Below are 57,671 nucleotides of genomic sequence, written 5' to 3' on the forward strand. Positions count from 1 at the left end.
TAACGCTGTAGAATTCGCCTCCCGCTAACGAGAGATCGGAAGCGCAAGTGGTTGAAGTTGTTGAAGAATTCTTCGAAAACTTCTGAAAATAATCACTTGACAGCAAATGAGGCTGCTGTAGAATGCGCGCCTCGGTTGAGACGAAAGATCTTAACCAACCGCTCTTTAACAACTGAATCAAGCAATTCGTGTGGGTGCTTGTGGAGTCAGACTGATAGTCAACAAGATTATCAGCATCACAAGTTACTCCGCGAGAAATCAAAGATGTAACCAACGATTGCTGAGCCAAGTTTAGGGTTTCTTAAAAACCCAAAGATGTTTGAACTGAAGAGTTTGATCATGGCTCAGATTGAACGCTGGCGGCAGGCCTAACACATGCAAGTCGAGCGGTAGAGAGAAGCTTGCTTCTCTTGAGAGCGGCGGACGGGTGAGTAATGCCTAGGAATCTGCCTGGTAGTGGGGGATAACGTTCGGAAACGGACGCTAATACCGCATACGTCCTACGGGAGAAAGCAGGGGACCTTCGGGCCTTGCGCTATCAGATGAGCCTAGGTCGGATTAGCTAGTTGGTGAGGTAATGGCTCACCAAGGCGACGATCCGTAACTGGTCTGAGAGGATGATCAGTCACACTGGAACTGAGACACGGTCCAGACTCCTACGGGAGGCAGCAGTGGGGAATATTGGACAATGGGCGAAAGCCTGATCCAGCCATGCCGCGTGTGTGAAGAAGGTCTTCGGATTGTAAAGCACTTTAAGTTGGGAGGAAGGGCAGTTACCTAATACGTGATTGTTTTGACGTTACCGACAGAATAAGCACCGGCTAACTCTGTGCCAGCAGCCGCGGTAATACAGAGGGTGCAAGCGTTAATCGGAATTACTGGGCGTAAAGCGCGCGTAGGTGGTTTGTTAAGTTGGATGTGAAATCCCCGGGCTCAACCTGGGAACTGCATTCAAAACTGACTGACTAGAGTATGGTAGAGGGTGGTGGAATTTCCTGTGTAGCGGTGAAATGCGTAGATATAGGAAGGAACACCAGTGGCGAAGGCGACCACCTGGACTAATACTGACACTGAGGTGCGAAAGCGTGGGGAGCAAACAGGATTAGATACCCTGGTAGTCCACGCCGTAAACGATGTCAACTAGCCGTTGGAAGCCTTGAGCTTTTAGTGGCGCAGCTAACGCATTAAGTTGACCGCCTGGGGAGTACGGCCGCAAGGTTAAAACTCAAATGAATTGACGGGGGCCCGCACAAGCGGTGGAGCATGTGGTTTAATTCGAAGCAACGCGAAGAACCTTACCAGGCCTTGACATCCAATGAACTTTCTAGAGATAGATTGGTGCCTTCGGGAACATTGAGACAGGTGCTGCATGGCTGTCGTCAGCTCGTGTCGTGAGATGTTGGGTTAAGTCCCGTAACGAGCGCAACCCTTGTCCTTAGTTACCAGCACATAATGGTGGGCACTCTAAGGAGACTGCCGGTGACAAACCGGAGGAAGGTGGGGATGACGTCAAGTCATCATGGCCCTTACGGCCTGGGCTACACACGTGCTACAATGGTCGGTACAGAGGGTTGCCAAGCCGCGAGGTGGAGCTAATCCCAGAAAACCGATCGTAGTCCGGATCGCAGTCTGCAACTCGACTGCGTGAAGTCGGAATCGCTAGTAATCGCGAATCAGAATGTCGCGGTGAATACGTTCCCGGGCCTTGTACACACCGCCCGTCACACCATGGGAGTGGGTTGCACCAGAAGTAGCTAGTCTAACCTTCGGGAGGACGGTTACCACGGTGTGATTCATGACTGGGGTGAAGTCGTAACAAGGTAGCCGTAGGGGAACCTGCGGCTGGATCACCTCCTTAATCGACGACATCAGCTGCTCCATAAGTTCCCACACGAATTGCTTGATTCATTGAAGAAGACGATAAGAAGCAGCCCGAAATTGGGTCTGTAGCTCAGTTGGTTAGAGCGCACCCCTGATAAGGGTGAGGTCGGCAGTTCGAATCTGCCCAGACCCACCAATTTTGTGTGGGAAACGCCTGTAGAAATACGGGGCCATAGCTCAGCTGGGAGAGCGCCTGCCTTGCACGCAGGAGGTCAACGGTTCGATCCCGTTTGGCTCCACCACTACTGCTTCTACGTTATGAAAGCTTAGAAATGAGCATTCCATCGTTATGATGGTGAATGTTGATTTCTAGTCTTTGATTAGATCGTTCTTTAAAAATTTGGGTATGTGATAGAAAGATAGACTGAACGTTACTTTCACTGGTAACGGATCAGGCTAAGGTAAAATTTGTGAGTTACTCAGTTTTGAGTATTATCGAATTTTCGGCGAATGTTGTCTTCACAGTATAACCAGATTGCTTGGGGTTATATGGTCAAGTGAAGAAGCGCATACGGTGGATGCCTTGGCAGTCAGAGGCGATGAAAGACGTGGTAGCCTGCGAAAAGCTTCGGGGAGTCGGCAAACAGACTTTGATCCGGAGATGTCTGAATGGGGGAACCCAGCCATCATAAGATGGTTACCTTACACTGAATACATAGGTGTATGGAGCGAACCAGGGGAACTGAAACATCTAAGTACCCTGAGGAAAAGAAATCAACCGAGATTCCCTTAGTAGTGGCGAGCGAACGGGGACTAGCCCTTAAGTGGCTTTGAGATTAGCGGAACGCTCTGGAAAGTGCGGCCATAGTGGGTGATAGCCCTGTACGCGAAAATCTCTTAGTCATGAAATCGAGTAGGACGGAGCACGAGAAACTTTGTCTGAATATGGGGGGACCATCCTCCAAGGCTAAATACTACTGACTGACCGATAGTGAACTAGTACCGTGAGGGAAAGGCGAAAAGAACCCCGGAGAGGGGAGTGAAATAGATCCTGAAACCGTATGCGTACAAGCAGTGGGAGCCCACTTTGTTGGGTGACTGCGTACCTTTTGTATAATGGGTCAGCGACTTATTTTCAGTGGCGAGCTTAACCGAATAGGGGAGGCGTAGCGAAAGCGAGTCTTAATAGGGCGTCTAGTCGCTGGGAATAGACCCGAAACCGGGCGATCTATCCATGGGCAGGTTGAAGGTTGGGTAACACTAACTGGAGGACCGAACCGACTACCGTTGAAAAGTTAGCGGATGACCTGTGGATCGGAGTGAAAGGCTAATCAAGCTCGGAGATAGCTGGTTCTCCTCGAAAGCTATTTAGGTAGCGCCTCATGTATCACTGTAGGGGGTAGAGCACTGTTTCGGCTAGGGGGTCATCCCGACTTACCAAACCGATGCAAACTCCGAATACCTACAAGTGCCGAGCATGGGAGACACACGGCGGGTGCTAACGTCCGTCGTGAAAAGGGAAACAACCCAGACCGTCAGCTAAGGTCCCAAAGTTATGGTTAAGTGGGAAACGATGTGGGAAGGCTTAGACAGCTAGGAGGTTGGCTTAGAAGCAGCCACCCTTTAAAGAAAGCGTAATAGCTCACTAGTCGAGTCGGCCTGCGCGGAAGATGTAACGGGGCTCAAACCATACACCGAAGCTACGGGTATCACGTAAGTGATGCGGTAGAGGAGCGTTCTGTAAGCCTGTGAAGGTGAGTTGAGAAGCTTGCTGGAGGTATCAGAAGTGCGAATGCTGACATGAGTAACGACAATGGGTGTGAAAAACACCCACGCCGAAAGACCAAGGTTTCCTGCGCAACGTTAATCGACGCAGGGTTAGTCGGTCCCTAAGGCGAGGCTGAAAAGCGTAGTCGATGGAAAACAGGTTAATATTCCTGTACTTCTGGTTATTGCGATGGAGGGACGGAGAAGGCTAGGCCAGCTTGGCGTTGGTTGTCCAAGTTTAAGGTGGTAGGCTGAGATCTTAGGTAAATCCGGGATCTTAAGGCCGAGAGCTGATGACGAGCTAACTTTTAGTTAGCGAAGTGGTTGATGCCATGCTTCCAAGAAAAGCTTCTAAGCTTCAGGTAACCAGGAACCGTACCCCAAACCGACACAGGTGGTTGGGTAGAGAATACCAAGGCGCTTGAGAGAACTCGGGTGAAGGAACTAGGCAAAATGGCACCGTAACTTCGGGAGAAGGTGCGCCGGTGAGGGTGAAGGACTTGCTCCGTAAGCTCATGCCGGTCGAAGATACCAGGCCGCTGCGACTGTTTATTAAAAACACAGCACTCTGCAAACACGAAAGTGGACGTATAGGGTGTGACGCCTGCCCGGTGCCGGAAGGTTAATTGATGGGGTTAGCTAACGCGAAGCTCTTGATCGAAGCCCCGGTAAACGGCGGCCGTAACTATAACGGTCCTAAGGTAGCGAAATTCCTTGTCGGGTAAGTTCCGACCTGCACGAATGGCGTAACGATGGCGGCGCTGTCTCCACCCGAGACTCAGTGAAATTGAAATCGCTGTGAAGATGCAGTGTATCCGCGGCTAGACGGAAAGACCCCGTGAACCTTTACTATAGCTTTGCACTGGACTTTGAATTTGCTTGTGTAGGATAGGTGGGAGGCTTTGAAGCGTGGACGCCAGTCTGCGTGGAGCCAACCTTGAAATACCACCCTGGCAACTTTGAGGTTCTAACTCAGGTCCGTTATCCGGATCGAGGACAGTGTATGGTGGGTAGTTTGACTGGGGCGGTCTCCTCCTAAAGAGTAACGGAGGAGTACGAAGGTGCGCTCAGACCGGTCGGAAATCGGTCGTAGAGTATAAAGGCAAAAGCGCGCTTGACTGCGAGACAGACACGTCGAGCAGGTACGAAAGTAGGTCTTAGTGATCCGGTGGTTCTGTATGGAAGGGCCATCGCTCAACGGATAAAAGGTACTCCGGGGATAACAGGCTGATACCGCCCAAGAGTTCATATCGACGGCGGTGTTTGGCACCTCGATGTCGGCTCATCACATCCTGGGGCTGAAGCCGGTCCCAAGGGTATGGCTGTTCGCCATTTAAAGTGGTACGCGAGCTGGGTTTAGAACGTCGTGAGACAGTTCGGTCCCTATCTGCCGTGGACGTTTGAGATTTGAGAGGGGCTGCTCCTAGTACGAGAGGACCGGAGTGGACGAACCTCTGGTGTTCCGGTTGTCACGCCAGTGGCATTGCCGGGTAGCTATGTTCGGAATAGATAACCGCTGAAAGCATCTAAGCGGGAAACTAGCCTCAAGATGAGATCTCACTGGGACCTTGAGTCCCCTGAAGGGCCGTCGAAGACTACGACGTTGATAGGTTGGGTGTGTAAGCGCTGTGAGGCGTTGAGCTAACCAATACTAATTGCCCGTGAGGCTTGACCATATAACACCCAAGCAATTTGACTACTCTAACGAGCATCAGATTGCGGTGTGTGAAGACGATAGAACCGAAAGTTCGATCTCACGAAAACACCGAAAGCTGTCACATACCCAATTTGCTGAAGCGAGGCCATCTGGCCACGACTCAGTACCCGAATTTCTTGACGACCATAGAGCATTGGAACCACCTGATCCCATCCCGAACTCAGTAGTGAAACGATGCATCGCCGATGGTAGTGTGGGGTTTCCCCATGTGAGAGTAGGTCATCGTCAAGATTAAATTCCGAAACCCCTGTTTGCTAACGCGAACAGGGGTTTTGTTTTGGGCGGTCGAAAAGACATCTAACATCCCAATTCCGCCAATAACTGTCCACAGTGCTAAAGTCGCACCCTCGATTTTGCTTTTCCCAAGGAAGCCGTTATGCCGGATGCGACGTCCCTCAGCGCTGGATTCATGGTGGTTCACGGCAATCGCCTGGATGAACTGCGCAGCCTGGTGGTCAGCTGGATGCGACGCTACCCCCTGGCGCCCCTGGAAAACGAAATCGCCCTGGTGCAAAGCAACGGCATCGCTCAATGGCTCAAGTTGGCCCTGGCTGAAGATCCGGAAGAGGATGACATGGGCGGCTGCGGTATTGCTGCCGCAATTGACGTGCAACTGCCCGGCAGCTTCATGTGGCAGCTCTACCGAATGGTGCTTGGCCGTGACGAAATCCCGCCCAAGTCCCTGCTGGACAAGGCCCCCCTGACCTGGCGCCTGATGCGCCTGCTCCCAGAGCTTATCGATCAGCCGCACTTCGAACCGTTGCAGCGCTTCCTCACCCACGACACCGACCTGCGTAAACGCTACCAACTCGCCGAGCGCCTGGCTGACTTGTTCGACCAATACCAGGTCTACCGCGCCGACTGGCTGGAAGACTGGGCTGCCGGCCGCCACCAACTGCGTAACGGCCGGGGCGACGCCAAACCGCTCAATCCTGCTAACTGCTGGCAAGCCGAACTGTGGCGCGCACTGCTGTTGGATGTCGGTGAAGAAGGCATGGCCGAAAGCCGTGCAGGCGTCCACCAACGCTTCATCGAACGCATCAATACGCTCGAGAGCGCCCCACCAGGGCTGCCATCCCGAGTCATTGTTTTCGGAATCTCCTCGTTGCCAGCACAGGCGCTGGAAGCCCTTGCCGGGCTCGCACGATTCAGCCAAGTCCTGCTTTGCGTACACAACCCGTGTCGCCATCACTGGTCCGACATCGTCGCCGACAAAGACCTGCTGCGTAACGAATACAAACGCCAAGCGCGTAAATCCGGCATGCCGGTCACTATCGATCCACAAACCCTGCACCAGCACGCCCACCCGCTACTGGCTGCCTGGGGCAAACAAGGCCGTGACTACATCAGCTTGCTGGACAGCTACGATGACCCCAACAGCTACCGTGCAGCGTTCCGCGATGGTCGTATCGACCTATTCAGTGACAGCGATCCCACCACGCTGCTCAATCAGCTCCAGGACGATATCCTCGAACTGCGCCCACTCAATGAAACCCGCGAACTATGGCCTGCCGTCGATCTGGAGCGAGATACCTCAATCCGCTTCCACATCGCCCACAGCGCTCAACGCGAAGTAGAAATCCTCCACGACCAACTGCTCCAACGTTTTAGCGCCGACCCCACGCTGCGTCCCAGGGACATCATCGTCATGGTCCCCGACGTCGACAGTTACGCGCCGCATATCCGCGCCGTGTTCGGCCAGCTTGAGCGCAACGACCCGCGCTTCATCCCGTTCACCCTGACTGACCAAGGCCAGCGCGGCCGCGACCCTCTGCTGATCGCCGTCGAACATCTGCTGAAAATCCCCGACAGCCGCTTCCCTGTCAGCGAAATCCTCGATCTGCTTGACGTTCCTGCCCTGCGCGAACGCTTCGCCATCAAGGAACGCGACCTGCCCACACTGCACCGCTGGATTGAAGGCGCCGGCATCCGCTGGGGCCTCAACGCCGAACAGCGCGCAGGCCTGGGCCTGCCCACGGAACTGGAACAAAACAGTTGGCGTTTCGGCCTGCGCCGCATGTTGCTCGGTTACGCCGTAGGCACCGGCGCCGCGTGGGACGGCATCGAGCCCTACGACGAAATCGGTGGTCTCGACGCCGCCCTGATCGGCCCGCTGGTCGCCTTGCTCGACGCACTCAGTGACGCCCATCAAGCCCTGTCGCACCCCGCGCCTCCGCAGACGTGGGGCGAACGCCTGCAACGCCTGATGCAGCTGTTCTTCCTACCGAGCAGCGAACACGACGACTACCTGTTGGGCCAACTCGAACAACTCCGAGAGACCTGGCTGGAAACCTGCGAGTCCGTGGGCCTACAAGACGAGTTACCTCTCACCGTAGTCCGTGAAGCCTGGCTGGCTGGCCTGGACCAAGGGCGCCTGTCCCAGCGCTTTCTCGCCGGGGCTGTTAATTTCTGCACCCTGATGCCCATGCGTGCGATCCCGTTCAAGCTCGTTTGCCTGCTCGGCATGAACGACGGCGATTACCCCCGCGCCCAACCACCGCTGGACTTCGACCTGATGGGCAGTGATTACCGCCCCGGCGACCGTTCACGCCGTGAAGACGATCGGTACCTGCTGCTCGAAGCCCTGCTTTCAGCGCGTGACCAGCTTTACATCAGTTGGGTGGGCCGCAGCATCCGCGACAACAGCGACCGCCCTGCCTCGGTACTGATCGGCCAACTACGCGACCATCTCGCCAGCGGCTGGCGTCACGCAAACAGCGATGAAGCGCTTATCGAAGCCATGACCCAAGAGCATCCACTGCAACCGTTCAGCGCCCGCTACTTCCATGAGGGCGACGCGCTATTCAGCTACGCCCGCGAATGGCAATTGCTCCACGAAGCCTGCGACGCCACCCCAACAGAACACGACCTGGCACCGCACAAACAGGACGAGCCCCTGAGCCTCGGCCAGTTACAAGACTTCCTACGCAACCCAGTCAAACACTTCTTCAGCCAACGTCTGAAAGTATTCTTCGAAGCCGCCGAAGTGCCGTTGGCCGACGAAGAACCCTTCGTCCTCGACGCACTGCAACGCTACAGTCTAAGCGACAGCCTGCTGAACGCCGCACTCACTGAACCCGATCATCTCGAGCAGGCCCTACACGCCCAGGCCTTGCGACTGCAAGGCAGTGGCCTGTTGCCTATGGTCGGTTTCGGCGAATGCCTGCGCAACGAATTGATCGAGCCGTTGCCCGACCTGCTGCAACGCTATCAACAATTGTTGGCCCTTTGGCCCACCCGGCATACTGGCGCAGAACCTGTCAGTTTTGAGTATCGAGGTGTTCAATTGGAAGGCTGGATCAGCGGTCTGCATCGACGCAGTGATGGCGGCCTGCTAAGCGTCACCACCATCCCCAACAGCATTGGCTCGATCAAGACACGCAAGTGGCATCGCCTCATTCGCCCTTGGGTCAATCACGTGGTTGCCTGCGCTTGCGGCCTGCCTTTAAGCACCGGCTTGGTGGCCAGTGACGACACCTTGCTCCTGCCGCCTCTGGATAAGTCCATCGCACAGGAAATCCTCGGCAACCTGCTGCTCGCCTGGCACACAGGCATGAGCAAACCGCTGCCCGTGGCCGTCAAAACCGCCTTCGCCTGGCTCGGTCAAACCGACCCCGTCAAGGCCCAGGCGGCCGCCAGTAAAGCCTACGAAGGCGACGCCCTGACCTCCGACGGCGAACGTCGCGAAACCCCAGCGCTCACCCGGCAATTCCCCGACTACGCCGCGCTCATCGCCAGCGAAGAATTCGAAGGTTGGTGCGAAACCCTGTATCGCCCCCTGATCAACGCTCCATGGCGCTCACTCACAGGTGAGGAGGCCGGCGCATGACCCGCAAACCTTTGGCCCTTGCCTTCCCGCTCAAGGGCAGCCAGCTGATTGAAGCCAGCGCCGGTACCGGCAAGACGTTCACTATCTCCGCCCTTTACCTGCGTCTGGTCCTCGGCCACGGTGGCGACGACTCCGGTTTTGGTCGCGAGCTGTTGCCGCCGCAAATCCTGGTAGTGACGTTCACTGACGCCGCCACCAAAGAGCTGCGCGAACGCATCCGCATTCGTCTTGCCGAGGCCGCGCGGTTCTTCCGCGAAGAAATTGAACAGCCCGACGCCCTGATCGCTGATCTGCGCGACGAGTACCCACCCGAACAGTGGCCCGCCTGCGCCAACCGCCTGGACATCGCCGCGCAATGGATGGACGAAGCTGCTGTCTCGACTATCCACAGCTGGTGCCAGCGCATGCTGCGCGAGCACGCGTTCGACAGCGGTAGCCTGTTCACCCAGACCCTGGAAACCGACCACAGCGACCTGCTCGGCGAAGTGCTGCGCGACTACTGGCGGCTGTTCTGCTACCCGATGCACGACGACGCCCTCAACTGGGTGCGCAATAACTGGGGTGGCCCTGCCGCGTTGATGCCACGGGTGCGCGCGCTGTTCGGCAGTGAACGGCCCAGCGATGAAGCCCGCGAACCCGCCGAACTGATAACGGCTTGCCTGCAAGAGCGTCGCGAAGCGCTGACAACCATCAAGGCGCCCTGGCAACAATGGGCCGCCGAGCTACGCGATATCTGCCTGCAAGCCGTGGCCGCCAAAGCCGTCGACGGCCGCAAGATGCAAGCGCGTTATTTCGAGCCGTGGTTCGAAAAGATCGGCGCCTGGGCTGCTGACGACACTCTCGAACAACTCGATATCGGTACTGGCTTCACCCGCCTCACGCCCGACGGTATGGCCGAAGCCTGGAAGGGCGAGCCGCCCCAGCATCCTGGCATCGACGCCATGGCCGGTCTCAAGTCGGCCCTCGATGCGTTGCCAACCCCCGAGGCCGCTGTGTTGCAGCACGCCGCCGGCTGGGTGGGGCAACGCTTCGAAGAAGAAAAACGCCGCCGCGCCGAAATGGGCTTCGACGACATGCTCATCCGCCTCAACGCCGCGCTGAAAGCTGACGGCGGCGAACGCCTTGCCAGTGTCATCCGCGAGCAATTCCCGGTGGCCCTGATCGACGAGTTCCAGGACACCGACCCAGTGCAGTACAGCATCTTCGACAGCATCTACCGCATCGAAGAAAACCACCTCGACAGTGGCCTGTTTCTGATCGGCGACCCCAAGCAAGCGATCTACGCCTTCCGTGGCGCTGACATTTACACTTACTTGCGCGCCCGCCAGTCCACCACCGGCCGCCACCACACGCTGGGCACCAACTTCCGCTCCAGCCATGCGATGGTCGAGGCAGTGAACCACGTGTTCCAGCGCGCAGAAAAAGGCCGTGGCGCGTTCCTGTTCCGCGAACCGGATGGTCAGAATCCGGTGCCGTTCCACTCGGTGCTGTCCCAAGGCCGCAAGGAACGATTGCACGTTAATGGCCAAACGCTGCCGGCGATGAACCTCTGGCATTTGCCCACAGAACAGCCGGTTTCCAACGTGGTTTACCGTCAGCAATTGGCTGCCGCCTGTGCCACGCAGATTGTTGAATTGCTCAACGGCGGACAGCAAGGCACAGCCGGTTTCCTACAACCGGACGCGAGCTTCAACGGCGTGCTTCCGTCAGATATCGCCATCCTCGTTCGCGACGGCAAGGAAGCTCAAGTCGTGCGGGCTGAACTGGCTGCGCGTGGCGTGCGCAGTGTGTACCTGTCCGACAAAGACTCGGTCTTCGCTGCCCAGGAAGCCCACGACCTGCTGGCCTGGCTCAAGGCCTGCGCCGAGCCGGATGTTGAGCGCCCGCTGCGCGCTGCCCTGGCTTGCGTCACCCTGAACCTGTCACTTCCGGAACTGGAGCGCCTGAACCAGGACGAACTCGCATGGGAAAGCCGCGTCATGCAGTTCCGTGGCTATCGCGTGATCTGGCGCACCCAAGGTGTGCTGCCAATGCTGCGTCGCCTGCTCCACGATTTTAAACTGCCGCAAACCCTGATCGCGCGCAGTGACGGCGAACGTGTGCTGACCAACCTGCTGCACCTCAGCGAACTGCTGCAACAGGCCGCATCGGAACTGGACGGCGAACAGGCGCTGATCCGCCACTTGGCCGAACACCTGGCGCTGTCGGGCCAGGCGGGTGAGGAACAAATCCTGCGCCTGGAAAGTGATGAACAATTGGTCAAGGTGGTGACTATCCACAAATCCAAGGGCCTGGAATACGACTTGGTCTTCCTGCCTTTCATCTGCTCAGCCAAACCAGTCGATGGCAGCCGTTTGCCCCTTCACTACCATGATGAACACGGCAAGTCGCAGGTCAGTCTGCGTCCGACCGCCGAGTTGATCGACCAGGCCGACAACGAGCGCCTGGCCGAAGATCTGCGCCTGCTCTATGTAGCCCTGACCCGTGCCAAACATGCGTGCTGGCTCGGCATCGCCGACCTCAAGCGTGGCAACAGCAATAGCTCCGTGTTGCACTTGTCGGCGTTGGGCTATTTGCTTGGCGCGGGTGCATCGCTGGGAGAGTCCACGGGTCTGGCGCGCTGGTTGTTGGATCTGCAAGAAGGTTGCACCGCAATCCACTATGCCCACGTGCCCGACGCGCAAGACATCATCTTCCACCCGCCGCGCAACGAAGCCCTGCTTAGAGCGCCCTTGCTGCCCAAACGCAAGGCGGCCGAAAACTGGTGGATCGCCTCCTACAGCGCCTTGCGCATTGGCGACAGCATGAGTGCCGCCAGTCTCGAAGCGCCGGAAAGCCCACAAGCCCAAAAGCTGTTCGATGACGAACGCCTCGACCCCGACGCTCCCCGCGAGTTAGCGGCGTCCGGCGGCGACATTCACCGGTTCCCACGCGGTCCGAACCCTGGGACCTTTCTCCACGGTCTGCTGGAGTGGGCGGGGGAGGAGGGCTTCAACGTCACCCCCGAGGCTATCGAAAAAGCCGTAGGGGCTCGTTGCAATCGCCGCAACTGGGAAGGTTGGATCGTCACCCTCAGCAGTTGGCTGGGCCACTTACTGCAAGCGGCGCTGCCTGTGGACAACGATCACGTCAGCCTGAAAAGCCTGCAGCATTACCAGATCGAAATGGAGTTCTGGTTCGCCAGCCATAAAGTCGACGTACTCGCCCTCGACAAACTGGTGTGCCAGTACACCCACAACGGCGTTTCCCGCGTCGCCGCCGAACCCGTGTTGCTCAACGGTATGTTCAAGGGCTTTATCGATTTGACGTTCGAACATGACGGCCGCTATTACGTGGCCGACTACAAATCCAACTGGCTCGGCCCCGACGATTCGGCCTATACACAGGACGCCATGGAACAGTCGATCCTCGAGCATCGGTACGACCTGCAATACGTACTTTACCTGCTGGCCCTGCACCGCCAACTCAAGGCGCGCCTGCCGGACTACGACTACGACCGCCATGTCGGCGGTGCGCTTTACCTATTCCTGCGCGGCACCCAGTCCGTGAGCCAGGGCGCGTATTTCACCCGGCCACCACGGGAACTGATCGAAGGCCTGGACCTGCTGTTCCAGGGCAAGCCCCTCCCGCCCAAGGTTGAGCCCGCCTGGGAACAAGGAGTGCTGCTATGAGCCTGTCGCCGTTACCGCTCGAGGACCTGATGCCTCTCAGCCGTGCCACTGACCTGGTGCAGCTGCTGGAGCGTTGGGTGGATCGCGGTTGGTTGCGCGCCCTGGACAAAGCCTTCGTCGGCTTCCTGCACGAACTTGATCCGCACGCTGACCCGCTGGTGCTGCTGGCCGCTGCGCTGACCAGCCATCAACTGGGCCATGGCCACGTCTGCCTCGACCTGTTCGAAACGCTCAAAGCCCCGGACTTCGCCCTGTCGTTGCCGCCTGAAGGCGACCTGCAAACCGGCGCCATGCTGCTGCCGTCGCAGTTGCTCGACGGCCTCGACGGCGCCCACTGGTGCCACACGCTGGCCGCCAGCCATCTGGTCGCGTTGGCAGTTGATGGCAGCGAAGCCGCCCAGAGTCGCCCATTGGTCCTGTCCGGCAAACGCCTGTACCTGCGCCGCTACTGGACCTACGAGCGACGTATCGACACCGCCTTGCGCCTGCGGCTCGCCACCCAGGAAAGCGTCGCCGCCGATTTGCCGCAGCGCCTTGACAGCCTGTTCGACCAGCCGCCGCCTGACGGCGTGATCGATTGGCAAAAGCTCGCCTGCGCCCTGGCCACTCGCGGAGCATTCAGCATCGTCACCGGCGGCCCCGGCACCGGTAAGACCACCACCGTGGTGCGCCTGCTCGCGCTGTTGCAGGCGCCGGCGGTGGAAACCGGCAGCCCACTGCGCATTCGCCTGGCTGCGCCCACCGGCAAGGCCGCTGCACGCCTCACCGAGTCCATCAGCCAGCAAGTGCTGTCGCTGAAAGTGCCGGACAACGTGAAGGAAAAGATCCCGACTCAGGTCACCACTGTCCACCGCTTGCTCGGCAGTCGCCCGGGCACGCGGCATTTCCGTCATCACATCGGCAACCCATTGCCCTTGGATGTGCTGGTGGTGGACGAAGCCTCGATGATTGACCTGGAAATGATGGCCAACCTGCTCGACGCCTTGCCGCCCCATGCACGGCTTGTGCTACTGGGCGACAAGGACCAACTCGCTTCGGTAGAAGCGGGTGCCGTGCTCGGTGATTTGTGCCGCGACGCGGAAGCCGGCTTCTACAGCGCCGAGACCCGCCAATGGCTGCAAGCCGTCAGTGGCGAAGACCTCAGCACCAGTGGCCTGCAGGCAGACCTCGACGGCAGCCATCCCCTGGCCCAGCAAGTGGTGATGCTGCGTTACTCACGCCGTTTCGGCGAAGGCAGTGGCATCGGCCAACTGGCGCGTTGGGTCAACCAGCAAAATGCTGAAGAAGCCCGTAAGCTGCTGACGGCACGCAGCCACAGTGACCTGTTCTGCGTCAGCCTGAAGGGCGAGCGCGACCACGCCCTCGAGCGCCTGGTCCTGGACGGGCAGTGCAGCGACGGCGCCCAAGGTTATCGCTACTACCTCAACCTGCTGCAAAGCGCGCGTCCATCTCCCGACACCCCACGCGAAGCCCCCGCCTGGACCCGTTGGGCGCAACAACTGCTGCAAGCCTTCGATGCCTTCCAACTGCTCTGCGCGGTACGCAAAGGCCCTTGGGGTGTGGAAGGCCTGAATCTGCGCATCACCGCAGCCTTGCGCAAGGTGCGGCTGGTCGAGGGCGACGAGCAATGGTACGAAGGCCGCCCGGTGCTCATGACCCGCAACGATTACGGCCTGGGCTTGATGAACGGCGACATCGGCATCGCCCTCAAATTGCCCGAAAGCGATGGCGGCCCGCAGGTACTGCGTGTCGCCTTCCCACGTAACGATGGCCAGGGCGGCGTGCGTTTTGTGCTGCCCAGCCGCCTGAATGATGTGGAAACCGTGTACGCGATGACCGTGCATAAATCCCAGGGATCGGAGTTCATCCACACGGCATTGATCCTGCCGGATGCGCTCAACCCGGTGCTCACCAAAGAACTGATCTACACCGGCATCACCCGGGCCAAGCGCTGGTTCAGCCTGATCGAACCGCGTGGCGGCGTGTTTGAAGAAGCGGTAAGGCGCAAGGTCAAGCGCTTGAGTGGGCTGGTGCTTGAGCTGGGGCACGAATCAGAAAAAACTGAGTGACAGGTCATGTAATATTTCTTATTCAGGCGTCTGATTTTTCTGAAAAAATAGCGGGCCACGTGAAGACCCATTCCGCTGAGGGGTTCCACCACTGTGCTATCGTTGCGGCATCATCTGAAAAAAAACTGAGAGTATCGCTGCATGAACGTGGCTGTCTCGCCCACAGAGCGCAGTTTGAGCTGGAGACGCATGTTGCTGGTGGCGGCCCTGTGCGTGCTCGCACCACGCGTCTTCGCCCAGGCGCCCGAGCCCATTGACCTTGCCGCCCACCGTGCCCAAGCGGTCACCCAAGTGGTGCTCGGTATCCTCAGTTATGCGCGCTGGCCGGTAGAGCCTGCGCAATTGCGCCTGTGTATCGTCGGCCCGACCCAATACACCGACGACCTGGTCAAAGGCACGACCCAGGCCACCGGCCGTCCGGTCGTTGTGCAACGCCTGCTGGCCAGCCATCCCGATATCGTCGACGCCTGCGATGCGGTGTACATCGGCAAACTCAGTGCCGATGAGCGCAGCCAGCTGTTTACCTCATTGATCGGCCACCCGGTGCTCAGCATCAGCGAAGGCGGCGACCAGTGCACCGTGGGCAGCCTGTTCTGCCTGCGGGTGAGTGATGAGCAAGTGTCATTCGAAGTCAATCTCGACTCCGTCGCCCGCAGTGGCGTACGTATTCACCCCAGCGTGTTGCAGTTGTCACGTCGCCGAGCGCCCGCACCATGAAGGCCGATAAAGTGCGACCGACGCTACGCTCGGTCATCGGCCGGGGGCACCTGATCCTGGCGCTGGTGGCGGTGATTCTGGCCAGTGTTTCCCTGACGCTGCTCGGCGTGCTGGCGCTGAGGGTCTATGCCGAACACAACTTGCACCTGATCGCGCGCTCTATCAGCTATACCGTTGAGGCAGCGGTGGTGTTCAACGACAGTGCGGCGGCCACCGAGGCCCTCAGCGTGATTGCCTCCACCGAAGAGGTGGCCCAGGCTGAAGTCCTTGATGCCAATGGCAAGTTGCTGGCTCAGTGGGTGCGCCCGGAAACCAGCATGCTGTCGCGGGTTGAGCTGGAGTTGGCGCATACCCTGCTCGAGCAACCCATCAGCCAGCCGATCCTCCACCAAGGGCGAGCCGTCGGCAGCATTCTTCTCACTGGCCACGGCGGTAGCTTGCTGCGCTTCCTGCTCAGTGGTCTGGCTGGCATCCTGATCTGCACCGCCCTCAGCGCGTGGGTTGCCCTGCATTTGGCGCGACGCCTGTTGCGGGGCATCACCGGCCCGCTGCAAAGCCTTGCCGCCGTGGCCCACGCCGCTCGTAGCGAGCGTGACTTCGATCGCCGCGTACCGCCGGCGCAAATCGCCGAGCTCGACAGTCTGGGCAGTGACTTCAATGCCTTGCTCGGCGAGATGGAAGCCTGGCAAAGCCACCTGCAGAGCGAAAACGAATTCCTCGCCCACCAGGCCAACCACGACAGCCTCACCGGTTTGCCCAACCGGGCGTTCTTCGAAGGCCGCCTGATTCGCGCCCTGCGCAGCGCCGCCAAAGTCAAAGAACAGGTGGCGGTGCTCTATCTCGACAGCGACCGCTTCAAAGAGATCAATGACAGTTTTGGCCATGCCGCCGGCGATGCCGTCCTTGTGGCCGTCGCCCAGCGTGTGCGTGCGCAATTGCGTGAAGATGACCTGGTGGCGCGCCTGGGGGGAGACGAGTTCGCCATCCTGCTGGCGCCGTTGCACAAGGTGGCAGACGCCGAGCGTATCGCCGACAAAATCATTGCCAGCATGGACCTGCCGATCCCCGTGCCCGGCAATACCGAGGTATTGACCTCCCTGAGTATCGGCATCGCCATCTACCCCGATCATGGTGCCACCCCCGGCACCCTGCTCAATGCGGCCGACGCGGCGATGTACCAGGCCAAGCGCCTGTCCTCGGGCGGCCAGCACACGGCGGAGTCGGAGCACGCCGCCGTCAATCTTCAACACAGGAGTTGACCCCTTGTTCACCACCGCACGTTTCATGTTGATCACCCTGCTGATGGCACTGCTCGCCCTCGGCGGCTGTCAGACGCCCCCACCCAAAGGCCTGACCCCAGCGCAGGTCGCGGTCCTCAAGCAGCAAGGCTTTGAAATGACCGACGAAGGCTGGTCATTCGGCCTGTCCGGCAAAGTGCTGTTTGGCAGCGATGTCGAGACCCTCAACCAACCCAGCACCGACATCGTCCAGCGTATCGGCAAGGCCCTGCTTGGCGTAGGTATCGAACGCGTTCGCGTCGATGGCCACACCGATGCGTCTGGCAAGGAAACCTACAATCAGCAGCTGTCCCTGCGCCGTGCCAAAAGCGTGGCCACGGTGCTGACCGGCGTGGGTATGAAAGAAGAAAACATCCAGCTGCGCGGCTTGGGCAGTAGCAAACCGGTGGTCTCCAATGACACCGCTGAAGGGCGCACCGAGAATCGGCGAGTGTCGATCGTGGTGAGTGCGGGCTGAGCGAATTCAATTTGAAATGCAGTCAAAATGTGGGAGCTGGCTTGCCTGCAAACGCGGTGTATCAGTACGCGATGTACTGACTGACACACTGCCATCGCAGGCAAGCCAGCTCCCACAGTGGGTTTTGCGGTGCCTTGCTACAGTGTTCGCTTAGCTGCCCGGTGTCATCGCCTGCGTTGATGCACCATCACCGTATCTCAGCAAAGACCGTCAAGTATGTTTCCTGTAGGAGACGTCTGCCATGACGAATCTTGATGGCTAGGCTGACGAGGTTTCGCTTTTTCGCAAAGGGTGGGCTTAGTTAAATGGCCGCGCCAACTAACCACCGTAAAGGACTGCGATGAGCATAAACGTCAGTAATTTCCGCCAGGAAGTTTCTAAAGCTAGACTTTCAAACATTGCTTTTGACGAGCTGTTGAGCGCAAGAGAGTTGTTCGAGTCTGAGCGTAAGGGAGTTCGATTCGATACCAAAGCCGCGCACATCAATCCTCTACAATTACCCGTCCTGAATAAGGAGCTAGATAGAATCCGAACCATGGTCGATCATGAAAGCCATGTCTTGATTCTTGATGGTTTTAAGGTCGACAAACTTGCAAGTTTCAAATCGCTGATATGGACATTTGGATCTCTACTCGGTGTGCCAATGGTGCAAAACCATCTCGGTCACAAGGTGATTGAGGTTTATGACAGAGGCGGTAAGAGCATTGAGGAAGGTGCGAGATACCATCAAACCCGCCAAGGTGCCTATGTGCACAACGATGGAGTGAGCGACCCGTTGCCTATCGATTACTTGATCTTGGCTTGCGGACAAAAAGCGCTTTTGGGAGGTGAGAGCATTCTGATTGATGCAAGCGCGGTATACGCAGAGCTGATGGCGTTTCCAGAAATATTGGAAGAGCTTAAGTGCGACTTCTTTTTTGAAAACCGCGGTATGTCAGATGAGGAACAGTTGTTCAAAACACCTATTTTGAGCTTTTCCAATGAGGGTATCCCGCTGATCAGATATTTTCGCGTCTACATTGAGTCCGCTCACCTTAAGGCGGGAGTGCCGTTAACAGTGGCCCAATCCCAAGCGCTAGACTTTCTGGACACCGTTCTCGATCAGTCATCGGTTCAGCATCGAGTGTTGCTGGAACCAGGGCAGGTACTCATTTCAGCCGATAACAAGTTTCTCCACACCCGCACGCACTTTATAGATATGAATACTCCACGTTGCGTGATTGATGATGCGGAATCCTTGAACGATCTAAATCGCTACATGCTACGGATGTGGTTACGCAAACAATGATGCACCGATGCTCATAACTTACATCCCCCCACTATCCGCCATAAGCCGAACCCCATGGACAACTCCGATATCGCGATCACGCTGGTCCTGATCTCTGCCTTTATGCACGCCACTTGGAACGCCGTAGTCCGCGCCGGTAGCAGTCGCTTCATGACCTTGGCCATGGTGGATGGCTCCGCGCTGGTGATATGCCTGCTGGCGTTGCCTCTTGTCAGTGTGCCGAGCCTGGAGGTAGGGGGTTATATCCTCGTCTCGGTGATACTCAATACGGTCTATCGGTTATTTCTGGTCAAAGCGTACGAAACGGGTGACTTCGGTCAGGTTTACCCGGTGATGCGTGGGGTACCGCCGGTATTGGTCGCGCTGTTTTCCTACTTTCTGCTGCATGAACAGTTGTCACTTCAGGCGCTGGTGGGGGTGTCGCTGATATGTGTGGGAATTATCAGCCTGACCTTCGTGCACAGGATGACGGCGCAGATGTTCAAGCCGATCCTGATGGCGGTGTGCGCTGGAGCGTTTATCGCGTCTTACACGGTAGTGGACGCCAAAGGTGTAAGAGCCAGCGAGACGGTGCTGCAGTACATCATCTACCTGACGGTGTTCCAGAGTATTCCGATCCCACTGCTGGCATTTTCCAAAGAGCGCTCGGCTTTGGCTCAAGCCATACGTGGGCATTGGCGAGTCGGCCTATTAGGCGGCGTTTTTTACTTGGCGTCCTACGCACTGGTGTTGTTTGCGTTGTCGCTGGACGCGGTGGCCAAGGTCTCAGCGCTGCGGGAAACCAGTGTTATTATCGGCGCCATTATTGCCGCGCTGTTTTTTCATGAACGGTTCGGCTGGCGACGGATGCTGTCGGCATTCGTCATTGTTAGCGGGATCATCTTGATCAAAGTGAGCACCTGATGGCTCAGCGTCCGCCTCCCACACCGATGCTTCAAGCGTTCGTCAGCGCTGCGCAAACCGGTAGTTTTGCGCGTGCGGCGTCTGAGCTTAACCTCACTGCCAGCGCCATTAGTCATCAAATTGCGGGCCTGGAGGAATGGTGGGGCGTGCAGTTGTTTGAGCGGCATTCACGCGGCGTCAAGCTGACGCCGGCGGGGCAAGCCTTGTTGCCGGTTACCGATGGTTTTTTCAAGGCGCTGGATGGGGTACTGCAATCTCTCAACCCCGGTAAATCCCGACCGTTGTACCTCTCATGCACGTCTTCTCTCTGTTCGACGTGGCTAATCCCCAGGATGCATGGGTCGCACACAGAGGCCTCGTTCAACCTTGATCTGGTGTTGACTAGCGCCGATATGAACAGCACCAGCCTGGAAGCTCATCAATACGATGTCGCGGTGGTGATGGGGTACGGCGATTATCCGGATCATCATGTTGAACTGCTGATGTGCGACGCAGTATTTCCCGTTTGCTCGCCGGAATTTCTACGGTTGAAGGGGGATATTTCACTGGAGGATGTCTCCCGGTACCCGCTGATTCATCGGGTGGACGATCAGGTGTGTCCGGGGTGGGAAAGCTGGTTTGCGTTTCAGGGGCTGGCGGCGCCGCCTTATCACCATGGGCCGCGATTTCCGGATTCGAGCCTGGCGATCAGCCTGGCGGTGAAGGGCACAGGCATCGCACTGGGCAGGACTGCGTTGGTATACGACCAATTGGAAGACGGCGCGTTGGTTGCGTTGAAAAGCCCCGCGATGATGTCGCCAGCGGCGTACTACATCATTTGTCGAAACGGGCGGCAATTAGAGCCGGATATCGCTCGGCTGATTGAATGGCTCAAGACCAGTGCGAGTAAGTTTCTGCGCGAAGTTCGGGCTCGGTATCCGCAAATTGCCGGGGCTGGTGCGGTTTAAATGTAGGAAGGAGCAAGGCTCCTCCCGCATTCGAACGGTGTTCGCTTATCGGCAGACCCGAAGGTCTCCCGCGTACAGCCGCCATAAAACGGTAAAGACAGATAAAAAGCCTGGCAATACTTGGGCATCACATCCCAACTAATCAGAGTCGCTAAACCCGATCGCTGATGAGCAGCGAAGTCAGGAGGCTAGTGACCCAAACGGTAAGGCGCAATGGGGTAGAGAGCCTCTAGGAAACGTCCTGCTATTTAAAGCGAATCATCGTTGATGGCCCTTTAATCCGCGAACCTGATCTCCCGCGTCTCCCCCATCAACAACCCCTGATTCTGCTCCGTCACTTCCCTGATGTAATCCCACAACAACGTGATCCGCTTCAACTTCCTCAAATCCTCCCGGCAATACATCCAGAACTGCCGTGTGATCGCAATCTGCGCCCCCAGCACCGGCAGCAACCGCGGATCCTGCGCCGCCAAAAAGCACGGCAATATCGCCATCGACCGCCCCTGTTGCGCCGCCACGTACTGCGCGATCACGCTGGTACTGCGCAGGCTGGCGCTGGCGCCGGGCACCACGTTCGCCAGGTACAGCAGCTCCGAGCTGAACGCCAGGTCATCCACATAACTGATGAACGGATGCTCAGCCAAATCCGCCGGGCGTTGTATCGGCGGGTGTTGGTCCAGGTATTCTTGGGTCGCGTACAGCTGCAGTTTGTAATCACACAATTTGCAGCACACGTAGGGCCCGTGTTCCGGGCGCTCCAGGGCGATAACGATGTCGGCTTCGCGCTTGGACAGGCTGATGAAGTGGGGCAGGGGCAGGATGTCCACTGAGATCGCCGGGTAGGTGTCGACGAAGTGGCTCAATTGCGGGGTGACGAAAAAGCTGCCGAAGCCTTCGGTGCAGCCCATGCGCACATGGCCGGACAGTGCCACGCCGGAGCCGGACACCTGTTCGCAAGCCATGTGCAGGGTGCTTTCGATGGACTCCGCGTAGCCCAGCAAACGCTGGCCTTCGGGGGTGAGGACGAAGCCGTTGGTCCGGGATTTTTCGAAGAGCAGGGTGCCGAGGGACGCTTCCAGTGAACTGATGCGCCGCGACACGGTGGTGTAGTCCACCGCCAGGCGCTTGGCGGCCACGCTGGCCTTGCGGGTGCGGGCCACTTCGAGGAAAAACTTCAGGTCATCCCAGTTCAGGGAGCCCAGCGACGTGATGTTTTTTTGCATATTGGTCCGGCTTTTATGTGCGTTCTTATTAGAGATTTGCACATCTATACTCCAAAAACAGTCCGAACGCCTCATTCTTCAAGGCGATTCAACGCCTTGGTTCTCTGCATAACTATAAGATTTGGAGACCACATGAACGCATCTGCCGATATTTCCGTGCAACAGGTCAAGTTGCTGATCAACGGCGAGTGGGTCGAGTCCAAGACCACCGAGTGGCAAGACATCGTCAACCCGGCCACCCAGCAGGTGCTGGCCAAAGTCCCGTTCGCCACGGCCGATGAAGTGAACGCCGCCATCGACGCCGGCCATCGCGCCTTCCAGACCTGGAAGCTGACGCCGATCGGCGCGCGCATGCGCATCATGCTCAAGCTGCAAGCCTTGATCCGCGAACATTCCAAGCGCATCGCCGTGGTGCTCAGCAACGAGCAGGGCAAGACCATTGCCGATGCCGAGGGCGATATTTTCCGTGGCCTGGAAGTGGTGGAGCACGCGTGTTCCATCGGCACCCTGCAAATGGGCGAATTCGCTGAAAACGTCGCCGGTGGCGTCGATACCTACACGCTGCGCCAACCCATCGGCGTGTGCGCCGGTATCACCCCGTTCAACTTCCCGGCGATGATTCCGCTGTGGATGTTCCCGATGGCGATTGCCTGCGGTAACACGTTCGTCCTTAAACCGTCCGAGCAGGATCCGCTGTCGACCATGCTGCTGGTGGAGCTGGCGCTGGAAGCTGGTGTGCCGGCCGGCGTACTCAACGTGGTGCACGGCGGCAAGGATGTGGTGGATGCGCTGTGCACCCACAAAGACATCAAGGCCGTGTCCTTTGTTGGCTCGACTGCCGTGGGTACTCACGTCTACGACCTGGCCGGCAAACACGGCAAGCGCGTGCAATCGATGATGGGTGCCAAGAACCACGCGGTGGTGCTGCCGGATGCCAACCGCGAACACACCCTCAATGCCCTGGTCGGCGCCGGTTTCGGCGCGGCAGGCCAGCGTTGCATGGCCACCTCGGTGGTGGTGCTGGTGGGCGCGTCGAAGCAGTGGCTGCCGGATCTCAAGGCGCTGGCGCAAAAGCTCAAGGTCAACGCGGGCAGCGAAGCGGGCACGGATGTGGGCCCGGTGATCTCCAAGCGCGCCAAGGCACGTATCCTGGAATTGATCGAAAGCGGCGTGAAAGAAGGCGCCAAGCTGGAGCTGGACGGCCGCGACATCAAGGTGCCGGGCTACGAGCAAGGCAACTTTGTCGGCCCGACCCTGTTCTCGGGCGTGACCCCCTCCATGCAAATCTACACCCAGGAAATTTTCGGGCCGGTGCTTGTGGTGCTGGAAGTCGACACCCTGGATGAGGCCATCGCACTGGTCAACGCCAACCCGTTCGGCAACGGCACCGGCCTGTTCACCCAGAGCGGCGCGGCGGCGCGTAAGTTCCAGAGCGAAATCGATGTAGGCCAGGTCGGCATCAACATCCCGATTCCGGTGCCGGTGCCGTTCTTCAGTTTCACCGGTTCCCGCGGTTCCAAGCTCGGCGACCTCGGCCCGTACGGCAAGCAAGTGGTGCAGTTCTACACCCAGACCAAAACCGTCACCAGCCGCTGGTTCGATGACGACACAGTCAACGATGGCGTCAACACCACCATCAACCTGCGCTGATTCGGGAGACGACCATGAAGATTGCATTTATCGGCTTGGGCAACATGGGCGCGCCCATGGCTCGCAACCTGATCAAGGCCGGCCACGCGCTGAACCTGTTCGACTTGAACCAGACGGTGCTCAAGGAACTGGCCGAGTTGGGCGGCACTATCAGCGACTCACCGCGTGATGCGTCCAACGGCGCGGAGCTGGTGATCACCATGCTGCCGGCTGCAGCCCACGTGCGCAGCGTCTGGCTGAATGAAGACGGCGTACTCGCTGGCATCGGCAAGGGCGTACCCGCAGTGGATTGCAGCACCATCGACCCGCAAACCATCCGCGATGTGGCGGCTGCAGCGGCCAAGCAAGGCGTGGCCGTGGCTGACGCGCCAGTCTCTGGCGGCACGGGTGGCGCCCAGGCGGGTACGCTGACCTTCATGGTCGGCGCCAACCCGGAACTGTTCGCCACCCTGCAACCGGTGCTGGCGCAGATGGGCCGCAATATCGTGCATTGCGGCGACGTGGGCACCGGGCAAATCGCCAAAATCTGCAACAACCTGTTGCTGGGCATCAGCATGGTCGGCGTCAGCGAAGCCATGGCCCTGGGCGATGCGTTGGGTATCGACACGCAAGTGCTGGCGGGCATTATCAACAGCTCCACCGGGCGTTGCTGGAGTTCCGACACCTACAACCCATGGCCGGGCGTGATTGAAACCGCGCCGTCGTCCCGTGGCTACACCGGTGGGTTTGGTGCCGACTTGATGCTCAAGGATTTGGGCCTGGCCACTGAAGCGGCGCGCCAGGCCAAGCAGCCGGTGATCCTCGGCGCCGTGGCCCAGCAGTTGTATCAATCAATGAGCCAGCGTGGGGAAGGGGGCAAGGACTTCTCGGCGATTATCAACAGCTATCGCAAGCCCAAATAGGGCGTTTTCCGGGGGCCTGCCTGTGGCGGGCTCCCGGTTTTTTGCGGCTCAAGCAAACACAAAATACTTACGCACCGTCTCGACCACTTCCCACGTCCCCTTCATCCCTGGTTCCACCACAAAGATATCCCCAGCCCGCAAGTGAATCGGCTCCAGGCCTTCTGGCGTGATGATGCAGTAGCCTTCCTGGAAGTGGCAGTATTCCCACTTCACGTAGTCCACATACCACTTGCCCGGTGTGCAGATCCAGGTGCCCATGATCTTGCTGCCGTCTTCGCTGGTGTAGGCGTTGAGGTTGACGGTGTGTGGGTCGCCTTCGAGCTTTTCCCATTTGCACGCGTCCAGGACCGGCAGGGGGTGGGTGTCGCGCAGTACGGTGATGGGCGTGGACATGATGACTCCAGGGCAGTGAATGGAAAGATCCACCCTAAGGCCTTGGGCGTTGCGCCAGTGGTCTGGACTCGACATTGGGATGCCCAGAAGCGCAGCTACCTGATGATCGTTGAATCACCGGCTCCCACAGGGGGGATGCTGTAAGGCTGAGCGATAGCTTTATGCGCCAATCCACCCATTCCTCGCAGTAAGTGCGAAAGATTTCCCGCTTCGCGCCAGAATTCGCAAGAAAATTCGCAGCAGGCCCTCGTATCATTCACCCCAGTACCCGTCGAGAGCCTTCAAATGAACCCAATAAAAACGTGGTGGGACATCAGCCCACCCTTGAGTACGGCGACCCCGACCTGGCCGGGCGATACGCCGTTCCAGGAAGAGCGCGTGTGGCAGTTCGGCCCGGAGTGCCCGGTGAATGTCGGGCGCATTACCTTGTCGCCGCACACCGGCGCCCATGTGGATGCACCGCTGCATTACAGCGCCGACGGTGCACCGATCGGTGAAGTGTCGCTGGACGTGTACATGGGGCCGTGCCGGGTGCTGCATTGCCTGGACAGCGGCGCACTGGTGCAGCCGCATCAGTTGGAAGGCCGTGTGGATAAGTTGCCCGAGCGTGTGTTGCTGCGCACTTATCCACAAGCGCCACTGACCCAATGGGATTCGAATTTCACCGCCATCGCCCCGCAAACCATCGAGCTGCTGGCCAGCCTGGGTGTGCGTTTGATCGGTATCGACACCCCGTCCCTGGACCCGCAGCAGTCCAAGACCATGGATTCCCACAACGCCGTGTTCCGCCATGGCATGGCGATTCTGGAAGGCATCGTGCTCGATGACGTGCCGGAGGGCGACTATGAACTGATCGCGCTGCCGCTGCGTTTTGCCAACCTCGACGCCAGCCCGGTTCGCGCCATTCTCCGCCCGCTCAAGGAGCCCACGCGATGAGCCAATGTCCTTTCTCGCCTGATTACCAACCCCCGGAAGAATGGCATAACGCCGAACTGAATTTTTCCGAGTCCATGAGCTACGGCGATTACCTGGACCTGGGCAAAGTCCTCAGCGCCCAGCACCCGCTGTCGCCGGACCATAACGAAATGCTCTTCATCATCCAGCACCAGACTTCTGAGTTGTGGATGAAACTGATGCTCCACGAGCTCAAGGCCGCCCGCGAACACGTGCGCCTGGGCGAGTTGCCGCCGGCGTTCAAGATGCTGGCGCGGGTCTCGCGGATCTTTGATCAATTGGTGCACGCCTGGGCGGTGCTGGCGACGATGACGCCGTCGGAGTACAAGGCCATTCGGCCGTTCCTCGGGCAGTCGTCTGGGTTCCAGTCGTTCCAGTACCGTGAGATCGAATTTATCCTCGGCAATAAAAGCGCGGCGCTGTTGCGGCCCCACGCCCATCGGCCGGAGCTGTTGAATGAGTTGAAAGTGGCGATTGCTACGCCATCGCTGTATGACGAGGCGATCAACCTGATGGTAAAGGCGGGTTTGGCGATTGACCCGAAACGTGCCGAGCGCGACCCGACGGCGGCGACGGTTCACGATGAATCCGTGGAGACGGCGTGGCGCGAGGTGTATCGCGATCCAAGCCGGTACTGGGATTTGTATCAGTTGGCCGAGAAATTCATCGACCTGGAGGATTCGTTCCGTCAGTGGCGCTTCCGCCATGTGACCACGGTGGAGCGGATTATCGGCTTCCAGCCGGGTACTGGCGGCACCGAAGGCGTGGGCTATTTGCGCAAGATGCTCGACACGGTGTTGTTCCCCGAGTTGTGGCGAGTACGCTCAACGCTCTAAACAAAAAGCCCCGGATTACCGGGGCTTTTCATTTGGAATGCAATCAAACCTGTGGGAGCTGGCTCGCCTGCGATAGCGGTATATCAGCTCGCACATTCAGCGACTGATACACCGCTATCGCGGGCAAGCCCGGCTTCCACAGGGATCACTGTGCGTTGACTACCGCGTTACTCCTGCGAACCCGCAACCGATAGGCCACATAGATAATCCCCACCCACACCGGCATCGCATACACCGACTTGTTAATCCCTGGAATCGCCAGCATCACGCTGATGATCATCACCATGAACGCCAGGCACAGGTAGTTGCTGAACGGGAACCAGAAGGTCTTGAACGACGGTGTCACGCCTTGCTCGCCCATGGCCTTACGGAACTTGATATGGGTGATGCTGATCAACGCCCAGTTGATCATCAGCGAGGCAACCACCAGCGCAAACAGTAACTCCAGCGCACTCTGCGGCGCGACGTAGTTGACCACCACGCACAGCATCGTCACCAGTGCAGAAATCGCCAGCGCCCGCAGCGGCACGCCTTGCTTGTTGAGTTTCATCAACGCTTTTGGCGCATCACCTTGCTCGGCCAGGCCGAACAGCATGCGGCTGTTGCAGTACACGCCGCTGTTGTACACCGACAGCGCCGCGGTCAGCACCACGAAGTTGAGGATGTGCGCAGCGGTGTCGTTGCCGATCAGCGAGAAGATCTGCACAAACGGGCTGCCGCTGTAGGCATCGCCCGACGCACCGAGGGTTTGCAGCAGTTGATCCCATGGGTACAGCGACAGCAGCACGGTGAGTGCGCCGACGTAGAAGATCAGGATCCGGTAGACGACTTGGTTGATCGCTTTCGGGATCACTTTGCGCGGCTCGCTGGCCTCGGCGGCGGTAATGCCCACCAGTTCCAGGCCGCCAAACGAGAACATGATGAAGGCCATGGACATCAACAGCCCCATGCCACCATTCGGGAAGAACCCGCCGTGGCTCCACAGGTTGCTGACCGAGGCTTGCGGGCCGCCGGTGCCGCTGAACAGCAGGTAGCAGCCAAGCACGATCATGCCGACAATCGCCACCACCTTGATGATCGCAAACCAGAACTCGGTCTCACCAAAGAACTTCACGTTCAGGGTGTTTATCAGGTTCACCGCGACGAAGAACACCAAGGCGCTGACCCAGGTCGGGATCTCTGGCCACCAGAACTGGATGTACTTGCCCACGGCCGTCAGTTCGGCCATGCCCACCAGCACGTAGAGCACCCAGTAGTTCCAGCCCGCCAGGAAGCCTGCGTAGCCGCCCCAGTATTTGTGGGCGAAGTGGCTGAAGGACCCCGCCACGGGCTCTTCGACGATCATCTCGCCGAGCTGGCGCATAATCAGAAACGCGATAAAACCGGCAATCGCGTAACCGAGGATCATCGACGGCCCCGCCGACTTGAGCACCCCGGCCGAGCCGAGGAACAACCCCGTGCCGATCGCCCCTCCCAAGGCGATCAGCTGAATGTGTCGGTTCTTCAGGCCACGCTTGAGGCCTACCGGGTTAACCATGTCATCCGCCATTAACATTCCCTTCTACTTGTTTTTCTCAGGGTCGATTGCACGCAGCACCAACCCCTCAGAAGTGCTGAGGGGTCAGATATTACTCTGCGTAAACTTTTCGTAATACAGCTGAACGCCATCAAGTGCCTGATCCGCCAGCCATTGTTGGATGGATTCGACCATTGGAGGAGGGCCGCACAGGTACATATCCGCCGATCTGTCCCGCCATTCGGCCAAGTCGAAATGCTCGGTCAGGTAGCCGCGCTTGCCGGGCCAATCCTCTGAGGGGGCGCTGAGGACTTCGGTGTAGCGGAAGTCCGCGATGCTTGAGGCGTAGGCCTGGATGCGCGCCGCTTCGCACAAGTCCTCGGCACCGCGCACGCCATAGTAGAGGTGCACGGGTTGGTCGCAGCCATTGGCGGCCAGTTCGTCGAGCATGCCCAGCAAAGCCGATAACCCGGTTCCGCCTGCCACCAGCACCAGCGGTTGGGTGACGTGGCGCAGGTAGAAGGCACCGAGTGGCGCCTCCATCAACAGCTCATCGCCGACCTGGCAGCGCTCGCGGATGTAGTTGCTCATCACCCCATCGGGCAGCAGGCGGATCAGGAATTGCAGTTGATTGCCCGGAAGGTTGGCGAAGGAATACGACCGCCAACTGTCCGTGCCTGGCACCGACAGGCGTGCGTATTGGCCCGGCAGAAAATCCAGCGCTTGATCCAACTGCACCTGCAGGATCGCCGTACTCGCCGACACCTGCTGCACCGCGCTCACCGTGCCTCGCACCTGCACCGGACCGGGCGCATTGCACAGGCTTGAATCAAAGTCGAAATAGAACGTTGCGTCGGACTTCACCCGCGTCTGGCAACTGAGCATCTTGCGCTGTTGCAGATCGAGGCTCGACAGCGCTTCTTCGTCCACATAATCCTGGCTGTAATCGCCTGACTCGCAACGACCCTGGCAGGTGCCGCATACGCCTTCGCGACAGTCCAGAGGGATTTTGATGCCGTTGCGCAGCGCCGCGTCCAGCAGGATTTCATGGGCGCCCACTGGGAAAAACAAGGTCTTGCCATCGGCAAAACTGAAGGCCACTTTGTGATTCATCTGATTGTGCTCCAAACACCCCGTAGCAGCTGTCGAGCCTTGGCGAGGCTGCGTTCGCGGCGTACCTGGCACACCGCAAACGCAGCCTCGCCAAGGCTCGACAGCTGCTACGTGGGAGGTGTTCACAAGTGATAGAAGTCCAGCACCGAGTTGATGCTGTCGTTGAGCAGCAACGCGTGCTTGCGCGTAATCAACCAACTGTCGCCATGGGGCTTGAGGCTGTAAGTGGCCTGCCCGTAAAACTGCTCCGAAGTGGCCATCCGATAAAACAACGTGTGCCAGTTCAATCGCACTTCCAGCGCCCCACCCGCCTGCTCGGCAATCCGCACGTTATTGATCAGGTGCAGTGTGCGCGGCATGGGTGTCGCCGACGCCGCCTTACCCGTGCGCAACCGAAACACGCGGTCTTCCAGGCCCGAACGGTTGGCGTAATAGATCAACGACATCTCGCGCTTGGGGTCACGGGTGTAGACGTGTTCCGAGTCCCATTGCGGCAGGTGGAATTCACTCTGCGGATCGAACAGTTGCACATAGGCATCCCAGTCCTGGGCGTCGCACAGCTCGGATTTGCGGTAGAAAAACTGCTCTATCTGGTATTGCAGGTACGCGTTCATCATTCCACCTCCCGCAGTTTCAGCGCTTGTCGGTCCAGGCCATCGAGCAGGAATTGCTGCCAGTTGCGATGCTGGTTCACGTAGAGGCCTTCGTGGGTGAACTCGGTGCCGGTCATGGCCGGTTGGATGCCGATGGCTTCGCTGTTGGGCGTGGGCCCGGTTGCCCAGCGATGGCTGCCGCGCGAGATATCGCTCCAGCGCTCCAGCCGGCCCTGGAAACCACGCTGGGCTTCGCGAAACTCCACCAGGTCGTCCGGCGTGCCCATGCCCGAAACGTTGAAAAAATCTTCAAACTGGCGAATACGGTTTTCGCGGTCGGCGTCCGACTCGTTTTTCACCCCCAGGCACTGGCTGATGATTTCGGTCTTGTTCCACGCCATCGGCCGGATAATGCGCAGTTGCGAGCTGATCTGGTCGAGGAAGAACAGGCTCGGGTAGATGTTCAGGTTGCGCAGGCGGTGCATCATCCACTCGGCCTTTTGCTGGCCGTGCTCTTCGACCAGGCGCGGCATGATGGTGGCGTAGCCGGAACGCACGCTGGGGTTGGGCATGTCGCTGAACAACAGGCTGTGGCCGTTGTTGAAGGCAAACCAACCGTCATCGGTGTTCGCGTCGCCGGCGCCGAGTTTGCTGTAGTCCAGAGTGGTGCCGGACGCGCTGCCGTTCTCGGTATTCACCTGTTGGCGGTGCTGCACCGTGGCCACGTAGTTGTAGTGCACGGTGCTGACGTGATAACCGTCCAGGCCGTTTTCGTTCTGCAATTTCCAGTTGCCATCGTAGGTGTAGGCGGACTTGCCCGGCAGCACTTCCAGCTCGCCGGTGGCGGACTGGGCGACCATCATGTCGAAAAACACTTTCGCATCGCCGAGGAAGTCTTCCAGGCTGTCCGTGCCCTTCACGTCCAGGCTGATAAACACGAACCCTTTGTAGCTTTCGATGCGGGCTTTTTTCAGGCCGCGTGTGGCTTTGTCGAAACCTTCCGGGTATTCCCCCGGCGCCTTGACCTTCACCAGCCGGCCATCGCTCTTGTAGCACCAGGCGTGGAATGGGCACGTGAAGGTCGACTGATTACCTTTGCCGACTCGCGTCAATGTGGTGCCGCGATGCTGACAGGCGTTGATCAGCGCGTTGAGCTGGCCGTCGCCATCGCGGGTGATGATCATTGGCTGGCGCCCGGCACGCATCGTCACGAAGTCGTGGTTGTTCGCCAGTTCGCTTTCGTGGCAGGCGTAGATCCAGTTCTTTTCGAAGATCAGTTCCATCTCCAGGTCGAACAGTTCCGGTTCGGTGAACATGTCGCGGGCGATGCGGAACACTTCATCTGCGGGGCGAAAATCCAGGCAGCTTTCGATAAAGCTTTTCCATTGCTCGACGCTTCTTGCACCACTCATGGGAGGCACCTTTTTGATTGGGGCTAAACGGTGGTTCATTAGAGGCAGCGGGGCAGGGCGCGGGCTATCCGCTTAATGGGGGAACCTGCGCCGGATAATTGGGCAGCAAATACCCAACCCGGTGCAGGCCGGTGACGGAATGCGCTACTGTCTTGCTGGACAATGGTCGGAAAAGTCGGTGTCTTATCCACTTAATCGACCATTGCTATCCACTCGCTGGCCATTGCGCTGGCGTGGCGCATTATTTGCTGTCGAACAACAACGACGCGCCGCCAGAGCGCGCAACAGCCTAACCGCCGTGGGTGCACCCTGATGAGCAGCCAAACGATTCAACGCTTCGACCTGGAAGGCGCCCGCAGCTGGATGTCCGGCATCTGCGGGCCCCATCGCCTGGCCACCGCCACGCCCGAACGCCTGCGTTTTCATCACAGCGCCAACGTGTTCAAGTCGCGCGCCACTACCTTGGGCGTGATCGAATACGGCACCGACGTGACCATCGACATCGAAGACGCCGAGCATTTCAGCAGCTATAGCCTGAGCCTGCCGCTGGTGGGCGAGCAGGAATTGAGCAAGAACGGCGAGCGCCTGAGTTCCAACCGTGACCAAGGGGTGATCATCTCGCCTAACGAGCACCAGGTGCTGGCGATTTCCGGTGACTGTCGCAAGTTGCAGGTGGTGATCACGCGCGCAGCGATGAGCGAGTCCCTGGAAGGGTTGCTGCATCGGCCGATTGAGGCGCCGTTGCGCTTTGAGTCGGTGATGGACGCGGTGGACGGCGCTTCAGCGTCGTGGTGGCGCATGGCGCGTTACTTCATTGCGGAGCTGGAACACGGCAGCGAGTTGTATGAGCAGGCTGCGTTCACCCGCGACCTGGAAAGTTCGTTGATTAAGGGCCTGATCCTGGCCCAGCCGAACAATTACTCCGAAGAACTGCGCGACGTATTGGGCGTGAAACTGCCGCACTACCTGATCCGTGCGCGCCAGTACATCCACGACAACGCTCGCGAAGTCGTGCACCTTGAAGACCTCGAAGCAGCTGCGGGGGTGTCGCGGTTCAAGCTGTTCGATGCGTTTCGTAAGTACTTCGCGCTGTCGCCGATGGCTTATTTGAAGAAATACCGGCTTTCTGCCGTGCGCCAAGAAATCCTCGAGCATGGCCCCACCCGTACGATCTCCGAGATCGCCTTGGGCTGGGGCTTTACCCACCTGGGGCGATTTTCGGCCGAATACCGAAAGCTGTTCGACGAATCCCCCAGCCAGACCCAGCAGCGCAAGCGCATGCGCAGTATCTGAAGACAATGAAGATCAAACTGTGGGAGCTGGCTTGCCTGCGATAGCGGTGGGCCAGCCGATAGATGTGCCAACTGACCAAGCGCTATCGCAGGCAAGCCAGCTCCCACATTGGATCCTCAGTGTTTGGGAGGGCTCAGATCAATTCTTCCACCAGTTGCAGGCAATGATTCAGTCCCGGCGACTGATCATTCACCCGTCGGCTGAGGATGATCGGCGACGTCGCCGTGGCTTCCACAATCGGCGTATAGCCGATATCCGCCCGGTGCAGCACCTGCACCGAAGCCGGCACCAACGTCACCCCCATCCCGGCGCCGACCAGCCCGATAGCGGTCTGCAATTCGTTGGTCCACTGCGCCACCTTGAGGCTCAAGCCATGGGCGTCGAACAGCGCAATCACGTGGTCGGCATAGCTGGGGCGCGGGTTGCCGGGGTAAAGCACAAACGGCTCGGCGGCCAGCTGAGTGAGGGTGGCGGGCGCGCCCAGCAAGGGGTGACCGGCGGGCAACACGGCGACCAGCCGATCCTCCACCAGCACACGCTGGACGATGGCCGGATCGTCGATACGAATCCGTCCGAACCCCACATCAATCCGCCCGGCCTTGAGCGCCTCGACCTGCTGCAAGGTGGTCATCTCCGACAGCCCCAATTCCAGCTCCAGCGCCTCATGACTGCGCAATCGCCGAATCAATTCAGGCAGCACGCCGTACAAGGTCGAGGGTGCAAAACCGATACCCAGCCAGGTCTTTTCACCCTGGCCGATGCGACGCGTGTTGTCGCAGACTTTGTTCAGTTGCTCCAGCAGCACATTGGCGTGCTCATAGAAGAACCGCCCGGCCTCGGTCAGCCGCAGCGGCCGGCCACGCTCCAGCAAAATCACGCCCAACTCATCCTCCAATTGCTGGATCTGCCGACTCAGCGGCGGCTGGGCGATGTGCAGGCGTTCGGCGGCGCGGGTGAAGTTCAAGGTTTCTCCCAGCACCTGGAAATAGCGCAAGTGACGCAGTTCCATGACGGCTCCTTTCATACCTTTAGGGTATTGGTCGAGACTAATTCTATATTGGAAGCCTCGAAAGATGGGGAACAGAATCGGCGCAACTCTAAAAAGAACCCAACGGGTATAGCCATGCCGATTTGCGCCATTGAGTCGATCGACACCGTCATCGTCGACCTCCCCACCATTCGCCCGCACAAGTTGGCGATGCACACGATGCAAAACCAGACGCTGGTGATCATCCGCCTGCGCTGCGCCGACGGTATCGAAGGCATCGGCGAAGCCACTACCATTGGCGGCCTGAGCTACGGCAATGAAAGCCCCGACAGCATCAAGGTCAACATCGACCGCCACTTCGCACCGCTGTTGATTGGCCAAGACGCGAGCAATATCAACGCGGCCATGTTGCGCCTGGAGCGCAGCATTCGCGGCAACACCTTTGCCAAGTCCGGTATCGAAAGCGCCTTGCTCGACGCGCTGGGCAAACGCCTGAACCTGCCGGTCAGCGAGTTGCTCGGCGGCCGTGTGCGTGACGCGTTGCCGGTGGCCTGGACCCTGGCCAGCGGCAACACCGAAAAGGACATTGCCGAGGCAGAAAAGATGCTCGACCTGCGCCGCCACCGCATCTTCAAATTGAAGATTGGTGCGGGCGAAGTCAGCCATGACCTGGCCCATGTGATCACGATCAAAAAGGCCCTGGGCGACCGTGCCAGTGTGCGTGTCGACGTCAACCAGGCGTGGGATGAAGCCGTGGCACTGCGGGCGTGCAAGGTGCTCGGCGACAACGGGGTCGACCTGATCGAACAACCGATCTCACGCAATAACCGTGGCGGCATGGCCCGGCTCAACCTGTCGAGCCCGGCGCCGATCATGGCCGATGAGTCCATTGAGTGTGTCGAGGATGCCTTCAACCTGGCCCGCGAAGGCGCGGCGTCGGTGTTCGCCCTTAAAATCGCCAAGAACGGCGGCCCCCGCGCAGTGTTGCGCACGGCTGCGATTGCCGAGGCGGCGGGTATTGGCCTGTACGGCGGCACCATGCTCGAGGGCGGTATCGGCACGCTGGCTTCTGCGCATGCCTTTCTCACGCTGAACAAACTGGCGTGGGACACCGAACTGTTCGGTCCGTTGCTGCTGACCGAAGACATCCTCACCGAGCCGCTGGTTTATCGCGATTTTCAGCTGCATGTCTCCAACGCACCGGGCCTGGGCCTGGCCATCGATGAGGAGCGCCTGGCGTTCTTCCGTCGTGACAAACACTAAGAGGCGTCTTCCATGTTGTTCCACGTAAAAATGACCGTGAACCTGCCCGTCGACATGAACCCCGAACGTGCAGCCAGCCTCAAGGCCGATGAGAAAGCCTTGGCGCAACGCCTGCAACAAGACGGCAAATGGCGCCACCTGTGGCGCATTGCCGGGCACTACGCCAACTACAGCGTGTTTGACGTCGACAGTGTGCAGGAACTGCACGACCTGCTGATGCAGCTGCCGCTTTACCCCTACATGGCTATCGAAGTGAATGCCTTGTGCCGTCACCCTTCGTCGATCCATGAGGATGACCGCTAGGCCGATGTTCAAACCAATAACTACAAGATGAGGAATGCACCATGTCCACCCGACTGTCCCAGACTGCCCATGCCCAACAGTTTCTCGAAGAAGCCAGCGGCAACCTTAACGACGGCGGCAATCCACGCACTAAAGCGCTGATCTACCGGCTCCTGCGTGACACCGTGAACATCATCGAAGACCTGGAGGTGACCCCGGAAGAGTTCTGGAAAGCGGTCAACTACCTCAACGAGCTGGGCAAAAACCAGGAAGCCGGTTTACTCGCCGCCGGGTTGGGCCTGGAGCATTACCTGGACCTGTTGATGGACGCCGCCGATGAAGAGGCCGGCAAGTCCGGCGGCACCCCGCGCACCATCGAAGGCCCGTTGTACGTGGCCGGGGCACCGTTGTCGAAGTACGAGGCACGGCTGGATGATGGCAAGGATGATGCGGTGCCGCTGTTCATGCGCGGGCAGGTGCGTGACATCGATGGCAAGCCGTTGGCGGGGGCGATTGTGGATGTGTGGCAGGCCAACACCGGGGGTACGTATTCGTGGTTCGACCCGACGCAATCCGAATTCAACCTGCGCCGTCGCATCGAGACCGATGCCCAGGGCAACTACCGTTTTCGCAGCATCGTGCCGTCGGGGTACGGTTGCCCGCCGAGCGGGCCGACCCAGCAACTGCTCGATCAACTCGGGCGTCACGGACAGCGGCCGGCGCATATCCACTTCTTTATCTCGGCGCCGGGGCATCGGCACCTGACCACGCAGATCAACCTGTCGGATGACCCGTACCTGCATGATGATTTTGCCTACGCCACGCGGGATGAATTGATTGCGCAGATTCGCTTCAGTGACGACCCGCAACTGGCGCAGGAGTTTGGCGTGGAGGGGCGGTTTGCGCAGATTGATTTTGACTTTGAATTGCAGGTGGCTGACGCGCCGTTAGAGCAAAAGCGCATGCAACGCGTACGCGCCCTCGAAGACTAAACGCGGTTAAAAATGTGGGCGCTGGCTTGCCTGCGATAGCGGTGGTGAATGCACCATCGCTATCGCAGGCAAGCCAGCTTCCACAGGGTTTTGTGGTTGGCGCTATTTGCGGATGACCAGATCCAGCACCTCATCCCGATCCTTGATCTTCTGCAACACAATCTCCGAACGGATATCCATCACCCCCGCCGTGCGGTTCAAGTGGTTCACGATAAAGTCGGAAAAGTGCTTCAGATTCCTCGCCTGCACGCGTAGCACATAGTTGCTGGCGCCCGTGATCACATAGGCACTGGCAACTTCCGGCCAGCCCTGCACCTTCTTGATAAACGTCTCATGCCAATCCTCCACGTCCTGGCGTAACGACAGGTGGACGATGGCTTCCAGCTCGATTCCCAATTGCTCGGCATTCAGCACTGCGCGGTAGCCGCTGATGATTCCCTCACTCTCCAACAGGCGCAAACGGCGCAGGCAGGCGGAAGGCGACAAGGCAACTTTTTCCGCCAGCTCCTGGTTGCTGATACGGCCGTCCTGTTGCAGGAAATGCAGGAGGCGCAGGTCAGTGGCGTCGAGAATCATGGTTAGAATAAATCCGCGTGTTTGGAGGTTAAATTCGAATTTCCTACAGCTTAATTAGCCTGTTACCTACCACTTTGCACGAAAATTCTCTAAAACTTCGTTCATTATTTGGTCCATTCTCACTTATAAAAACCAGGACAACCCATGACCAGCCGAAGCCATTGCCAAGCCCTCGATGCGCAGGACCCGTTGGCGCCGTTGCGCCGTCAGTTCGCCTTGCCTGAGGGCGTGATCTACCTCGACGGCAACTCCCTCGGCGCGCGTCCGGTGGCGGCGCTGGCGCGGGCGCAGGCGGTGATTGCCGAAGAATGGGGCAATGGCCTGATTCGCAGCTGGAACAGCGCCGGTTGGGCGGAGTTGTCCCAGCGCCTGGGCAACCGCCTGGCGCCGCTGATTGGTGCGCATGACGGCGAAGTGGTGATCACCGATACCACCTCGATCAACCTGTTCAAGGTGCTCAGCGCGGCGTTGACTGTGCAACGTCAACGCCAGCCTCATCGCAAAGTGATCGTCAGCGAAGCGAGCAACTTTCCTACCGATTTGTACATCGCCGAGGGCCTGGCCGAGCTGCTGCAGCAAGGTTATTCCCTGCGCCTGGTAAACAGCCCGGACGAATTGCCCCAGGCCATCGACGAGGACGTGGCGGTGGTGATGCTCACCCACGTCAACTACAAGACCGGCTACATGTACGACATGCAGTCGCTGACCGCCCTGAGCCATGAATGTGGCGCGTTGAGTATCTGGGACCTGGCGCATTCGGCAGGTGCCGTGCCCATCGACCTGCATCAGGCCGGTGCCGACTATGCGATTGGCTGCACCTACAAATACCTTAACGGTGGCCCGGGCTCCCAGGCGTTTGTATGGGTCAACCCGGCGTTGGTGGATGAGGTGCGCCAGCCGTTGTCCGGCTGGTTCGGGCACAACCGCCAGTTCGCCATGGAGACGACTTACGCACCGAGCGCAGGCATCGCGCGTTACTTGTGCGGCACCCAGCCGATTACCTCGCTGGCCATGGTGGAATGCGGCCTGGAAATTTTTGCCCAAACCGACATGGCGAGTCTGCGCAGCAAATCCCTGGCCCTGACTGACCTGTTTATCGCCCTGGTCGAGGCCCGCTGCGGCGCCCACGGTCTGGCACTGATCACCCCGCGTGAGCACGCCAGGCGCGGCAGCCATGTGAGCTTTGAACACCCCGAAGGCTACGCAGTGATCCAGGCCTTGATCGCCCGTGGAGTGATCGGCGATTACCGTGAGCCGCGCATCATGCGCTTTGGTTTTACCCCGCTGTACACCCGCTTTACCGAGGTATTCGATGCGGTGGAAATCCTCGGCGACATCCTCGACAACCACACCTGGGACCAGCCGCAATACAAAGTCCGAAACAGCGTCACTTAAGCACAACCCAAATCCAATGTGGGAGCTGGCTTGCCTGCGATGACGGCAGTGAATTCACCATCGCCATCGCAGGCAAGCCAGCTCCCACAGGGTTCAGCGCCAGCAACAACCCTCACAATAATAAAGGGGCACACCACGTGACTACGCCAGACAACGGCTTTGCAGAGATCACCCACCGCGAACTGGGCCTGCGGCGCCAGCTCACTTCCGGCCAGATGAGCATGATCGCCATCGGTGGCGCCATCGGCACCGGGCTGTTCATGGGCAGCGCCTACGCCATCGGTTATGCCGGGCCCAGCGTGCTGGTGAGCTACGCCATCGGCGCGCTGATCACCTTGCTGTTGATGGGCTGTCTGGCGGAAATGACCGTGGCGCATTCCACCTCGGGCTCCTTTGGCGCCTACGCCGAGTTCTATATCAGCCCGCTGGCGGGCTTTCTGGTGCGGTATGCCTACTGGGCAGCGATTGTGCTGGCGGTGGGGGCCGAGGTCACGGCGGTGGCGATGTACATGAAGTACTGGTTCGCCAACGTACCGGAATGGGTGTGGATCGTGTCGTTTTCCAGCGTGCTGATTGTGCTCAACGCGATCAGCGTGAAGACCTTCGGCAACTTCGAATACTGGTTCTCGACGATCAAGATCAGCGCCATCGTCGGCTTCATTATTCTCGCGGTGTACGTGGTGTTCGGCTCCGGCAACCCGGACTACGGCGTGCAGCACTACACGGCCCATGACGGCTTTTTCCCCCATGGCTTGAGCGGCATGTGGATCGCGGTGATCGTGTCGATCTTCAGCTACTTGAGCGTGGAGATGATCGCGGTGGCCGCCGGTGAAGCGGCGGACCCGGAACAAGCAGTGAAGAAAGCCTTCCGCGCCACCATAGTGCGCCTGGTGGTGTTTTATCTGCTGACCCTGGCGCTGATGTTGGCCATCGTGCCGTGGAACCAGGCCGGGCAAACCCAAAGCCCATTCGTCACAGTGATGCAGACCATCGGCATTCCCGGCGCCACCGGGGTGATGAATTTTGTAATTCTGATTGCGGCGCTGTCGGCCATGAACAGCCAGCTCTACATCACCACGCGCATGATGTTCAGCTTGTCCCGCGCCGGCTTTGCGCCCACGTCCATGGGCGCCTTGAGTAAGAGCGGCATTCCGTTGAACGCGTTGTTGCTGTCCAGCTCGGGCATCGCCCTGGCGACGCTGCTCAATGTGGTGTACCCGGAAAGTTCGTTCACCTTGATGATGGCGATTTCGATGTTTGGCGCGATCTTCACCTGGTTCATGATCTTCCTCACGCACCTGTTTTTCCGGCGCTATCGCAAGCGTCACGGCGGGCCGAAGTTATCCTTCCAGCTGCGGCTGTTTCCGTACAGCACCCTGCTGGGACTGGTGCTGATGGGCGCGGTGATGATCACCACCTATTTCACCGAGGCGTTCAAGATGACGCTGGTGTTTGGTGTGCCGTTTCTATTGATTCTGTCGGCGGTATATTACGTGTTTTTCCGCAAAGGCAGGGCCAAGGCCTCGAACAAGGCTTTGGCGTAGCCCGGCAGGTGTTCGAACGAGCGCGCACATAGCAGCAGCTTTCGGCAGGCCCAATCCTCTTGCAACGGTTGGGCCTTGAAGCGACGTTCTTGCTGCCCACGCTCCAGTGCGGCCTGGGGCACGATACCCAGGCCGGCGCCACGGGCGACCATGCGAATGACGCCATCAAAACCCTCGGCACGGATGCGGGTCTGCAAGCGAAAGCCTGCGTGCAGCGCCTGTTCTTCCAAGTACACCGACAGCGCGCTGTTGGCGGCGAGGCCTACGAAGTCGTGTTGCAGGCTGGCGATGAAGCTCACGTGTTGCGTCGTCAGCGGATGATCCAGCGGCATGATCAGCACCAGCGGATCGTCACGAAACGCCAGGGTCTGCAGGCCGTGGGTGTCTACGGCGTCGGAAATGATCCCAAGGTCCGCCGTGCCCTGACGCAAGGCCTGGGTGATGCGCAGGCTCGGAAGCTCTTGCAGGTCAATATCGAGGTTGGGGTGCTCGCGCAAAAAGTCCGCCAGCAGCTCGGGCAGGTATTCGCTGAGGGCGGTGGTGTTGCACAGCAGGCGCAGCTGGCCTTTGATGCCGTTGGCGTATTCCGCCAGGTCCTGTTGCAGGTGCTCGGCCTGTTGCAAGAGCAGGCGGGCGTGGCGGGCCAATGCTTTGCCGGCAGGTGTTGGCGTTACGCCTCGGCGGCCACGTTCAAGGAATTCGATGCCCAGTGAGGCCTCCATTGCGCGAATGCGAGCGCTGGCGGCGGCCAATGATAGATGGCTGCGGGCGGCGCCGGCGGTAATGTTGCCGGTGTCGAGGATGTGCAGGTAGAGGCGCAGGTCGATCAGGTCAAAGTGCATGGCGGGGTTTCCCTGTGATTGGACTGGCCTCATCGCAGGCAAGCCAGCTCCCACATTTGATTTGTGAGCACATTCAACGGTGGGAGCTGGCTTGCCTGCGATGACGGCATCAGCCTCACACAAAACAAGAGGCTGCCTCAGTATATGGCGAATTTCACCCCTCATCGAAAAGCCGCACAATCCCTCCATGAATACCTTCCTCGCCTTCTACCAAAATATCGGCCCGGCGCTGACCCTGCTGGTGATCGGCACCTTCCTGCTGGCCGGCACCGTCAAAGGCGTGATCGGCCTCGGACTTCCCACCGTCGCCATGGGCCTGCTCGGCCTGGCTATGTTGCCGGCGCAGGCTGCGGCATTACTGATCATTCCATCGACGGTCACCAACCTCTGGCAATTGGCGGTCGGCGGCCACTTGAGCGGGTTGACCAAACGTTTATGGCCGATGCTTCTGCTGATATTTCTCGGCACTGGGTTTGGTACTTTGTGGTTGGGCATGGACGGTGGTGGCTGGGTGGTCCATGCATTGGGCGGGGCGTTGCTACTTTACGCACTCAGCGGATTGTTCCTGCCCACGTTCAAGGTCAAGCCCCAGACCGAACGCTGGCTCGGCCCTCTGTGCGGAGTGATCACAGGCGTCATTACCTCGGCGACTGGCGTATTCGTGATTCCTGCGGTGCCGTATCTGCAAGCCCTGGGCTTGAACCGCGACCCGTTGGTGCAGGCGCTGGGGCTGTCGTTCACCGTATCGACCCTGGCACTGGCCACCGGTTTAGCCTGGCGCGGCACCCTGGGCGGTGGCGAAATCAACGCGTCGCTGCTGGCGCTGGTGCCGGCGCTGCTGGGCATGTGGCTCGGCCAGGCGCTGCGCCAGCGCATCAGTGCGGTGCTGTTCAAACGCGTATTTTTCATCGGCATGGCGCTATTGGGCGCTCACCTGCTGATCAGTGGTTGAGGGCGCGGCAGTTCAATCTCTCGGTGTAAGCTGCTGCGAACCGATGAGAGAGGACAGCGTGTGAAAGCCCGATCCGATGAGCTACAGATCTTCGTCAGCGTGATTGAGTGCGGTTCGATTTCCGCCGCCGCCGAACAGGTCGGGCAGACGCCCTCGGCGGTCAGCCGCACCTTGTCGCGCCTGGAAGCCAAGCTCGACACCACGCTGATCAACCGCACCACGCGGCGCATGGACCTGACCGAGGAGGGCAAGTACTTCTTCGAGCAGGCCAAGGTGATCCTGGCGCAGATGGATGAGCTGGAGGAACGCCTGTCGTCGCGCCAGAAAAAGCCCGCCGGGCGTCTGCGCATCAATGCCGCCGTGCCGTTCATGCTGCATGGCATCGTGCCGTACATCGCCGAGTTTCGCAGCCTCTACCCGCAGATCCAGCTGGAGCTGAACAGCGATGATCTGATTATCGATTTGCTTGAGCAAAGCACCGACATCGCCATTCGCATCGGCGCCCTGGCCGATTCCACCCTGCATGCACGGGCCCTTGGCAGTACGCCGCTGCATATCCTCGCCAGCCCCGACTACCTCAAGCAATACGGCGTGCCGAGCACGGTCGCTGAGTTGGCGGACCACACCTTGCTGGGGTTCACCCAGACTGAAACCCTCAACCACTGGCCGCTGCGCCATTCAGACGGTGACCGCTGGCTGATCCAACCCAGCGTGGCCGCCTCCAGCGGCGAGACCGTGCGCCAGTTGGCGCTGGAGGGCCAGGGTATTTGCTGCCTGTCGAACTTCATGACCGTCGCCGACATCGACGCCGGGCGCCTGGTGCCGGTGCTGGAAGCGTTCAACAGTGGCTATCGCCAACCGATCCACGCGGTGTTCTACCGCAACTCGCAACTGGCGTTGCGTATCCAGTGTTTCCTCGACTTTATTCAGGCCAAGCTGGCGCGGTATGCCTGCTAAGTAGTGCACAAAGGCAACCGTAGCAGCTGTCGAGCGCCAGCGAGGCTGCGTCAGGCGCGACTCGATTATGTGCCTGGCTCATAACGGCGGTGCTGCAAACGCAGCCTCGCTGGCGCTTGGCAGCTGCTACGGGATTCTTGACCTCCACGCAAGAATGAATTGGGTGAATGGGGCTTATTCGACAGGTCGGGTGCCGTAACAATGCGGCCATTACTTACCCAGTCAGGAGCACTCTCCATGAACGTATTCGTAACCGGCGCAGCAGGTTTTATCGGTGGTTCCATCGCCACTGGCCTGGTCAAGGCCGGCCACACCGTTACCGGCCTGGTACGCAGCGCCGAACAAGCCGCCGAGCTGACCGCCCTGGGCATCACCCCGGTAATCGGCACCCTGGATGACAGCGCGGTGTTGACCGAGCAGGCGCAAAAGGCCGATACGGTGATCAATGCCGCGAGCAGCGACCATCGTGTGGCCGTTGAAACCCTGCTGGCGGCATTGAAGGGCTCGAACAAGCCGTTCCTGCACACCAGCGGTTCGAGCATCGTCGGTGATGCGTCGGGCGGCAAAGAAAGTGATGTCATTTACTTCGAAGACAACCTTCCTGAACCGACTGTCGATAAAGCTGCCCGTGTCGCCATCGATAACCTGATCCTGGCCGCCGCTCAGGACGGTGTGAATTCGGCAGTGATCTGCAACACGTTGATCTACGGCCACAGCCTGGGCGTGAAGCGCGACAGCGTGCAATTGCCGCGTCTGCTCAAGCAAGCCCGCAAGAGCGGGGTGGTGCGTCATGTGGGCAGCGGGCAGAACATTTGGTCCAATGTGCATATTGAAGACGTGGTTGCGCTGTACGTGCTGGCGCTGGCCAAGAATGTGCCAGGCACTTTTTACTTCGTGGAAAGCGGCGAGGCGTCGTTTATCGACATGACCACGGCCATTGCCGAAGCCTTGAAACTGGGTAAACCGCAGGATTGGCCACTGGCCGACGCCGAGGCCGAGTGGGGCTATGAAATGGCGAATTATGGTTTGGGCTCCAACAGCCGCGTGCGAGGCAAGCATGCCCGTGAACTGTTGGGCTGGGCGCCGAAGCGGACTTGCGTTGTGGAGTGGATTCGCCACGAGATGGTGTGATGGTCACTTGAGACCGAGGTGCTGCCTTCGCAGGCAAGCCAGCTCCACATTTTGATTTGTGAATACATTCAAATGTGGGAGCTGGCTTGCCTGCGATAGGGGCCACTCGGTCTGACGGGCTCACCCGACACTGGCCCCACCGCGCTCAATTCCGTACCATTCCCCGCCTTATCCCCCGCATTACCCTGGTACCTCATGAACCTCATCCGTCTGCGCGCCGATGCCCTGGCCGGCCTCACCACGTCTTTTGCGTTGCTGCCCGAATGCATCGCCTTTGCCCTGGTGGCCCATCTCAACCCGCTGATGGGGCTCTACGGCGCTTTTATCATCTGCACCCTCACGGCGTTGTTTGGTGGTCGCCCCGGCATGGTGTCCGGTGCGGCAGGCTCGATGGCCGTCGTGATTGTTGCGTTGGTGGTGCAACACGGCGTGGAGTATCTGCTGGCCACGGTATTGCTGGGCGGGTTAATCATGGTTGCTTTCGGCCTGCTGCGCCTGGGCAAGCTGGTGCGCATGGTGCCGCACCCGGTGATGCTCGGCTTCGTCAACGGCCTGGCGATTATCATCGCCCTGGCACAGTTGGAGCATTTCAAAAGCGGTGAGACCTGGCTCAGCGGTACGCCGCTGTACGTGATGGCCGGCCTGGTGCTGGTGACCATGGCCATCGTCTACCTGCTGCCGCGCATCACCCGTGCCGTGCCGCCCGCGTTGGTGGCGATCCTCGGCGTCGGCCTGGCGGTCTACCTCCTTGGCCTGCCGACCCGCACCCTTGGCGACATGGCCCACATCGCCGGCGGCCTGCCAACGTTTGCGCTGCCGCAAATCCCCTGGACCCTGGAAACCCTCGGCATCATCGCGCCCTACGCGTTCCTGATGGCGATGGTTGGTCTGTTGGAAACCCTGCTCACCCTCAACCTCACCGACGAAATCACTGAGACCCGTGGCTACCCCGACCGCGAAAGCGTGGCCCTGGGTGCAGCGAATATGGTCTCGGGCCTGTTCGGCGGCATGGGCGGTTGCGCGATGATCGGGCAAACCGTGATTAACCTCAGCTCCGGCGGGCGCGGGCGTTTCTCCGGGGTGTTTGCCGGGGTGATGATCTTGCTGTTCATTCTGTTTCTGTCGCCGTTTATCGAGCGGATTCCGCTGGCGGCGCTGGTGGGGGTGATGTTTGTGGTGTCGCAACAGACTTTCGCCTGGGCGTCGTTGCGCGTGATCAACAAAGTGCCGCTCAATGACGTGCTGGTGATTATCGCGGTGACGGTGATCACCGTGTTCACCGATCTGGCCACGGCGGTGCTGTGCGGCATTGTGATCGCGGCGTTGAATTTCGCCTGGCAACAAGCGCGCGAGTTGTATGCCGATGAACATCTGGAGGCCGATGGCAGCAAGCTCTATCGCCTGCACGGCACGCTGTTCTTTGCCTCGACCACGCCGTTCCTGAATCAATTCGATCCGGCCAATGATCCGGACCAGGTGACGCTGGATTGCCGCCACCTGAGCTTTGTCGATTACTCGGCGATTGCTGCACTGATGACCCTGCGCGAGCGCTACACCAAGGCTGGCAAGCATCTGCGGGTGCTGCATTTGTCCGAGCGCTGCAAGAAGTTGCTCAAGCGCGCCCGGGTACATCATGAGTAAGTGATCACGGCCCGACCAGGTTTTCCAGTTCCTGGGCGCGGGTCTGGGTCATGTCTAGCATGCAGCCGGTACCGTTGACCTGGTCGATGGTGCCGCCGGTGGCGGACCCTGCGAAGGCGCAATTGGCGTCACGGTACTTTATCCACAGGCGCTGCACGTCTTGCAGTTGTTGCTTGCGCGAGCCTTTCTGGGCGGCGAGGGCGGTTTTGTAGGCCTTGTTCAGGCGCGTGTCCTGGACCTTGGCTTCCTTGACGTTGCAACTGACCATTTCTACGGTCGTGTTGGCGCCGTCCATGCATTTTTTCAAGGCCGCGTTGTCGGCGGCTGAAGCAGTGCCACACAGGGCGAGAAGCACGGTACCGGCAGCAAGGGATGTGCGAATCATGGTCGATTTTCCTGGGCTTCGAGGGATGTGCATTCTATGACTCAAGCGCTCGCGTTGAGTTTCCAGTCTTTTCTGAACCTCATGTAAGAACACCCCCCGAATTTTCATGCACGGCTGTCGCGCATACCCCAACGCGACAGCGCTTACCTGTGGGCGAAAATTACTTTCATAGAATTTGAAAATGCCCTTCGGTAATGATTTATGAGTTTCACAACCAACTCGACGTGACCCTTTCCGAGGAGTACCGCATGGCCGCATCACCGGGCTTCGGGCTATTGGCATATGCTGCCATCGCCATCATTGCTTTGATCGTGCTGATTGCACGTTACCGGCTCAACCCGTTTATCGTCATCACCCTGGTGTCCATCGGCCTGGCGCTGATGGCCGGGATGCCGGCGGATACCATCATGGGTTCCTACGAGGCAGGCGTCGGCAAGACCCTGGGGCATATTGCTTTGGTGGTGGCGCTGGGCACCATGCTGGGCAAGATGATGGCCGAGTCTGGCGGTGCCGAGCAGGTGGCGCGCACGCTGATCAACCGGTTTGGCGAACGCAACGCGCACTGGGCGATGGTGTGCATCGCGTTCCTGGTGGGGCTGCCGCTGTTTTTCGAAGTCGGTTTTGTGTTGCTGGTGCCGATCGCCTTTACCGTGGCGCGGCGCGTGGGCGTGTCGATCCTGATGGTCGGCTTGCCGATGGTCGCCGGTTTATCGGTGGTGCATGCGCTGGTGCCGCCGCACCCGGCGGCGATGATGGCGGTACTGGCGTACAACGCCTCGGTAGGGCAGACCGTGCTGTATGCGATTTTGATCGGCATTCCCACGGCAATCATTGCCGGCCCGGTCTATGCCAAATTCATCGTGCCGCGTATTCACCTGCCGGCGGAAAACCCGCTGGAACGCCAGTTCATCGACCGCGAACCGCGTACGCGCCTGCCGAGCTTCGCGCTGACCATGGGCACTATCCTGTTGCCGGTGGTGTTGATGATGATTGGCGGCTGGGCCAACGTGATTTCCACGCCGGGCACGGGCTTTAATCAATTCCTGCTGTTTATCGGTAACTCGGTGATCGCGTTGTTGGTGGCGACTTTGGTCAGTTTCTGGACCTTGGGCCTGGCCCAGGGCTTCAACCGCGAGTCGATCCTCAGGTTTACCAATGAGTGCCTGGCGCCGACCGCCAGTATCACTTTGCTGGTGGGCGCGGGCGGCGGGTTGAATCGAATCCTTGTGGACGCTGGCGTCACCAACGAAATCCTCGGGTTGGCCCATGCCTTCCATCTGTCGCCGCTGGTGATGGGTTGGCTGTTCGCTGCACTGATGCGTATTGCTACAGGCTCTGCCACTGTCGCTATGACCACCGCCTCCGGCGTGGTGGCGCCGGTCGCCATGGGCCTGGGTTATCCACACCCCGAATTGCTGGTGCTGGCCACCGGCGCGGGTTCGGTGATCTTTTCCCACGTGAACGACGGCGGCTTCTGGCTGATCAAGGAATACTTCAATATGACGGTGATCCAGACCTTCAAGACCTGGACTGTGCTGGAGACATTGATCTCTCTTGTCGCCTTTGGTCTGACGTACGGTCTGTCCTGCATTTTGTAACCCGGAGACCCCATGGACATCCTCTACCAGATCCGCGCACGCCAGGATTCCTTCAGCGCCGGTGAAGGGCGTATCGCCAGGCTGATGCTGGAGGACGTAGGCTTTGCCGCTTCGGCCAGCCTGGAAGCGTTGTCCCAGCGGGCCGAGGTCAGCACGGCGACCTTGTCGCGGTTTGCGCGCAGTGTGGGCTGCCGGGATTTACGCGACTTGCGCTTGCAATTGGCCCAAGCCAGTGGCGTCGGCAGCCGCTTTTTGGACCCGGCGGGCTTGCCGGAGCAATCGGCGTTTCATCGGCAGATTCTGGGTGATATCGAGGCGACGTTGCGTCAGCACTTGTCGGGCTTCAACCAGGCGAGTTTCGTTGACGCGGTCAGCCTGCTGGGCAAGGCACGGATGATCCACGCGTTCGGCATGGGCGGCCCGTCGAGCTTGTGCAGTGATGAATTACAGGTGCGCTTGGTGCGCCTGGGCTATCCGATTGCGGCTTGTCATGACCCAGTGATGATGCGCGTCACGGCAGCGACCTTGGGCCCGGAGCATGCATTGATTGTGTGTTCCCTGACCGGCCTCACCCCTGAGTTACTGGACGTGGTGGAACTGGCGCGCAACTACGACGCGCGTATCGTCGCCATCACCCTGGCCGATTCGCCCTTGGCCCAGTTGGCGGATGTGCTGCTGCCGTTACAACCGGCCGAAACCAGTTTTATCTACAAGCCCACCGCCGCGCGCTACGGCATGCTGCTGGCCATCGACCTGCTCGCCACCGAGCTGGCGCTGGCCATGCCCGACGACAACCAGGAACGCCTGCGCCGGATCAAGCTGGCCCTGGACGATTACCGCGGCGGCCCCGACAGCCTGCCGCTTGGAGACTGATATGAAGTACGACACGTTGATACGCCAGGCGCTGATCATCGATGGTCGCAATACGCCCGGCTACGTTGCTGATGTGGGGTTGCGCGACGGGCGCATCGAGACGATCGGTGACTTGTCGGCGGCCGTGGCCGAGCATGAAATCGACGCCATGGGACGCGTGCTGGCGCCGGGTTTTATCGACGTGCACACCCACGATGACACCGTGGTGATTCGCCATCCGCAAATGCTGCCCAAGCTCAGCCAGGGTGTGACCACGGTGATCGTCGGCAATTGTGGCATCAGCGCCTCGCCGGTGAGTTTGCGCAGCGATCCACCGGACCCGATGAATTTGTTGGGCACGCGCGAGGCGTTCACTTACCCACGGTTTGCCGACTACCGCGCGGCGGTGGACGGGGCGCATCCGGCGGTGAACGTCGCCGCACTGATCGGCCACACAGCATTGCGCAGCAACCATATGGACGACCTGCACCGCAGCGCCTCGCTGGATGAGATCGCCGCCATGCGCGTGCAGTTGCAGGAAAGCCTCGAGGCCGGCGCCCTTGGTTTATCCACAGGCCTGGCCTATGCCAGTGCGTTCAATGCCGAGACTGATGAAGTGCTGCAACTGAGTGAAGAACTCACCGCGTTTGGCGCGGTGTACACCACCCATTTGCGCAGTGAATTCGAGCCGGTGCTGGAGGCGATGGACGAGGCGTTTTTGATTGGCCGGCATGCCAAGGCGCCGGTGATTATTTCCCACCTCAAATGCGCCGGCGCGGGGAATTGGGGGCGTAGCCCGCAGTTGCTGGCATCGTTGGAAGCGGCTGCGAAAACCCATCCAGTGGGGTGTGATTGTTATCCCTATGCGGCGAGTTCTTCGACCCTGGACCTCAAGCAGGTAACTGACGCGTTTCGGATCACCATCACCTGGTCGACACCGCACCCCGAATTGGGCGGGCGCGACTTGCAGGACATCGCCGCCGAGTGGGGTATTTCGTTGATGGATGCAGCGCGCCGCCTGCAACCGGCAGGGGCTGTGTATTACGGGATGGATGAAGAAGATGTGCGCAAGATCCTGGCGCATCCATTGTCGATGGTCGGGTCGGATGGGCTGCCGGAAGACCCGTTTCCACATCCGCGTTTATGGGGGGCGTTTCCACGGGTATTGGGGCATTTCAGCCGGGATGTCGGGTTGTTTCCGCTGCACACGGCGGTGCACAAAATGACCGGCTTGTCGGCGGCGCGGTTTGGTTTGGCCGGGCGCGGTGAAATCCGTGAAGGGCACTGGGCCGACCTGGTGTTGTTCGATCCGCTGCGCGTGCGCGATGTGGCGGATTTCAAAGAGCCACAGCGGGCGGCGGAAGGCATCGATGGTGTGTGGGTCAATGGCGTGTTGAGCTACAGCGACGGGCATGCGAAAGGCCTGCGCGCAGGTCGCTTCCTGGCGCGCAGTGGGGATTTGCGCCGTGGATTCGTGGTGGGTGGATAGACCGGGTTATCGTTCATCGCAGGCAAGCCAGCGCCCACAGTTGACCGAATGTGGCTGGATAAATGCGATCAACAGTGAGAGCTGGCTTGCCTGCGATTGCGATCTGTCATTCAACACGGGAAACCCTCTATAGTTGTGGTTTTCAGACACGGAGGCGGATACATGCACTTAGGAAAAGTCACCCCCATTTTGCGGATTTTCGACGAGGCCAAGGCATTGGAGTTCTACGTCGACTTCCTGGGATTCAAGGTGGATTGGCAGCATCGTTTCGAGGCGAATTATCCGTTGTACCTGCAGGTGTCGCTGGGTGAGTGCGTGCTGCATTTGACTGAGCATCATGGCGACGCCTCGCCAGGTTCGGCGGTACGCATTCAGGCGCAGGGCGTGGACGCCTATCAGCAGCAATTGGCGGGCAAGGATTACCGTTATGCCAAGCCTGAGGTTGAGGACACGCCTTGGGGCTCGCGCGAGATGAGCATCAAGGACCCGTTTGGGAATCGGGTGGTGTTTGCCGAGGAAGGTGAGGGCTGAGGGGTAAATCGCAGGCAGTAAAAAACCGCCTTAGTAGGGCGGTTTTTTATTGCAATCCCAGTTTGCGGCTGGGGTTGCGGCTTCAAAGGAGCAATGACGTGCATCGCGATATTAAGGCCCCTGAAGTCTGTCATGCAAGGTTTGATACTGAGCGGTTACATTTTTTGATGTATCAGTATTATCTGTAAAAAGTAGCAACAGATTTGAAGGGGGTAAGCGGGTATTCGGGCGCCGACCGTCACACCTTCAGCTGGAAGGTCGGGTTAGTATCGGCTCGGTTTCACGTTCGTCGTTTTACAGGTTGGCTGGGTTAACGCGAAGATTTCGACCGACCGCCACGGACTTGCACTCCGTGCCGGATACATGTGGAAGGATCATAAACCCGGCCGCCTCAAAGGAAGCATTGACGTGCATCTGAAGGCTCACGTGTTCCGGTAAGTGCGCTGGAGGTAAGGCCCAACTTACGGAGGGCCGAGTATGTTTAAGTTTGCACGACGTACATGGAACCTCGTAGTGAACTGCCTGCGTGCTTATCACGTATGGAAGTTCCTGCGGGACAGCTTTGATGACCGTTAAGGTCTGAGAAGTGGAGCCGCTTCGGTCTAGGCCGAGGCGGCTTTTTGGTTTCTTAAACCCGGAAGTGGCTGACCATCTGCTGCAACTGGCTACCCAACCGCGCCAGTTCCACACTCGACTTGGCCGTCTCATCACTCGCCGTCGCCGTCTGCTCCGACACATCGCGCACATTCACAATGCTGCGGCTGATTTCTTCAGCCACCGCGCTTTGCTGCTCGGCCGCTGCGGCAATCTGCTGGTTCATCGACTGGATGTTCGACACCGTTCGGGTGATGTTTTCCAGGGACACGCCAGCCTTGCGTGTCAGCTCGACGCTGCTGTCGGTGAGGTTGCGGCTGTTGTTCATCACCGCGGCGACTTGCTGAGTACCGTTCTGCAAGCCGGCGACCAGGCCTTCGATTTCTTCAGTGGATTTCTGGGTGCGCTGGGCCAGGCCGCGCACTTCATCGGCCACCACGGCAAACCCACGACCGGCTTCACCGGCACGCGCCGCTTCAATCGCCGCGTTGAGGGCCAGCAGGTTGGTCTGTTCGGCCACGGCCTTGATCACGTCCATCACGCTGCCGATCTTGTTGCTCTCTTGTTGCAGATGGGTCATGGCGTCGGTGGAGCGCGCCACTTCAGCGGCCAGGCGCTCGATCTGGGCAATGGCCTCGGCGACCACTTTGTCGCCGGCGCGGGCTTGGCCGTCGGCATCGGCCGCGGCCAGGGAGGCTTGCTCGGCGTTGCGTGCCACTTCCTGCACGGTGGCGGTCATTTCGTGCATCGCGGTGGCGACCTGGTCGGTCTCGATTTTCTGGCTGTTCACACCGGCGCTGGTCTGCTCGGTCACGGCCGACAGTTCCTCGGCGGCGCTGGCGATCTGCGTCACGCCGTCGCGAATGCCGCTGATCAACTCACGCAAGGTGGTGCCCATGCGCTGGATGCCTTGTTGCAGCACACCCAGTTCATCGCGACGGGTCACTTGGATGTTGTGGCTCAGGTCGCCGGAGGCAATGCGTTCCACCACGGCCAGGGTGTCCTGGATCGGGCGAGTGATCTGGCGAGTGATGACCCACGCGGCGATAACGCCGACCAGCAGCGCCAGCAGTGTGCTGATCAACTGCAGGCTGCGGGCCTGGGCGCTTTCGGCGTCGCGACGGGTCAGTTGGATCTCATACAATTTGTCGCTGATCGTAACGATATCGGCGCCCTGGGTGGTCATCTCGGCACGGGCGGACACGATGTTGGCGTTGGCGGCCTTGTAGTTTTGCACGGCGCTGCGATAGGCACCCAAGGCTGTTTCCAATGCGGTCAATGCGCTTTGCTGGCTGGTGCCAAAGGCAGTATTCAGGCCTTTCAAGCCTGCAATGGCTTTTTCGATTTGCTCGGCGGCGCGGGCTTCGGTGTCCGGGTTGACGTTGCCGGTGTAGCCGCGCACTTCGTAGCGGGCCAACTGGAATTGCATCTTGGCATCGGCGACGGCCTGGAACTGTGCGAAGCGCTCCGAACTGTCAGGCATCTGCTTCACGCTGGACTCCAGCGCATTGATTTGTTCATTGGCAATGTCGGCCTTGTCGCCCATCAACTGGCGCGAGGCGTTGCCGTTACGGTAAGCCTCACGCATTTTGTTCAGCGATTGCTGATAAGCGGTGATGATGGATTTCTGCTCGTTGAGCAGCTTGAGGTTTTCCGGGCTCTTGAAGCTGTCCAGCAGTTTCTGTTGCTGGGCAACGAAGGTGTCCAGGTTGGTCTGTACGTTCTGCGCCACGGCTTCGTCGCCGTTGGCGAGCATGTACTGCAGGCGCACGATTCGCAGTTTGGTCAGGGAGGCGTTGAGCTGGGTGATGTCGCTCATCCAGTTGCTGCGGTCGATCAGGCCGCCCAGGCTGGTCCAGCCGGTGAGGGCCAGGATCGAGGTGAGAACCAGCACCAGGCCAAAGCCCAGGCCGAGTTTGAGGTTGACGCTGATGTTGCCGAACCAGCTGTTCATCGAATACTCCGCAAGAATGATTTCGGTGTGCTGGACGGTGTTGTTGTTGGGGCCAGCCGAGTTATGTAGGCCTGTATCGGCGGCAATGTGTGAACCTGAAATACTTTTGTCGCCCGAATGACTCGGCGGTCGAAAACGGCCCCGCCCCTGGCATTGGGCGGGGCCGTGTGGCGTGGCTCAGGTGACCGCGCGCAAACCCGGCCCGATGCCCAGCGGCGGATGGCTCTTGAGTGCCTCGATCAATTGCGCCAAGTACAGAAAACGTTGTTCCTTGAGCCGATCCCAACGGTCAATGAAGTAGCGCCCACGGTCGTCGATTTGAATGGCGGTGGTTACGACACCTTCATTCCTGGAACGATGCACCAGGTAGATTTCAGTCGCCGAGGGCCGCTCGATCAGGAACTCGCCGGCCAGTTTGAGTGTGCTGCGATCAGCCCGTGGTACTGGCGGTGGCAGCGGTTTTCCGGGCAGTCCTACGCTCAGCTTGAAGTCACTGCGCAGGGCCATTCCACCCGCTTCGTCAGCCGTTTCCCAAGCGCCGAGATGCAGCGCTTTCGCAAGGCTTGGCGCTACATCGTGGATATGCAGGCTGATGGCGTCCTGCAATTGCGCGATGCCCGGCACAAGAAAATAGGTGTCGGTATGCGCCGTGCCCATCAGCGCCACCCACTTGTGCGCGCCTTGTGCTGCCTGGTCGGCCTTGATCACTTCGTTGGCGAAATAACTGAACAAGGTATTGCGCTCGCTGGCGTCGCCAATGCCCTTGGTGTGGTAGCTGGCAGTGCAGTCCAGCGCCCGAATGCGGAGCCCGTACTTATTGGCGGCGGCCAGTACATTGGTGTAGGTGTTGGGGCCGGTGTAGCGCCACATATGGCCCTGGTCCTGTGCCTTCAGGTAGCGTTGCAAACGGTCAGGCATCTTCAAGGTGCTATGGAAACTCTCCAATTGCGCCTGGTGCATGTCCGTCAGCAGGTGTTCCACATAGAGGGTCTTGACGCCCTGCTTCTTCAGCCACTTCATGTGTTTGATCAGAAATTGCTTGGGCGATACCGCCGAATGCACTTCGCCGATCACCAGGCCCAGCTTGAATTTGTACACCTGCTCGATGAAATCCGTCTCGGTGTTTGCGGTGGTCAGATGAGCCAAGGATGGCCGCGCCGCGGGGGTATACGTGTCGAGAAAACTGCTGGCACGGTCATGCAGTTTTTTGCGTATCTGAGTAAAGCTTCGCAGTGCCTCTTTTTGCGGTGCGGCCAGGTTCAGCGACGTGTAGCGAGGGTCCAACCCGCGAGGCTCGCCGGCTATTTGCATGATGTCCGCGTGGAAATGCTGCGGGATATCGAACTCATTGAAATGCGTCGCCACCATCCCGACCTGCGACAATCGCGATGTACCTTGTTGTGCGAGGACGTGATGAGCGGTGGGCAGCGCCAGCCGGTAGTCACCGCGCGCCTGGGTGGCGACATTTGCATCGGGCCAGATGCCCGTCGGTTGGCCCGGAGCTGCGTCCGCGATGCGCAGGGCCAGGGTGTTCTGCAGGTCGGCCAGGCCTGCCACCTGCTCATAGGTGCCAAGGCGATTTTGCTCGACCAACGCGATCCACCCATCCGCCGCGTCGCGCTCCATGACTTTGTGGGAATAGAAGTTCCTGAGCTTGCTGGCGCGGGGGATAAGGCGCTCGCCTTCCCCCAGGGCCAATACCTGTTCCAGATGATATGACGCCGAACCATCTAACCCCTCCACTGCGACGTTGTGGCGGTGGGCGCTGAGCATCAGTTGGCGGTAACTGAAGGGCGCTTGGCGGTGCAGCCCGAGCGCCACGTCGACGTTGGCCAGGTGCGCCTCCACCTGTTTGAGTGCGCGGGCGATATCGCCTTTGACCTGCTTATTCAGGACCTGCAATTTGCTGCGGAAAATATCCGCTGGCAGGTTTTCGATGTACAGGCGCTTCAAGCCTTTCTCCGCCAGGGCTGGCATGTTCTCGATAAGCAATTGCTTGCTGGCGATGGAGTTGTTGTGGGCGCCGATAATCAGGCGTTTTTGCGGCGTGAACAGGTTTTGCAAAATGTCAGCGTGGGCGGCGTCGGGTGCGAATGTCGGCTTGGCGGGCCGTGCAGGACGCGGGCCAAGCGCCTGGAAGAAGGCTTCGGCATCCGCGCTCAACCGCTGTACCTGCGCGGGGTAGGCCTCTTTGAGTGGCGCCAGTGCTGTGCTGGCACTGGCACGGGCGGCGAAGTCCAGGCCGGAACCCCAATCGGTCTGTTCCTTGAGGAAGTCCGGCGCCAGCACGGTGCGCAAATTCTTGCTTTGGTCGCGGGCGATCTCATACGGGGCAAGCGGGTTTTCGGCGTCTTCCGGCAGCTTTTCATATCTCGTGCGTCCGCCGCCGGCCATGCCTGAGCGCGTCCAACGGCCCTTGGCGTCCTGACTGACCAAACGCGCTGTCGAGCGATACTCGCCCGTCGAAGCGTCCAGGCGGTAAAGCAAATGCCGTCCCAGCGCATCCGGCTTTTGCGCGGCCCATAGCGTCTGGCCGTCAAACAGCGCGGGTTGCAGGCCGGGTGGCACGGTGCTTTTGAGTGGTTTGAGTGCCGCGGTTTTCAGGGCCTGCTTGCTGGCGGGAATCAACGGACGCAGGGGCGACAGCAAATTGAACGTCCCCTTTAGAACCTGGCGGTAATCAAACAGCAAGGCACCGCCGCTGTTAAGCAAGTAACCGAGAAAGTGCTGCAGCGCCATGCCTTTGTCGCGCTGCTGATAGGCGTTGAGCGCCAGCATGGCGTCCTTGAATACCAGCAGGCCGCCCAGGCTCAGGCTCAGGGGCGGGAATGGGATCGTGGCGACGGCGGTCAGCCATTCCACGCAGGTCCAGAGAATGCCGGTGATCATCTGCGTGCGGTTGCCCGTCGTGGCGTTGACGTCGTCGATCTTGCGTTGCAGCGCCATGTTGTAGAACTCATGGCGCAGATCGGCCAGGGGGGGCGCGTGGGCGATCGCGTCATAGCGGGCCGGGCTTGGCGTCGTGCGGTTGATATCACTGGGCAGGCCGTTGCGCACGCTCTCCAGAAATCCGCTGACCCGCGATCGGGACTGCGTCGGCACGCGCCCACAGAAGTAGGCCGGCATGCCGTCGACCTGCTTGAGCAGATAGTTGAACAGCCTGGCCTCGCGAAAACTGATGCCATCTGGAGCGTTCGGGGTATAGAGCAGCGTAGGGTTGTCGGCGTGACTGAACAGGTAGTTGCCGATCACCCATTCACCGTCGATGAATACGCGGTGCACGCGGTAGCTGTTGCGTTGGCTGACGGCCGTGTCGCCCAGGCCATCGTTGGCGCGCTCCAGCCAGGCGAGGTCGACACTGGCGATATGGCCTTGCAGGCGCGACTCAAGGGCCGCGCCTTTCATCTGCAGTTGGTTGATCTTCAGGATGGCGTTGCGCCGTTCGGCATAGCCCTGGCTATCGACTTGCAGTTGCAGACGGACCTGATCGGTGTAGCGCTGGCCGATCCACACCCCAGTCACTGAGCGGGCCACGTTCTGCGCGGTCAGCGGGCTCAGGTCCACGCCAGCCAGGCCGCGGAAAGTGGCGCTGGCGGAGAATTTTTCGTCGAGGAACCCCACGCCGTCTTCGTAACCGTCGCGGTACAACTGCGTGTAGGGCATTTCGGTTTTCGGCCCCAGCAGCGGCTTGGGCGAGTAGATGAAAACCGTGTCTGGATCGACATCATTCTGCTTACGCCCCAACAGCCGATTGAGGCTGGCTTTGGCGTGTTCATGCACATACGCCTCAAAGGTCGGCAGGCGCGCCTCCGAATCGGGCCGGGCATCGTAGGCGCGTTGTGCGCCCTGGGCATCTTCGGCCAGGCTGGTGAGTTTGATTCGGTCGGCTGCCGACGCCGCTCGATACCAGGGTGGGCTGCTGTGCTGGTAGTCGTCCAGCGCCTGGGATTCGAGCCAATGGGCGACCATCGCGTCCAGGCAGTCCGCATGGTTACACGCCGGGCCGAAGGTGACTTCCTGATACTCGTCGTCCCCTGGCTTAAAGCTCAGGTTGTTCAGGAAGGTCGCCATCTTGGGACGAAAGCGCACGGGGACTTGCTGGATCACATAGTCACGCATCGCCCCGGACGCTTCATCCGCCCAGCCGATGATGTGGGCCTGGCATTCCCGCAGGCTGTCGAAGGCCATGAACTGCCGAGCGCGCGGGGCTTCGGGTGTGCAGAGCAGCAGGCGCTTGACCTGGCCGCTGGCATCTTCGTCGCGCAGTACCCACAGGTCCTTGAGTTGCGCGCCATGGACCAGCACCGGTTGCGCCCGCCGGTGCGGATGAAGATTGGCGCGCAGTTGTTCGAAGCGCCGGTAATCGGCCGGGTCCAGATGGCCCTGGAGCCTGGCGAGGCTCGCCAGCGTGAGCAGGCGTTGATCGAGCAGCGTCCTTGTCGCCTGTTTGATTTCAGGCGTACCGAGCATGCTTTTTTGCTCGGCGGCAAAGTCCAGGCGCGGATGCAGGTCTTGTAACAGGAGGGCCAGCACGTGCGGAGTCAGTTGGGCATGATCACCCCGCAACGGCGCGCCAGCGTAAGTGAGTTGGCTGCGATGCAGGAAGTCGGAGCCAGGCAACCCGTCGTCGGTGTGCAGGCCTGCCAACGCCAACGCCACCAGGTTATGGCGTTGTGCATAGTCGCCGACGAGGGGGACCTTGCGCTGGGTGGTGATGTGCAGTTGGTGCGGATCGAGGTCGTGGATATCCATGTCGTCTGCCAGCCGCTCTACCAGTTGGTAGTGCGCCAGGGCCTGTGGTGTGGCGGCAGGGCCGAACAGGTCGAGGAATAACTGGCGGGCCTGATTGTAGTCCGCCAGTTTCGCGATCAACGCGTGTTGGTCAGTCGCTGCGGCATTGCGGAACCAGACGGGCAAACGGTTGTAGAGAGCTTGTTCCAGCAGGCGTTGGGCGCGAAATTCCAGGCGTTCGGAGAGGTCGGGCAGCGCCGCCTGAATGGCGGCGTCCAGCAATGGAACCCGCGTGGCAGGCGTGTGGTTCGCCAGGGCGGCCTCTATGTCGAGGCTGCGTTTGTCCAGCAGCGCCTGGTAGCTGAATTCGAACAGCGGCTGGTCGGTGATCGGTTGCAGTTCCAGGGGCCAGATACCGGCGCTGTCCAAATGTTGATAAGCCACAGGCAAGTGGCGAGTGAGCACGTCCCGGTCGGTGGCGGTTGCCATGATTGTCAGCAGGCCCTGGTCGAGGTCGTGCAACGAGACGAAGGGTTCCAGGCCACGGGATGGCGTGAATAGCAGCACCGGACCGACCGGCTCGCCGGAGGTCAAGTCGTTCACCA

The 57,671-nt window shown here is 59.6% G+C and carries 39 protein-coding genes, 2 tRNA genes, 3 rRNA genes and 1 pseudogene (1 of these 45 running past the window's edge); 32 read left to right on the forward strand and 13 right to left on the reverse strand.

The features are described from left to right. Positions 1-321 precede the first annotated feature (321 nt). The 14 genes from BFP95_RS12865 (at position 322) to BFP95_RS12930 (ending at position 20,484) form a co-directional block, all read left to right on the forward strand. A 16S ribosomal RNA gene (locus BFP95_RS12865) occupies positions 322-1,858 on the forward strand. Between the two features lie 82 nt (positions 1,859-1,940). After that, a tRNA-Ile gene (locus BFP95_RS12870) sits at positions 1,941-2,017 on the forward strand. Between the two features lie 30 nt (positions 2,018-2,047). Beyond that, positions 2,048-2,123, forward strand: a tRNA-Ala gene (locus tag BFP95_RS12875). 249 nt (positions 2,124-2,372) lie between these two features. Beyond that, a 23S ribosomal RNA gene (locus BFP95_RS12880) occupies positions 2,373-5,264 on the forward strand. Between the two features lie 156 nt (positions 5,265-5,420). Continuing rightward, positions 5,421-5,536, forward strand: a 5S ribosomal RNA gene (gene rrf, locus BFP95_RS12885). The 16S, 23S and 5S rRNA genes sit together here with 2 tRNA genes alongside, the layout of an rRNA operon. Positions 5,537-5,681: 145 nt before the next feature. Further along, positions 5,682-9,134, forward strand: a complete 3,453-nt coding sequence (gene recC, locus BFP95_RS12890; protein WP_065890053.1) for an exodeoxyribonuclease V subunit gamma — start codon at positions 5,682-5,684, stop codon at positions 9,132-9,134. Further along, positions 9,131-12,805 carry an exodeoxyribonuclease V subunit beta gene (gene recB / locus BFP95_RS12895; protein WP_065910230.1) on the forward strand — a complete coding sequence of 1,225 codons (3,675 nt, stop codon included), beginning with the start codon at positions 9,131-9,133 and terminating at the stop codon, positions 12,803-12,805. The genes recC and recB overlap by 4 nt, the downstream gene beginning before the upstream one ends. Beyond that, positions 12,802-14,874, forward strand: a complete 2,073-nt coding sequence (gene recD / locus BFP95_RS12900; RefSeq protein WP_065910232.1) for an exodeoxyribonuclease V subunit alpha — start codon at positions 12,802-12,804, stop codon at positions 14,872-14,874. The genes recB and recD overlap by 4 nt, the downstream gene beginning before the upstream one ends. A gap of 141 nt (positions 14,875-15,015) precedes the next feature. Further along, positions 15,016-15,591, forward strand: a complete 576-nt coding sequence (locus BFP95_RS12905) for a YfiR family protein (RefSeq protein ID WP_065874652.1) — start codon at positions 15,016-15,018, stop codon at positions 15,589-15,591. Then, positions 15,588-16,850 carry a diguanylate cyclase domain-containing protein gene (locus BFP95_RS12910; protein ID WP_065874653.1) on the forward strand — a complete coding sequence of 421 codons (1,263 nt, stop codon included), beginning with the start codon at positions 15,588-15,590 and terminating at the stop codon, positions 16,848-16,850. The genes BFP95_RS12905 and BFP95_RS12910 overlap by 4 nt, the downstream gene beginning before the upstream one ends. A gap of 4 nt (positions 16,851-16,854) precedes the next feature. Further along, the gene (locus tag BFP95_RS12915) at positions 16,855-17,346 is read left to right on the forward strand and encodes an OmpA family protein (RefSeq protein ID WP_065874654.1); all 492 of its coding nucleotides are present in this window, start codon (positions 16,855-16,857) and stop codon (positions 17,344-17,346) included. A 340-nt stretch (positions 17,347-17,686) separates the two neighbouring features. Further along, positions 17,687-18,634: a TauD/TfdA family dioxygenase gene (locus BFP95_RS12920; protein ID WP_065880783.1), complete on the forward strand. Its 948-nt coding sequence runs from the start codon at positions 17,687-17,689 to the stop codon at positions 18,632-18,634. A gap of 54 nt (positions 18,635-18,688) precedes the next feature. Further along, complete coding sequence (locus tag BFP95_RS12925; RefSeq protein ID WP_065874656.1) at positions 18,689-19,537, forward strand: EamA family transporter; 849 nt, start codon at positions 18,689-18,691, stop codon at positions 19,535-19,537. Beyond that, positions 19,537-20,484: a LysR substrate-binding domain-containing protein gene (locus tag BFP95_RS12930; protein ID WP_065880782.1), complete on the forward strand. Its 948-nt coding sequence runs from the start codon at positions 19,537-19,539 to the stop codon at positions 20,482-20,484. Before BFP95_RS12925 ends, BFP95_RS12930 begins: the two co-directional genes overlap by 1 nt. Before the next feature lie 275 nt (positions 20,485-20,759). Here BFP95_RS12930 and BFP95_RS12935 read toward each other — a convergent pair whose 3' ends face one another. Then, a complete protein-coding gene (locus tag BFP95_RS12935; RefSeq protein ID WP_065874658.1) occupies positions 20,760-21,707 on the reverse strand; it encodes a LysR family transcriptional regulator in 948 nt (315 codons plus the stop codon). Between the two features lie 132 nt (positions 21,708-21,839). Between BFP95_RS12935 and BFP95_RS12940 the strand changes: the two genes are divergently transcribed. Both BFP95_RS12940 and mmsB read left to right on the forward strand, forming a co-directional pair. Further along, entirely contained in the window at positions 21,840-23,357 is a 1,518-nt protein-coding gene (locus tag BFP95_RS12940; protein ID WP_065910234.1) for a CoA-acylating methylmalonate-semialdehyde dehydrogenase, read from the forward strand. 14 nt (positions 23,358-23,371) lie between these two features. Next, positions 23,372-24,259 carry a 3-hydroxyisobutyrate dehydrogenase gene (mmsB, locus tag BFP95_RS12945; RefSeq protein ID WP_065880781.1) on the forward strand — a complete coding sequence of 296 codons (888 nt, stop codon included), beginning with the start codon at positions 23,372-23,374 and terminating at the stop codon, positions 24,257-24,259. A gap of 48 nt (positions 24,260-24,307) precedes the next feature. Here the strand turns inward: mmsB and BFP95_RS12950 are convergent, their stop codons facing one another. Next, positions 24,308-24,652, reverse strand: coding sequence for a cupin domain-containing protein (locus BFP95_RS12950; RefSeq protein ID WP_049711538.1), 345 nt, complete (start codon positions 24,650-24,652; stop codon positions 24,308-24,310). A gap of 285 nt (positions 24,653-24,937) precedes the next feature. Between BFP95_RS12950 and kynB the strand changes: the two genes are divergently transcribed. Together kynB and kynA are read left to right on the forward strand one after the other, a co-directional pair. Next, complete coding sequence (gene kynB, locus BFP95_RS12955) at positions 24,938-25,588, forward strand: arylformamidase (RefSeq protein WP_065874661.1); 651 nt, start codon at positions 24,938-24,940, stop codon at positions 25,586-25,588. After that, positions 25,585-26,442, forward strand: a complete 858-nt coding sequence (kynA, locus tag BFP95_RS12960) for a tryptophan 2,3-dioxygenase (RefSeq protein ID WP_065874662.1) — start codon at positions 25,585-25,587, stop codon at positions 26,440-26,442. Before kynB ends, kynA begins: the two co-directional genes overlap by 4 nt. 145 nt (positions 26,443-26,587) lie before the next feature. Here the strand turns inward: kynA and BFP95_RS12965 are convergent, their stop codons facing one another. The 4 genes from BFP95_RS12965 to antA form a co-directional block, all read right to left on the reverse strand. Next, positions 26,588-27,991 carry an amino acid permease gene (locus BFP95_RS12965; protein ID WP_065890048.1) on the reverse strand — a complete coding sequence of 468 codons (1,404 nt, stop codon included), beginning with the start codon at positions 27,989-27,991 and terminating at the stop codon, positions 26,588-26,590. Between the two features lie 72 nt (positions 27,992-28,063). Then, a complete protein-coding gene (antC, locus tag BFP95_RS12970; RefSeq protein ID WP_065874664.1) occupies positions 28,064-29,071 on the reverse strand; it encodes an anthranilate 1,2-dioxygenase electron transfer component AntC in 1,008 nt (335 codons plus the stop codon). A gap of 122 nt (positions 29,072-29,193) precedes the next feature. Beyond that, positions 29,194-29,685 carry an anthranilate 1,2-dioxygenase small subunit gene (gene antB / locus BFP95_RS12975; protein ID WP_065910236.1) on the reverse strand — a complete coding sequence of 164 codons (492 nt, stop codon included), beginning with the start codon at positions 29,683-29,685 and terminating at the stop codon, positions 29,194-29,196. Further along, positions 29,685-31,076 (reverse strand): anthranilate 1,2-dioxygenase large subunit, encoded by a 1,392-nt coding sequence (gene antA, locus BFP95_RS12980; RefSeq protein ID WP_065910238.1) that lies wholly within the window; start codon positions 31,074-31,076, stop codon positions 29,685-29,687. Before antA ends, antB begins: the two co-directional genes overlap by 1 nt. A 312-nt stretch (positions 31,077-31,388) precedes the next feature. On the opposite strand from antA, the gene BFP95_RS12985 reads away from it, so the two are divergent. Continuing rightward, positions 31,389-32,369: an AraC family transcriptional regulator gene (locus BFP95_RS12985; RefSeq protein WP_065874667.1), complete on the forward strand. Its 981-nt coding sequence runs from the start codon at positions 31,389-31,391 to the stop codon at positions 32,367-32,369. A gap of 133 nt (positions 32,370-32,502) precedes the next feature. Here the strand turns inward: BFP95_RS12985 and BFP95_RS12990 are convergent, their stop codons facing one another. Beyond that, a complete protein-coding gene (locus BFP95_RS12990; RefSeq protein WP_065880717.1) occupies positions 32,503-33,378 on the reverse strand; it encodes a LysR family transcriptional regulator in 876 nt (291 codons plus the stop codon). A 114-nt stretch (positions 33,379-33,492) separates the two neighbouring features. Between BFP95_RS12990 and BFP95_RS12995 the strand changes: the two genes are divergently transcribed. The 3 genes from BFP95_RS12995 to catA are packed head-to-tail and all read left to right on the forward strand — an operon-like array spanning position 33,493 to position 35,894. Further along, entirely contained in the window at positions 33,493-34,620 is a 1,128-nt protein-coding gene (locus tag BFP95_RS12995) for a muconate cycloisomerase family protein (RefSeq protein WP_065910240.1), read from the forward strand. Between the two features lie 12 nt (positions 34,621-34,632). Next, entirely contained in the window at positions 34,633-34,923 is a 291-nt protein-coding gene (catC, locus tag BFP95_RS13000; RefSeq protein ID WP_065874670.1) for a muconolactone Delta-isomerase, read from the forward strand. Positions 34,924-34,964: 41 nt separating this feature from the next. Beyond that, positions 34,965-35,894 carry a catechol 1,2-dioxygenase gene (gene catA, locus BFP95_RS13005; protein ID WP_065874671.1) on the forward strand — a complete coding sequence of 310 codons (930 nt, stop codon included), beginning with the start codon at positions 34,965-34,967 and terminating at the stop codon, positions 35,892-35,894. A 102-nt stretch (positions 35,895-35,996) separates the two neighbouring features. On the opposite strand, the gene BFP95_RS13010 is transcribed toward catA, so the two are convergent. Then, the gene (locus BFP95_RS13010; RefSeq protein WP_016974903.1) at positions 35,997-36,470 is read right to left on the reverse strand and encodes an Lrp/AsnC family transcriptional regulator; all 474 of its coding nucleotides are present in this window, start codon (positions 36,468-36,470) and stop codon (positions 35,997-35,999) included. A 144-nt stretch (positions 36,471-36,614) separates the two neighbouring features. Here BFP95_RS13010 and kynU point away from each other — a divergent pair, with 144 nt between their 5' ends. Both kynU and BFP95_RS13020 read left to right on the forward strand, forming a co-directional pair. Next, the gene (gene kynU / locus BFP95_RS13015) at positions 36,615-37,865 is read left to right on the forward strand and encodes a kynureninase (protein WP_065880720.1); all 1,251 of its coding nucleotides are present in this window, start codon (positions 36,615-36,617) and stop codon (positions 37,863-37,865) included. A 137-nt stretch (positions 37,866-38,002) separates the two neighbouring features. Continuing rightward, positions 38,003-39,409: an amino acid permease gene (locus tag BFP95_RS13020; RefSeq protein ID WP_065880721.1), complete on the forward strand. Its 1,407-nt coding sequence runs from the start codon at positions 38,003-38,005 to the stop codon at positions 39,407-39,409. On the opposite strand, the gene BFP95_RS13025 is transcribed toward BFP95_RS13020, so the two are convergent. Further along, the gene (locus BFP95_RS13025) at positions 39,355-40,251 is read right to left on the reverse strand and encodes a LysR substrate-binding domain-containing protein (RefSeq protein WP_065880722.1); all 897 of its coding nucleotides are present in this window, start codon (positions 40,249-40,251) and stop codon (positions 39,355-39,357) included. The genes BFP95_RS13020 and BFP95_RS13025 overlap by 55 nt on opposite strands. Positions 40,252-40,438: 187 nt before the next feature. On the opposite strand from BFP95_RS13025, the gene BFP95_RS13030 reads away from it, so the two are divergent. The 4 genes from BFP95_RS13030 (at position 40,439) to BFP95_RS13045 (ending at position 44,932) form a co-directional block, all read left to right on the forward strand. Further along, positions 40,439-41,203 (forward strand): sulfite exporter TauE/SafE family protein, encoded by a 765-nt coding sequence (locus tag BFP95_RS13030; protein WP_065874675.1) that lies wholly within the window; start codon positions 40,439-40,441, stop codon positions 41,201-41,203. Positions 41,204-41,263: 60 nt separating this feature from the next. Then, positions 41,264-42,160, forward strand: coding sequence for a LysR family transcriptional regulator (locus tag BFP95_RS13035; RefSeq protein WP_065910242.1), 897 nt, complete (start codon positions 41,264-41,266; stop codon positions 42,158-42,160). Between the two features lie 237 nt (positions 42,161-42,397). Continuing rightward, the gene (locus BFP95_RS13040; protein WP_065910244.1) at positions 42,398-43,291 is read left to right on the forward strand and encodes an NAD-dependent epimerase/dehydratase family protein; all 894 of its coding nucleotides are present in this window, start codon (positions 42,398-42,400) and stop codon (positions 43,289-43,291) included. A 195-nt stretch (positions 43,292-43,486) separates the two neighbouring features. After that, positions 43,487-44,932, forward strand: coding sequence for a SulP family inorganic anion transporter (locus BFP95_RS13045; RefSeq protein ID WP_065880725.1), 1,446 nt, complete (start codon positions 43,487-43,489; stop codon positions 44,930-44,932). 4 nt (positions 44,933-44,936) lie between these two features. Here BFP95_RS13045 and BFP95_RS13050 read toward each other — a convergent pair whose 3' ends face one another. Next, complete coding sequence (locus BFP95_RS13050) at positions 44,937-45,317, reverse strand: lysozyme inhibitor LprI family protein (RefSeq protein ID WP_065874679.1); 381 nt, start codon at positions 45,315-45,317, stop codon at positions 44,937-44,939. A gap of 248 nt (positions 45,318-45,565) precedes the next feature. Here BFP95_RS13050 and BFP95_RS13055 point away from each other — a divergent pair, with 248 nt between their 5' ends. The 4 genes from BFP95_RS13055 (at position 45,566) to BFP95_RS13070 (ending at position 49,787) form a co-directional block, all read left to right on the forward strand. Continuing rightward, the gene (locus tag BFP95_RS13055) at positions 45,566-46,915 is read left to right on the forward strand and encodes a GntT/GntP/DsdX family permease (protein WP_065874688.1); all 1,350 of its coding nucleotides are present in this window, start codon (positions 45,566-45,568) and stop codon (positions 46,913-46,915) included. Between the two features lie 12 nt (positions 46,916-46,927). Further along, a complete protein-coding gene (locus tag BFP95_RS13060; RefSeq protein WP_065874680.1) occupies positions 46,928-47,788 on the forward strand; it encodes a MurR/RpiR family transcriptional regulator in 861 nt (286 codons plus the stop codon). A gap of 1 nt (position 47,789) precedes the next feature. Then, on the forward strand, positions 47,790-49,256 hold the full coding sequence (locus BFP95_RS13065) for an N-acyl-D-amino-acid deacylase family protein (RefSeq protein ID WP_065874681.1): 1,467 nt from the start codon (positions 47,790-47,792) through the stop codon (positions 49,254-49,256). 162 nt (positions 49,257-49,418) lie between these two features. After that, a complete protein-coding gene (locus tag BFP95_RS13070) occupies positions 49,419-49,787 on the forward strand; it encodes a glyoxalase superfamily protein (protein ID WP_065874682.1) in 369 nt (122 codons plus the stop codon). A gap of 628 nt (positions 49,788-50,415) precedes the next feature. Here BFP95_RS13070 and BFP95_RS30325 read toward each other — a convergent pair. From BFP95_RS30325 to BFP95_RS13080, 3 genes and pseudogenes are all read right to left on the reverse strand, one after another. Further along, a complete protein-coding gene (locus BFP95_RS30325) occupies positions 50,416-51,279 on the reverse strand; it encodes a methyl-accepting chemotaxis protein (protein WP_371905354.1) in 864 nt (287 codons plus the stop codon). A 39-nt stretch (positions 51,280-51,318) separates the two neighbouring features. Next, positions 51,319-52,335: pseudogene (locus BFP95_RS30330) on the reverse strand (methyl-accepting chemotaxis protein); the annotation flags it as partial. A gap of 177 nt (positions 52,336-52,512) precedes the next feature. Beyond that, positions 52,513-57,671, reverse strand: the 3' portion of a protein-coding gene (locus BFP95_RS13080; protein ID WP_083224221.1) for a membrane-targeted effector domain-containing toxin. Its footprint extends 511 nt past the window's final position; only the last 5,159 of its 5,670 coding nucleotides appear in the window; its start codon lies off the right edge, out of view; the stop codon is at positions 52,513-52,515.

It is taken from the genome of Pseudomonas sp. 58 R 12 (genome assembly GCF_900005865.1).
Classification (GTDB): Bacteria; Pseudomonadota; Gammaproteobacteria; order Pseudomonadales; family Pseudomonadaceae; genus Aquipseudomonas; species Aquipseudomonas tritici.

Bases quoted from the DNA above. Each gene is read 5' to 3' on its own strand.
- recC (WP_065890053.1), top strand. From the start codon at position 5,682: ATGCCGGATGCGACGTCCCTCAGCGCTGGATTCATGGTGGTTCACGGC.
- recB (WP_065910230.1), top strand. From the start codon at position 9,131: ATGACCCGCAAACCTTTGGCCCTTGCCTTCCCGCTCAAGGGCAGCCAG.
- recD (WP_065910232.1), top strand. From the start codon at position 12,802: ATGAGCCTGTCGCCGTTACCGCTCGAGGACCTGATGCCTCTCAGCCGT.
- BFP95_RS12905 (WP_065874652.1), top strand. From the start codon at position 15,016: ATGAACGTGGCTGTCTCGCCCACAGAGCGCAGTTTGAGCTGGAGACGC.
- BFP95_RS12910 (WP_065874653.1), top strand. From the start codon at position 15,588: ATGAAGGCCGATAAAGTGCGACCGACGCTACGCTCGGTCATCGGCCGG.
- BFP95_RS12920 (WP_065880783.1), top strand. From the start codon at position 17,687: ATGAGCATAAACGTCAGTAATTTCCGCCAGGAAGTTTCTAAAGCTAGA.
- BFP95_RS12925 (WP_065874656.1), top strand. From the start codon at position 18,689: ATGGACAACTCCGATATCGCGATCACGCTGGTCCTGATCTCTGCCTTT.
- BFP95_RS12930 (WP_065880782.1), top strand. From the start codon at position 19,537: ATGGCTCAGCGTCCGCCTCCCACACCGATGCTTCAAGCGTTCGTCAGC.
- BFP95_RS12935 (WP_065874658.1), bottom strand. From the start codon at position 21,707: ATGCAAAAAAACATCACGTCGCTGGGCTCCCTGAACTGGGATGACCTG.
- BFP95_RS12940 (WP_065910234.1), top strand. From the start codon at position 21,840: ATGAACGCATCTGCCGATATTTCCGTGCAACAGGTCAAGTTGCTGATC.
- mmsB (WP_065880781.1), top strand. From the start codon at position 23,372: ATGAAGATTGCATTTATCGGCTTGGGCAACATGGGCGCGCCCATGGCT.
- BFP95_RS12950 (WP_049711538.1), bottom strand. From the start codon at position 24,652: ATGTCCACGCCCATCACCGTACTGCGCGACACCCACCCCCTGCCGGTC.
- kynB (WP_065874661.1), top strand. From the start codon at position 24,938: ATGAACCCAATAAAAACGTGGTGGGACATCAGCCCACCCTTGAGTACG.
- kynA (WP_065874662.1), top strand. From the start codon at position 25,585: ATGAGCCAATGTCCTTTCTCGCCTGATTACCAACCCCCGGAAGAATGG.
- BFP95_RS12965 (WP_065890048.1), bottom strand. From the start codon at position 27,991: ATGGCGGATGACATGGTTAACCCGGTAGGCCTCAAGCGTGGCCTGAAG.
- antC (WP_065874664.1), bottom strand. From the start codon at position 29,071: ATGAATCACAAAGTGGCCTTCAGTTTTGCCGATGGCAAGACCTTGTTT.
- antB (WP_065910236.1), bottom strand. From the start codon at position 29,685: ATGAACGCGTACCTGCAATACCAGATAGAGCAGTTTTTCTACCGCAAA.
- antA (WP_065910238.1), bottom strand. From the start codon at position 31,076: ATGAGTGGTGCAAGAAGCGTCGAGCAATGGAAAAGCTTTATCGAAAGC.
- BFP95_RS12985 (WP_065874667.1), top strand. From the start codon at position 31,389: ATGAGCAGCCAAACGATTCAACGCTTCGACCTGGAAGGCGCCCGCAGC.
- BFP95_RS12990 (WP_065880717.1), bottom strand. From the start codon at position 33,378: ATGGAACTGCGTCACTTGCGCTATTTCCAGGTGCTGGGAGAAACCTTG.
- BFP95_RS12995 (WP_065910240.1), top strand. From the start codon at position 33,493: ATGCCGATTTGCGCCATTGAGTCGATCGACACCGTCATCGTCGACCTC.
- catC (WP_065874670.1), top strand. From the start codon at position 34,633: ATGTTGTTCCACGTAAAAATGACCGTGAACCTGCCCGTCGACATGAAC.
- catA (WP_065874671.1), top strand. From the start codon at position 34,965: ATGTCCACCCGACTGTCCCAGACTGCCCATGCCCAACAGTTTCTCGAA.
- BFP95_RS13010 (WP_016974903.1), bottom strand. From the start codon at position 36,470: ATGATTCTCGACGCCACTGACCTGCGCCTCCTGCATTTCCTGCAACAG.
- kynU (WP_065880720.1), top strand. From the start codon at position 36,615: ATGACCAGCCGAAGCCATTGCCAAGCCCTCGATGCGCAGGACCCGTTG.
- BFP95_RS13025 (WP_065880722.1), bottom strand. From the start codon at position 40,251: ATGCACTTTGACCTGATCGACCTGCGCCTCTACCTGCACATCCTCGAC.
- BFP95_RS13030 (WP_065874675.1), top strand. From the start codon at position 40,439: ATGAATACCTTCCTCGCCTTCTACCAAAATATCGGCCCGGCGCTGACC.
- BFP95_RS13040 (WP_065910244.1), top strand. From the start codon at position 42,398: ATGAACGTATTCGTAACCGGCGCAGCAGGTTTTATCGGTGGTTCCATC.
- BFP95_RS13045 (WP_065880725.1), top strand. From the start codon at position 43,487: ATGAACCTCATCCGTCTGCGCGCCGATGCCCTGGCCGGCCTCACCACG.
- BFP95_RS13050 (WP_065874679.1), bottom strand. From the start codon at position 45,317: ATGATTCGCACATCCCTTGCTGCCGGTACCGTGCTTCTCGCCCTGTGT.
- BFP95_RS13055 (WP_065874688.1), top strand. From the start codon at position 45,566: ATGGCCGCATCACCGGGCTTCGGGCTATTGGCATATGCTGCCATCGCC.
- BFP95_RS13060 (WP_065874680.1), top strand. From the start codon at position 46,928: ATGGACATCCTCTACCAGATCCGCGCACGCCAGGATTCCTTCAGCGCC.
- BFP95_RS13065 (WP_065874681.1), top strand. From the start codon at position 47,790: ATGAAGTACGACACGTTGATACGCCAGGCGCTGATCATCGATGGTCGC.
- BFP95_RS13070 (WP_065874682.1), top strand. From the start codon at position 49,419: ATGCACTTAGGAAAAGTCACCCCCATTTTGCGGATTTTCGACGAGGCC.
- BFP95_RS30325 (WP_371905354.1), bottom strand. From the start codon at position 51,279: ATGGGCACCACCTTGCGTGAGTTGATCAGCGGCATTCGCGACGGCGTG.